This is a genomic window from Aquimarina algiphila (assembly GCF_947494415.1).
Classification (GTDB): domain Bacteria; phylum Bacteroidota; class Bacteroidia; order Flavobacteriales; family Flavobacteriaceae; genus Aquimarina; species Aquimarina algiphila.
The window spans coordinates 57,672-115,342 of sequence record NZ_CANLVC010000001.1; the positions used below are offsets into that span (position 1 = coordinate 57,672).

Sequence of the window (57,671 nt, forward strand, 5' to 3'; positions counted from 1 at the left end):
ACTCTATTGGTTTTGGCTCTTTGTCTAATATGGTTGGTTTATGGATTAATATTTATTAAACTAATCCCTGTATATTCTGCCGGCATAATTGCCTTCTCTATTTTAATGTTTATTGTCTTTTTTTTAGCTTTCGATAGAAAAGAAATATTTGATAACAATTATCAAGAAAAATATCTTAACTCCAATATTACTATTGAAGATGGTAAGAAATACCTAAATCAAATAAGAAAGTTAATTGAAGAAAATGATCTTTATTTAAATCCTAATTTTAAATTAACATCATTATCCACAAGGCTTAATTTATCTTCCAGAGATATTTCAATGATTATAAATAGACATGCTAACAAGAATTTTTCGAGTTTCATTAATGAATATAGAATAAAAAAGGCAAAAGAACTACTAAATACCAGTCATCCAAATACAAAAATTTTAGCTATTGCTTTAGATTCAGGTTTCAATAGCCTTTCTTCTTTTAATGTAGCATTCAAGTTATATACAAAATCTACACCATCGGAATACAGATTAAAAAACGTTACTGAGTAATTTCTTAGTATGAAATCGCTATCGGATTCATGAATTCGATAGAAAGTATACTTAATTTTTAGTTGATTTAGAAAAACTTTAAAATTATGGATACAACAAATAGAAGACAATGGCTAAAAAAATCTTTGGCAACATCTGCAGCTTTAAGTCTATTCCCTTTGAATGCTTTTTCTGAAATTAATAGAGACCATTACGAGACAGATTACAATAGCGAAAAAAATGATGTAAGAAGGCTACTTTATAATGAAAATCACCTTGGTCCGAGTAAAAATGTAGAACATGTAATCAAGCAAGTTATATTCCGTAGCAATCGATACGCAACTTTCTATGAATATGATGCAAAAACTTTAAAACAATTAATAGCAAAGCAAGAGGGGTTAAAGCCTGAGAATGTACTATTAGGCCATGGATCTTTCGAACCTTTACTATGGGCAGCAACTCATTTTGGTAGTAAAGGAGAGCAAATAATTGTTCCCAGCCCAACTTTTGATGTGGTTGGTCTTTTTGCCAAAAAGATTGGAGCAAAAGTCACGCCAGTTGAAGTAGATTCAAATTTCAGAATGAATTTAACCGAAATGGAAGCTAGAATTACTTCTGAAACAAGTCTATTAACGCTCTGTAACCCCAATAATCCTACTGGAACTGTTGTGAAAACTGAAAAATTAAAATCATTCTGTAGGCTTGTATCTGATAAGACTACTGTACTTATTGATGAAGCCTACATTCATTATATGAATTCCTGGAGAAGTAAATCAATGGCACCTCTTATTGCTGAAGGAAAAAATGTCCTCGTTACTCGTACTTTTTCTAAAATATATGGTTTAGCAGGTTTACGAATTGGTTTTATGTTAGGACCAGATTCACTTATAGCAGAAATGGAGAAAAAGTTCACTTTAGGCTTTCCAGGGAATATGCCTAATTCACTTAGCGTTGCATCCGCAATTACTTCATTAAAAGATGATGTCTTCGTGGAAACATCAAGAAATAACAATATAGAAATACGGAATACATTTTATAAAGAACTAGATAAGTTTGGACTCAAATATATTCAAAGTGAAGCCAACTTTATATACTTTGATGTTAAAAACTTTAAAGCATACAAAGAACTTATGTGGAAGAACAAGGTTTTACTTGCAGGCGGTTGGCCAACCAAACCAAATTGGGCACGAGTAACGATGGGATCTGAAAATGACATTAGTTTCTTGTTTGATAAAATGAAGGGAAAGAAATGGTTATAACCATTTCTTTCCCTTCATTTTATTTCTTTTAATATACCTGTTTCTGTATTTAAGAGTCCTTTTAAATATAAACGTTCTCCGTTCTACTTTTCAATATACTAAGTGAAATAAAACCCTACAAAAAAAAACACAAGCTAAGATTTTCTCTATTGGTATTCCTAATTAATTTCTTTAATTATAATATCACTACCTCCGTAATCATCATTCTTTAAATCGAGCCAGTGTCTTATCCTGGGTAATTTCATTTCATTAATTTCAATCAAATTTTCAAAATACATCCTTTCCCCTTTTTCTTTATCATCTTCATGAAAAATTTCAACACCTACTACGTAGTTACTCTTTTTGGAGATATAAACATTCCAAAATTTTGTTATAATTGGTTCTTTTAATTCAATCACAATTTTATAACAAGCTTCTTTGTTAAAAATGACTTCACCACCATCATTTATGGTCTTTAGATACTCTGGTATGGACATAGGCAAGCCATACATCATTGAATAGAACCTTCTATAATTACTATTGCGACTAGTATCTAATCTGTATTTTTTGATTACTAATGAATCTATTACCTCGTTATCATCTAGCAAAACTGAATTCTCCCCTTTTTCATTAATACTATATTTAACAATATGCCCTTCCCTGTTTCTCGAAAGCTCAAACGTACCACTCCTATTATTCAGTTTTAAGATTGAATATCTTTTAGGATTGGAAATTCTAGGTTCTTGTATTTGAATTTCAATACTAGTCGTATTCCAGTTCTTATTTTTATCATGAGCAGCAATACTTTTATTCAATATAGCTGAAGCATCGATAGCCTCTTCTAGATCATTACAAGATATCAGGACTATCATAAATATCAAATGATACATTTTATTTCTCTTCATTCTTATTTTTGTTTTTTAAATAATTGAGTAACGTAATAGCTTCAAATGCTATTAAAGTTTTCACTAATAGTAAATATTACCATTCTAATAAATTTACCATCGTCATTTAGTTCTTTTACGTTAAGGCAATTGAGATATCACTGAATGAATCGCTATAATCTTATCATCTTTAATTTCCAAAGCTTCTGAAACTCGCATTTTAATATTGTTTTGAGTATTAATACCCTCATATATAATACAGGCAAAATCCTCTGTATATTTCGAAAAGATTAGGTTCACATCTTTCCAAGGAACAGGATTATTTGACATCATTTCAATAAATTCAATTTTATTATCGGTTTTAAAAAAGCCTAGATCTATTTTTACATGATCATGAAGGCAAGTAGCTGTTTCATCAAAATTGACAACATCTTGCCATGAGTTAAAGTATTGTAATGTTAATGATTCTGTTGTCATGGTTTACCAATTAGGTGATTAAAATTCACTTTTGTATAATAAATGTTCTATTGGGGATATCAATTGTAATTGTGTTATTTTTAAACAATCCGCTACCAATAAGTGCATTGTAAATCATACCTTTTCTAAAAATTACAGTAACCTCATTTTTCTTGACTTCTTTATTACCTTTTCCTACCGAAATTGAATTTAATGTATAGATTGAATCTATTCGTTCTTCACCAGATAATTGTGTTTTATATTTCTGAGTGCTCAGTTCTGTTTTGTTTAACTTTAAATCATCTATATAACCTGGATTTAACATGTAGGCATCATAACCGCTACCAGTATCAAATTCTGCTAAAACAGTAGTATTGTCGTTTAAAGTAATAGGTATAAAAATATCTAACATCACATTGGTATGTTTATACAACTCTATTGGAACTGTTGTATGCTTCTTTGCTAATGATTTAGCCATTTCTACTTCTACAAAAGCAATTTTATGATTCTTAAAGTCAATAGAAAATGCCTTATTCTCGAAGAATTTCAAAGATAAGAGGCCGTCAATCCCCATAGCATCCAATGGTGGATAAACACCTACTATAGAATGTGTTTGTTTAACTTTTCCAATAGCCAAGTATGGAATTTCGTAAATCTCACCATCTAATCGATCACCATCATGTCTGAATCCTGTAAAATATCCTTTTTTGACAGCTTGAGAAGCTATTTTTTTAAACATTTTACCAGATAATACGTTAACACCTGCTCCTGTATCTAGAATAAAATTACCCATAATACTATCCGATAGTTGTACTTGTACAACTATATGCCCTTCTTCCATAATATGTATAGGGTGTTCTTGAGCCAAAGAGATACAAGGAATAAAAAATAATAGGAATGTAAGTGGTGTAATTTTATACATAAATTGTTTTTTAAGTTTGAATTTAGAATTCATTAAACCGTATCTTAACAGTAAATGTCACTATAAAATTTTATTAATACGACAGCAAATAAGTATCAGAATAAATTTTGGGACTATATTGATACTGTTTCTCGCAACAAAAATTATTAGGTTAGATATGAAAGCTTAGATATTAATATTTTTGTATTATCAATCAGAAAAATTATAGTTATCGAAAATTTACTTGTTGGGATTAAGTTTATATTAGGTTTACAACTTATAGTTGTAGCTGTGTTGCATTTGATTGATACATCAAATCTTACCAAGAAGATTTTAGCACTATTATGTTTAACCCTTGGTTTGTGGTTTTTCAAAAAAGTATTTTATGGTTATTGGCAAGATAACCTGATATTGTTCTTATTAATTGGACCTGGAAAACCAATTTTTGTAGGTTCACTGCTTTTATTATATTACAAATCTTATAGCGAAAAATTAACCTATAGATATATCATAAAATGTATAGCAATTCCTGCGGTATACTATATCACATTGATACTATTTCGCTTTTTTTTAATTGATAAATTCTCCGGAACAAATCATACAATAACACATCTTTTCTCAGCAGGTATTTTCATCATTTTTTTGTCATATTTCTTTTTGACAAAAAAAGAATTAAAAACTAAAACACGAAAAAAACTCATTCCAAAAGCATATAAAAAAGTAATGATTCTATTTTATTCATTGTACTTTTTTTTATTACAAATTCCTATTTGGGATGCGCTTAGAAGTGTTTTTAAACAATTAGAAGTACCAAATGACTCTATTGCTTTTCTTTTAGTGAATAAAATTTCGATTGGAATATATCTCTATTTATACCCTCTTACATATATTCTATTTATTTACGCCTTAAGTGAATTAACAATTTTTAGACGATTATTTCTCCCAAAAAATGTTTCCATTAATGAAAACACACTTAGGAATAAAAAAGAGTTAGACAAACTAATGGAATACTATTTTAAAGAAGAAAAACTATATAAAGATCCAAGTTTAAACATTAGCTCTTGTGCTTCTATTTTTAAAGTCAGTACCAAAGAACTTATAGACTATTTCAAAATCACCAATAAAGGTGTTTTTAAGGATTATATAAATGGTCTTAGAGTAAGTGAATTTAAGCAACTACTGCAAAATGAAAAATTTTCTCACTATGATTTAGTTGGACTCGCTAAAGAATGTGGTTTTAAATCAAAGTCTACTTTTTTTAGAGTTTTTAAAGGTTTAGAAGGCTTTACACCAAATGAGTATAAGAAAAAAGTTAATCACTAAATCCGTTTAGATTTAATTAGTTTTATGAAGAAAAGTAGATCCAAAAGCAAGCAAAAGCTCCGTCCATTAGTACACCTACAACTCCCCTACCCTTTTATTTATAAGGGTTTGTTACATATCATATCAAGAAGTAATCATATTATTAAAAACCAAATTGCTAACTTGGTTACCCATCTTAAACTCTCATATAGTTCTACAAAGGCATTATCTCCCAGTTTAAAGAAGAGGAACCATTGTTCTCTGTAGAATATACCGTAATCTATGTATCCAAATTACGTTTATCGATCACCAGAACAGGTTTTCTACTCAGTTTAGGGAATCTTAATTTGTCAATATCATCTTTATCACAAAATTCAATACGTGGTGTTACTCTAAGCTTTGCTTTAAAATGATTTTTTATTTGCTGCAGTAAATCTGGGATTAAACCTTTACTAGCAAGCTTGATTAAAATTTCATCAGTACCAACTTGATTGTGGGAAATTTCTATAATGAAACTCTCCACATCTTCAAAATAATTCATTATGTTTTGTATTGCTGGTGGGTATAACGTTGTCCCTTTGTATTTTATCATCTGTTTTTTCCGCCCGTTTACTGGCCCCAAACGTAATGTAGTTCTGCCACATTTACAGGGTTCATAATGTGCTCTTAGCATATCTCCTGTTTTAAATCGAACTAAAGGCATGGCTTCAATACCGAGGGTGGTAATAGTCAGTTCACCAATATCACCATTGTTTACTGGTTGGTTTTCTTCGTCCAAAATTTCAACAATAATTAGTTCTGGATGGTGATGCCCGCCATTTTGATATTCACATTCTGTAAACGCTGTATGCATTTCGGATGAAGCATAAGTTGAGTACATATCAATATCCCAAGACTCACTTATTTTCTGTCCTAAAACATTTAAAGAAAAATCATCATTTCTAATAGGCTCTCCAATGCATATTGCTCCTTTGATTCCAGAAGTATTAATATCAATTCCGTTTAAATTAGCATACTCGATTAATTTTAATAAAAACGAAGGCACAACAATAAGATAAGTTGGTTTAAATTTTAATATAGAATCCCATTGAAGTTCAGGAGTCCCAGCACCAACACGAATAATACCAGCTCCTAATTGTCTGGCTCCTAAAAAATATGCCATACCTGCCATAAACCGTTTATCAACAGTAGTCATTAGTTGTAAAATATCCTCTTTTGTCACTCCTGAACATCTAAACGAAATAGCTTCGTTATATGCTAACCTGTCTAAATCTTTATTGGTTAAGGCAATAGTAACTGGATCTCCTAAAGTCCCTGACGTAGTGACATAATCAATAATTTCAGTTTTAGGAACACAAAAAAAATCATCATTATATGATTGTAAATCATCCTTTGTGGTTGGTGGTATTTGTGTTAAATCTTTAATCGAATTAATGTTAGCAATAGAAATATGGTGAGATTTGAATAGTCGTTTATAAAATGGGGATTTCTGATTCACATAATGCAAAACTTCTTTAAGTTTTTCTTCTTGAAAAGCTTTAATTTTTAAAATAGATTGTTTCTCAATATCTGGAATCATCATTTTAATTTTCGTTGAGATTTTTTTATATATTTTGAAATATATTGAGCATCAGGAAGTGTTGTAATTTCTTTGGTAGATGCCACACTGAAGGCCTTTAATGCTTTAGGATAATTCCGATTTTGATAGTAATAATCGCCTGCAAGTTTGTGTGCTTTCCAATATTCTGGATTCAAAATTACAAGCCTCTCTAAATCTTCTGCATCAAGTTTTATTTGATCTTCGATAGCTTGTTCTACTTTACGTTCCAGTACTCGATATTTTTCATAATTATGATAATCTTCTGATAGTAAAAAAGGATCTTTATCGATATTATCTTTTTCCTTGGAAATTGAAATTTTAGATGGATTTCCCATTCTATTACTAAAAACATCATTCAGATCATAAGCTACAAACTCACCCAATTGATACGGATTAGAAGAGATCCAAACTTTTAAATCTTCTGGTTGAAACACAATACCATGATGTGCCAATAATTGGTTAAGTGCTTTTTCATTACCATAACCGATGGTTTTGTTGCCTTTACCATTTTTATCTCTTAAAATTGCAAAAGCTTCAGTAGGACTTATTTTATCTGCTTCCGTTAACAGTTCTTGCATTCTCTCGAATCTATATTGCGTATGGCTTTCTTCGATCGTTTTTTTGTTTCTTCGATCATCTTCATAAGCATCACTTTGAAAATGATTAGAACAAATTAATTGATTTGTATTTTCAACTTCATAAACACCAAAATTCTTAGGTGATACTTCAATTAGCATAGCTTTTTTATCTTTTGCACTTCCAACAAGAATAGATTCAGAAACAAATACTTCACGTTTTTTTGCAATGGCAATGGCTTCCTCTATATTGGATGCATATTGCAAAATTTCCCGCGTTAGAATAGAAATCGGTGTTTTTGCTACTAACGGAATTTTAGATTTACCCGCATTGATGGTAACTGTTAAACCTTGATCATTCATACCAGAAACAACACCAATCATTCCTCCCCAAGTTACAGAAACAAATTTGTACCCTGTTGTTGGATTAACAAAGGCTATGATTTTATTTTTGGCAAAGGCATCACCGGCATAAAAGTCAAAATTACGACCAATAAGTAGTTTACCATCTTCTGTTTTGTTTCCCCAGGCAGCAAAAGACGTACACCCTACTAAAGCTAAATCTTGTAATGCATGGCCAATATCATGCGCTCCATGTAAATATAACGAACGTAAATAAGGCGGAGCAATACTATTAAAATCTGTGGATGCATACTGTGAGACTCCGTATATTTCACTTTTATACTCGTTCGTAATATGTTTATACATTTTACGATTGTACCAGGAAAGAAACTTTCGTAAAAATTTTTGTTTACCTTCTGAAGGCACAAGTTCACTGATTTTATCAAAAAATACAGCTTCTTGTTTATACATAAGTTCTTTAGTAAGACTTCCTATGAGTAATCCTCGTTCTAACGGGTCACCTTCTACATACAATTCCCAAAGTCCTTGTTTATTTTTGGTAAGAAAGCTATTGCCAGTATAAGATGTTGAATCATTGACATTAACTTTTTCTGGAATAGTGGAAGTATAATTCGAAATGTCTGGAAGATCATTTAAAGACTTTTTTATACCACAAGAAGTAAATATTACAATACCAAATAACCAAATCACCATCCCCTTCATCAAGAGTCTTTTAAGGACTTGAAACTGCTTTACACACCATGTATTAAGACGATTTACCATACGTATATTATTGTAAAGCACCACATCACAATTCGATCTTCAACCAAATTTTGAATATAATTTACATTACTTTTTTTTAATAACACCCCGTTTCTTGATATTGATACGATTTTAATTTTCCTCATTAGTCATCTCTTTTGTAGAATTTGTAATAAAGAATTTATATAAAAATGGCTGGATTGTAAATGATATAAGCATTGCTGATATAATACCTATTACGGAAACTAAAGCCAAAGAGCTTAACGCAGGATGTTTTGCAAATATCAAGACGCCAACACCTAATAATGTTGTAATAACAGATAAAATAACTGAAGCTTTAAACGTAGCTAGAGTCTTAATATCATATTGTGATTGTCTTAATAAACCGTTGGTCATAAAAATACTATAATCAACACCTAATCCAAAAATGAATGTTGAAATTATAATACTAAATATATTAAATTCAAGTCCAAATAACCCCATTAAACCAAGCGTTAATAGCCAAGTAGCTAGAATCGGAAGTATTGTAATCAATGTAAGTTTTATATTTTTGTAAAAGGTTAATAAAAGTAATACAATAAGGGTAAAACTATATCCAATAAGATTGTTAAATTCGTTCTTTAACCCACCTAATAGCTCCTCATTAACATTTTGCCTATCAAAGACTATTATATTTTCATCTGAATTAAAAGCATCTTTAACTAAGGAAATTTGATCTTTATTAATTTTGACAACAGAAGTTACTGTAATAAAATCATCATTAACAGAAATAAAATCATCTATAGGAATAGAGGTTATTTTTGAGTAATCTACAATTTTAAGAGAACTAAATTTCTTATCTAAAAGCTCATAAAACTCATTAAAACTGGTACTTTTAAAACCAAAAGCATTTCCACTTTCAATTAGGTATTCTTTAAGTTTTATTTTTTTATTGTTGCCCCAGAAATCTTCCCAATCTTGAATTTGCTTGTTTTGCCTTTTTGATGAACTTACTAAAGCTCCAATAGAATTAAAATCTAAGACAGCATCTTCAGATTTAAATTTTGACAACCTACGATGAATGTCGTCATTGGTTTGTAATACCGCTTCCATAGTATTACCAAAAGCTACAATATAAAGAGATTTAGATGAAATATTTATTAAATTATCTAATTGTAATTCTGCATTATCTAACTCTGGTGATGTATAATTAAGTTGCGATAAATCTTTATTAAATACCACTTTGTTAAAAGTAAAGAGACTTAAAACCAAAAGAATGCAAAGCACAACAATTAAAGTTTTATTCTTATTAAAATTATAATTTGCAATAGTATCAATAAATGTGGATTTAATATTATTTCCACTTGCTTTAGGTTTATACGTTTGTGGTATAAAAATTAGCGCAAAAACTGAAGATCCAATAACACTGATAGCCGCAAAAACCCCTAAATCTTGCAATGCCTGAGACTCTATAAACAATAAGCACAAAAATGCTAAAGCCGTTGTTAGGCTACTCATTATAATTGGTTTACTAATACTCGTATATAATGATTTTGTTGTTCCGTGACTTCGAATATGTGTAAGTATATGAAGCGAATAATCTATTGTAACGCCCAAAAGCACAGCACCTATACCTAATGAGATTGCTGAAATTTCGGTTCTTATAAGACTAAGAATAGCGATTGCCAATAAAGCTCCAAATATTGTTGGAACAAATAATATTAGAGGAATACTTAGTTTTTTATAAAAGAATATAAATAGCAGCAGTAAAATTGACAATGCAATACTCACAGTGAATTGAATGTCTGTTTTTATTTGTTCAGCATTTGCTACTGCAATTAACGGACCTCCAAAATAAGTACTCCTCACTTTGTTTTTATAATCGCTATTTAAGTCTTTTTGTAACCGGTATATAGTATCAGAAAAAGGTTGATTTTCAGCAGTGTTTCCTGTGTCAAATTTTGGAGAAATAAAAAGTAAAATATGTTTTTCATCTTTATGAACCAAAAAACCGTCTTTAAGCTTAAAATCATCCGCCAAGCCTAACTCGTTAAGTTGTTTTAGTCCCATAAAGGATACTCCTAATGGATCTTTAACAATAAAACTTTTGGCAATAAAACCAGAAGGTGAAACAAGAGTTTCATAATTAGCTTTTGTAATGGTTTCAATCGAATCCTTATCAATTTTAGACGCTATCGTTTCATAATCACTTTCAGATAAAAAGAACGGTAAATTGTTATAGACAAAATCAATAGTTTCTAGAGCATCTTCCTCTTCAATTTTACCTTTAATACTAGTAATATATTTATTATAATTATTAGAAATACTATCTGTAAATGCTATGGCATAATCAACCAGGTCTTCAAATTCTCCATTGTCCTCTAAACCAATATTTACAATGATTTTATCCGAGAAGTTGACATTTTTCAAGACCTTTTGTAGCTTCTCATTTTCTTTGTTTGCAGGAATTAATTTTGATATATCTTCATCGAATTTTATCCCAGAAGCAATCCATGACAAAATACCCATTAACACTATGCTAATAATCCCGTAATAAATCCTTTTATGAGTTATGGATCTATATATCTTCCAGAATAGGTTACCCATTTGCTGTTTTTTTGTTTGCAATTGAAAGCAATAAATAACTTAATAAACCCAATACTATGGCACTTACAGAAGAAAATGTGAAGCTACCAACAAGATATGTTTTTAAGTGCTGTGCAACATCAAAATTTTCTCTAATAGCTTCTATAGAATAATTGGTATTAGTTCCCAGTACCAAATCACCAACCTGTAAACTTAAAAATACAACAAAAGGAACCAAAGGTGCTAAACTTACATTAGAAAAAGTAAAAGCTATAACTTTATTAAGTCGAAATAAAACAGCCAAAAAAAGTACAATTATAGTATGAAAACCCCAAAGTGGAGACAAGCCAATAAAAATTCCTAAAGCAATGGATAAGGCTTTCTTTTTTGGTGAATCTTGATGTTTAAATACATCTTCAACTAAAAATCGTTTTATGCCTTTTTTTTTAAATCTACGAAATAAATTTCGAGGTGTAATATAGAATAAACGAACTAAAAGAAACCAAGTGTACAGTATAACCATACGAGAAATATCCATAAAAGGTCTAAAGTGTGACACACGCTCCACAGGATCGTATAAAACATTAATTGGTACATGTCTTATCTCTGTTCCGCTCCAATAAGATTTGACAATGGCTTCAATTTCAAATTCAAATTTTTTGGTTGATTTCATAAACTTTATCACATCCATTTCCTTAATGGGATATAACCTAAAACCAGATTGCGAGTCATTTAATCTTAAACCAGTGGCTGCATACATCCAAAACGTAGATACCCGATTACCTTTTGCACTTTTTGCAAAAACATCGGCTTCATTCATATTACGATCGCCAATAATCAGTATGTTTTTATTATCTGAAGCTATAAGAGCATCAACAAAATATGGAATATCCTTTGGGAAATGTTGCCCATCTGTATCTAAGGTAATAGCATAATCAAACCCCAAAAATACAGCGCGTTTAAAACCAGCTTTTAAGGCTGTTCCTTTTCCTGTATTTTCAGGTTTATGTATTTGCTCAATATTAGGATATTCATTAAGAATGGCTAAAGTACGGTCTGTAGAACCATCATTTACGACAATAATATCCTTTGTGTAGTTTAAGATACCATCAATAATACGTTTTAAAGTTTTATCATTGTTATAAGTCGGAATGATCACACAGCATTTTAGCTGTTCCATTTTAGATTGAATAGTTCCTTCTGGCATCTTATATATTTACTCTTGCTCTATGGTCTTGGATATTTCACAAAAGTAGCATTACATTTTAAAACAGAACGACCGTCTCTAAAAGAAGTGTAGTTTTTTATCTTGAATCCTTCTGCTTGAGGGGTAATCTCTATTGTGAAATCTAAAATATCTTCAATATTTGGATTTACTAAAGTTAAAAATTTCACATGAGATAAGTGCTGCATAAAAAGTGATTCTTCCATATGAGTTTCAAGACAATTTTTTAATATCTGAAGCATTGCAACACCAGGTGTTACAGGATTTTCAGGAAAATGTCCTTCAAAAATGTGATGCGCCTTATTAATTTTCACCGAAGCTATAAGAGTTTGGTTGTCTTTCCTTTGTAAATCTAAAACTTCATAAAAATCATCTAACAGCATAATATTTAATGTTTAAAAGTCTCATCAGAAATTTTAGTATTTAATTGCTTGTTTCTAAAAGTGATCGTTGTGTAATCATCATTTGGTTCTATTAACTTAATCTCTTCGACTTCTGTGGTTGTTTTAGAAAATTTTAATTGAAACTCAGTAACAAATCGTCTTATTTTTTTTTCCTTCGGAAGAAAATGTATTAAATAATCTGTGTCTGTTTTAAAATAAGAAATATCAAATTGTTCATTATCAAACATATCTCCTTTTATACTGTTAACGACGAGTGAATTTAGACTTTTAAAAAGTTTATTAGATTTTAAATTAAGTGTTTCTTTTTTACCGTCGTTGGTTACGTAGAGCTTGTCATCTTTAAAAATTGCAATATTTTTATAAGGTTTTGTGTACTCCCACTTCACTAACTTTTGTGATTTAAATGCTAATTTCCCTTCAGAAACAATAGCATTATCCATAATACTAAGATGTTTTTTTTGTACAAAATCACTCAACATACTTTGCGTACTATTTGCCTTTGCAATTACTTTTGATTTAAATATTTTTTGCTCATTCGTACTCAGTTCAACTTGAGCATTAATTGATATGAAGTTAGAAAAAAACAAAAATAATATAAAGTAACATTTACATTTCATCCAGTAAATTATTTATGGTTACGGCTTCAAACTGATGTTGTTTTAGATGAATCAATAAACGTTCCAAAACGTATACTGTATTTGGTTGTGTATCATGAAGCAAAATAATACCACCAGGCGAAATATGTTTTACAATTCGTTTTAAAACTAAGGTTTTGTTTTTTAATACTGTATCAAACGATCTATTATCCCACCCTATAACATGATGTTTGGTTTCTTTTATTGCTTTAGCAAGGTTAGGTGTTGTTACGCCAAAAGGCGGTCTGAAAAGATTTGAAGACTCACCTATACTCTTTTTAATAATCGAATCTGTTTTTCGAATTTCTTCTAACCATTTTCGTTGAGACGAAAAATCTATAAAATTACTGTGCGAGTACGAATGATTTCCTATAGCATGTCCTCTTTTTACAATTTCTTTTAAAACTTCAGGGTATTTTTCAATCTGTTTTCCTATACAGAAAAAAGTAGCTTTAGCATTAAAACGATCTAAAACATCTAGAATAGAATACGTAAGCTCCGGATGTGGACCATCATCGAATGTGAGTGCTATTTTCTTTGATATTATAGAATTACTAGATATAAACGAAGTTAAGAAATAATTGTAGCTCATTATAAATGAACCTATTGCTGTAACTAACAACCAAATCGTAATAGGTAACAAAATCCAAAGCCAGGAGCTACCGAAATATAAATTACTAGCCAACAACCCAAGTATTGCCACAATCGAAAGAGTCGTTATAATCCTAAATTTCATCATGTTTTCAGTAAAATAAAACTATGATCTTTACCTTTACATTGGTTATAAAGCAATAGCGTTTTAATGGATTTATTTTCTCCTGAATTTTTCAAAACTTCCGCAGGAATATGTTGTTTTTGGAGTACATTAATTCCTAACCAAAAGGCAAAAGCAGAAGCTGTATGAAATTCTCCAGATAAGTGTTTATACTTTATTTGTGAAGCATTAGAAAATAAAGAAATGGTTATATGTTCATAATAATCATCATACATATCCCCATTATCTCCTAGAATTATGGCATCAATAGCTTTAACATCCATATTATTTAGAGCTAGAAAATCTTCTAATTTTAGAATTAGTTCTTCTTTTGACGCCTCGGATATTGTAATGATATCTTGTAATTTAATTGCGTTTTCTTTCTTTTCAGAAGATAAAACAATAAATGTAGCCCCTTCACTAAAAGGTACACCAATACTTTTGTTTTTGTTAGCTTCTATCATCTGAACATAATCAACAAACTCAGTACCCAATTCATCAATACCACCTACTAAAACATGTCTTGCTTCCTGTTCTTGAAGCAGTAATTGCGCATCTATTAAAGCAGATTCAAATGATAAACTTCCATGAGTATAGGTATTGTTATAGTTGTTACATTTAAGGCCTAATGCAATTTGAGCACCAACAGTATTATGTGTAGATTGTATAAAAGATGTTGGTGTTAAATAAGTTTCATCATTGTCAATAATACTATTTAAGAATTTTTCTGTATCTGTAATACAGCCCATTCCTGTGCCTGTAATAATGGCATCAGGCTCATTTAATTTGGCGATCTGCAGAGCTTTGTTTGCTGCGACAACTCCCATTTTCACTCCTGTCTGCATTCGTCTCGTAACCACTGGTGAAATAAAATCTTTGTAATTTGGATAGACAGCTTGTATTTTTTTTGCATTGTATTTAATGACATCTAATAAAAAATCTTCATTAGGAAATGTATTTTGAGCAGAAATTGAAACTGCGCTATGTATATAACAATCTCTCATTCTTTTGATAAGATTAATGCAGAACAGTTACCACCAAAACCAAAAGAATTTGATAACACATGATGAATTGGTTTTTTCTTAATTTCTGTAACGGGTATCAAACCTGTTTCATTGATTTTGGACTTAAAATTAAGGTTAGGAAATGCGGTTTGCTCTTGCAACGCTAATACAGAATACACAGCTTCAACAGCACCTGCAGCTGCTAAAGTATGACCTGTATATCCTTTTGTAGAACTAAAGTCAGGTATATCGTTTCCAAAAACACGTTTTATCGCAATACTTTCTGAAAGGTCATTATTTGGTGTGGCTGTTCCATGGGCATTTATATAATCAATTTGTTTTGGTTTTAATTGAGCTAAATTCAGGGCTTTTTGCATCGCTAAATAGGCTCCTTGACCATTTTCAGATGAAGCCGTTTGATGAAACGCATCATTAGCATTGGCATAACCCGAAATGTAAGCCATAATGGATTTACCTTCTTTTTTTGCAATCTTTTCAGACTCTAATACAAGATAAGCAGCACCTTCGCCTAAATTAAGTCCTTTTCTGTGTTCATCAAAAGGTTGACAAACATCCTCTGACAAAATCATTAAGGTTTTAAAACCATTGATTGTGAATTTTGCAAGCGCATCAGTTCCACCAACAATAACACGTTCTAATTTGCCCGCTTTTATAAGTCGTGCTCCTAACATTATGGCATTTGTAGCCGAAGAGCAAGCTGTACTCATTGTGGTTGAAAACTCGTTAACCCCAAGGTACTTAGCAATTTTTTTGGTACTATCACCTGCATGATGGCTAGAAATATATTTCTGACTTTCAGAAGATGAACTAAATTGTTTTAAGTGTTGTTCGGTTTTGTCCATTCCACCAACAGTAGTGGAAGAAATCAGCCCTGTTTTATAACTATTAATATCTAAAATTTCAGCATTTTCTACTGCTTTTTTAGCTGCAAACAAACCTAATAAAGCGGTCCTGGTAAAATTATTATCTTCTGGTAATTGTAATTGAGATACTAATTCATCATTAGAAAAAATAACCTCACCAACTTTTATCCGTTCGGCATGAATTGTATTAATTTTTGAAATAGGACCAATACCACTTTTTGAAGCTAATAACGCTTTTTTATTGGCTTCCACAGAATTACCAATTGCAGAAATAATTCCCATTCCTGTAACAACAACACGTGGTACGATATTTTTATTTGTTTGTTCGTTCTGCAATATAATCAGCTAAAACTGTGATGGATTTAAAAACTTCTTTGCCTTCTTTAGGATCCGTTAGTTGAATACCATAATCTTTATCAAGCATTACAATAAGTTCTAACGCATCGATAGAATCTAAACCTAGTCCATCGCCAAAAAGAGCTGCATCATCATCAATATCACTCACAGAGAATTCTTCAAGGTTTAATTGTTCTATAATTTTCTCTTTCAATTCTTCTCTCAATTCTTTTACTGGCATAGATATAGTTGTTTTATGTCTTTAATAGTATGATTTAAATCACCGTGTTCTTCTACTAAATATAGAAAAGCATCATAACTAGAATCATCAAAATCAACCCAACCACAAAGTACTTTATTCGCCTTTTTTGTTTTTAAAAGGTGTTCGGTTTGTATCCATAAATGGTGTGGGTTAAAGTTGTCAAATATAAAAAAACTATTTTCAGAAAATAACTGATGTTTTATACAAATTTCACCTATACAAATATTAGGTAATGTATAGACAAAAACTGAAGGGCTCGGAAAATAATTATTACTGTCTGAAATAGATTCCTGATACTTTCTGTCTGTATCTAAACTAGATGCTTTATTAGATAGTATGATGGCAATATTCTCTTCTGAATTACTTATGCTTTGCAGAATGAGATCTGCTGCAATAAAAGCCAATTTACTTAAATTATCCATTTTAAAGAATTTTGGATAATCCATACCTTGTGATTTATATGCACTTTTTATAAAAGCTGAAAAATCTTTGGTTTCATCTTCAAAAACGATGTCTCCATTTAGAGAAATTTTATCGTTTCTAATATGACTATATGCGTTTATGTTGAATTTAGAATTCAAATTCTATAGTGTTTTTGAGCAAACCATCATGGTATGAAACTCTCCCAATTGATGATCTTCATTAAGTGATAGTCCAGCTTTTTTAATTAACGTTTCAAAAATTGCTGCAGAATACATTTTACTAGTCCCATTGGCTAGTGCTGTGAAATATAAAGAAGTAGCTTCTAATGAAAAACGAGCCGTATCAAATTTTTGTCGATCTGTAAATGTTTCAACAATGATGAGCTCTGTGTTTTCATTCATAGAAGATACACAGGTTTTTAGTATGGTAAGAATTTTATCTTCTGAGAAACAATCTAAAAACTGACTCATCCAAATAAGATCAGCTCCTTTTGGTATTTGGGGATTTGGTTTTAACCAATTAATCTCATGAGCAAAAACCCTATCATTAAAACCGTTATTTTTAATATTCGTCAAAGCTTTTTTGAGTTGTCCTGGTAAATCAAAAATATGGACATTAACATCTCTATCATGATTAAAACATTGCAATGCAAATTTCCCTGTATTGCCTCCTATATCATAAATAGTCTTTGGCTGGTTTTTAAATACACGTATTAAAGCTTCCTCGAAAATACCATCTGAATAATAGTGATCGAATTCAAACCATGATTTTTGGACTTCTGGGCTCAATTGGGATAAACCATCATAAATAGTATCCCATTTCCCAAAAACCTTTAAACCAGAAGGTTTCTTTTCTTTAATGGCATCATTTAGATAAAAAAGACCTTCATAGCAAACATCATTTGTAAAATTGAGATTAACTCCTACCGTTTTATGATAGTTTAAAAAATAACCCGTTTTAGTAAGTTGATATTTTTGTTCATCATCTTTAATAACGATGTCCGAACTTTCTGCAATTTCTAATAACACTCCTAATCCATAAATGCTAACGGATAAGTTTTTAGAAATTTCATTAATTGAAACTCCACCACTATCGCGTTTTTCAAAAATATAATCTAAAACACCTAATTTTTTTAAACTTACTGTAGATTGAAAAACAAATGGGGCGAAAGCAATTTTTTGAGCTTCCTCCAATGCCTCAATGGCTCTTAGTTCTTTTTTTGGCATGAGTGATATTTTATGATACACTTTTTAACAACAGTGCTGTATTAGCGCCTCCAAATCCTGAAGCTGTTTTTAAGAAAATATCTAATTGTTGTTGTTTTGTTTTTTCAATTATTTGTAATGGTTTTGAAACACCTAAGCTCGTAAAACCTTTTGAATAAAATAAAGTATTTTGTTTTAAGCTATGCATACCTATAATGGTTTCAACTAATCCAGATGAACCTAATGTGTGACCAAAATAACCTTTTAAACTATTCAGCGGTATATTTTGAAAATCTAATCTATTGAAAGCTACAGCTTCCATCTCGTCATTAAATATAGTGGCAGTACCATGTGCGGATATATAATCTATATCTTTTGAGGTTACAGCTGCTTCTTTCATCGCAGCACTAACACATCGATATAACCCTTCGCCAGATCGAGACGGACCAGAAATGTGATTGGCATCATTACAAGTTGCTTCTCCTAATACTTCAACACTTTCTTCGGTAAGATAATTTGTATCTGATGTGATTAAAATACTTGCAATAGCTTCACCAATGTTAATACCAGTTCTATCTTTTGAATACGGTTTACAAATAGAATTACTCAATGCTTGAAACGAATTGAAACCTGATAAAACAAACTTAGACACTAAATCACCACTAACCAGAAAAACATGTTTATATACATTTTCATGAATCAATCTTTTTGCCACGGAAATAGACAATATACCAGATACACAAGCATTTGAAACTACTAAAGGTTCTGTTTTGAATAGAAAGTGATTCCTTAAAACTTTTCCCAAACGTGATAGATAAGCATATGATTTTGGAAAATCGCTAGTCTTATCCAGTACATCAATATTCCCTTTTGTTGTTGAAATAATCAAACCAACAGATTCATCAATAGTAATATTTGACGCTTCTATAACCTTGTTTAATGATAATAACATCATTTGTTCTAAAACGGTATAGTTCTCTTCGGTTTTTAAGGCTTCAAATTTATGTTTTAAAATAGTTTTGTTAATTACAGATCCATAGAAAGGATTATGAAATAGAGTTTTATCATTAATTAAAGAAATTCCAGAAACTTCATCTTTTATCTTTTTAACAACAGTGTCACTGTCAAAACCTAATGATGATATAATAGAGTTATGTGATAAATAGACTTTACGCATCAAGTAAATTTTGTTGTATTTTCCAAGCTTTGAAAAACTCTGGAAGAATTAGAGACATTGTGTTGTCTTTTAAATTGGTAAACACCTGAACGGTTTCGCCAGTACACACAATTTCATCAGTCTCATTAGTTATAATATATCTAAATATCAATTTTGCTGATGCCGTATTTACATAATACGTTTTCACAGTTGCAATTTCCCCATATTTAAGAGGCAATTTATGTTCTGTAACGGTTTTCACAATAGGTGTTGCGTAGCCATTTTCTTTAGCATTAAGATATGAAATATTAAATTTCCTTCCGAAAGCTTCACGACCATCTTCAAAATATTTTAAATAGTTACCATGCCACACTATACCTAAAGCATCAGTTTCACTAAACCTGATTCTTACCTTATATTGTGCTATAAGTTCTCCTTTTTCATTCATTCTATCTCATCTTTTAGTAGTGTGCTCATTTCTGATACAGCAATAATTTTTCCATTTACCGAAGATTCTATTTTCACCATAGTCATATTGGCAATTTGATAAACAACCTCTATTTCAGTAGATAAGATATCATTTAGTTTTGGAAGACTTATAATTTGACTCGATTTAATCGCTCCAATAAATCCTTCTTTGGTTTTAATATTATCAAGAGATTGTTTATAGCCCATATACAAAGCAGCGGTTTGCGCCATATGCTCTAAGACGCCTGTTTCAGAAAAAAAACCATTACTAACGAATATATTGTTTTCAGAAATTGAAAATCGAGAAACTCCTTTTTTTATCGAAAAATATTCCAGAGTATCCACCATAATCATTGGTTTGCGATGTGGCAATAACTTTTCTATATGCTTTAAGTCTGATATTGGTGATTTTAATTGATTATGCTCTTCCATTTTTTTTGTCTTGCCAAAAATCGTAAAAATTAAACCATTGTAAAGGATATTTCCTTACCATATATTCTAGGTTTTGAGTAAACTTCCTTAATAAATCTTGCGCATCCCTAGCTTTAACATCAACGTGTCTTGCATATAAATGGTAGTGTTTTTTTGGTTCGCGCATAACATAAACAAACAAAACAGGTACATTAAGACGACTACCCAGATAGAAAGGTCCTACGGGAAATCTTGCTGTTTTACCAAGCAGTTCTTCTTCTATACATTTTGTATCTTTTAAATACCGATCACCTGCGATACAAATTATTTTATTTTGGGCTAGCGCTGCATTAATTTCAAAAATATGAGAAAAATCGTCTTTTACAATAATAAAGTGTATTTCATCTCTTTGCCTATACTGATCCAAGTATTCTTTAATGTCTTGATGATCTTGATCTGTTATGACAATGCTTATAGATGTATCGGTCAATCGTTCCTTAAAAAAATATTGTGCCAATTCAAAATTACCAACATGAGCGCTTATCAAAATGCCTCCTTTTTGTTTAGATAGTGCTTCTTCTAATAAGTTTTCTCCATCAAAATGAAAAGTGTAGCCTTTTCTTAATCCAGAAGGAATTGCAATTTTATCAATAAGTGTTTGACCAAAAACATAATAGGTTTTGTAAATACTAATCGAACTTTTTAACCAAGAATAGCCAAGTCGTTTCCTAAAATAATAACTAAGACCTTTTACATTTTTTCTGGAGAATAAACAAAAATAAGGAATTGGCAAATGCATTAAAGCATAAGCAGCATTGATACCGAAATTCTTGATAAAAAATACAAACACTTTAAATCCAAAAACGGTACCTCTGGATTTTCCATCCCATTCTTCAGCCATTTTTCTTTCTTCAGTCTAGTTTATGAATAAATCCCTCCGTTAATATTAATGATTTCACCTGTGATATAAGATGAATTTTTAGATGCAAGAAATGACACTAATTGTGCGACTTCTTCTGGATGTCCAAAGCGATTAGCCGGAATTAGTCTTTTTAATTCTTTTTCATCCAAATCTATCGTCATATCGGTTTTAATAAATCCAGGTGCAACTGCATTAACCGTAACATTTTTCTTTGCAATTTCTTGAGCTAATGATTTAGTTGCCGCAATAATAGCCCCTTTTGATGCAGCATAGTTCGTCTGACCAACAGTCCCTTTAAGTCCAGAAACAGATACCATATTGATGATTCTACCGTATTTATTTAGCAACATATCTTTTAATACATGATTGGTCACGTTATAAAAGCTATTGAGATTTGTTTGTATTACAGAATTCCAATCGTTGGGTTGCATCCATAAAAACAGGCCATCTTTAGTGATACCAGCATTATTGACAAGTACTTCAATTATAGTATTTTCGTGTGTATTGTTCCAATCGTCTAATTGTTGCTTCACATCATTAAAATCAGAAACATCAAATTTTATAATTTCACCAGATCCACCTAGTTCTTTAATTGAGTTTAGCGTTTCACTAGCAGCATCTTCATTGGTATGGTAATTAATTAAAATAGAATAGTCAGTGTCTTTTGCAAGTTGTATACAAATGGCTCTACCAATACCACGAGAGCCACCAGTTACTAATACATATTTTTTTTGGTCACTCATTGAATTAAAATCTACGATCTAAATAGTTCCTCATTTTTGTATCATGCCTCTTCGAAAAATTCATTTTTCTCTTTTAAAAATCTTATAGATTTAAATTTCGTTATTAATGATATAATTTTTCACTTCATTAATATAAGGATACATAATAATGTCTTCTTTAAATTTAGGAACAATTTTTCGAATATCTTCATACATTTTTCTAGTTTTTGAAGATACTTCGTTCTGTACTTCTAAGTATTCTATTGCTTGTATAATAGTAATAAGCTCTATAGCTACAACTTCAAAAGCATTTTCAATCACTTTTTTAGTAATAAGTGCAGCATTGGTTCCCATGCTTACAATATCCTGATTGTCATTATTATTAGGAATACTATGCACATACATTGAATTTGACAACATTTGATTTTCAGCTGTTGTAGATGTTGCAGTAAATTGCGAACCCTGCATACCAAAATTAAGTCCCAAAGTACCCAAATTTACAAAAGCCGGCAGAATATCATTTAATTTGGGGTTTACTAAATAATTAAGTTGTCGCTCAGCAAGCATACTCATTTTTGTCACTACTAATTTTAGCTTATCCATTTCTAAGGACACATAATCTCCATGAAAATTACCTCCATGATAGACATGTTTGTTTTCTAAATCGATAATAGGATTATCATTGGCAGAATTTATTTCTTCGAACAGGATTCTTTCAACCGTATTCAATGTATCTAAAACAGGCCCTAAAATTTGTGGAACACAACGAAGCGAATAATATTCTTGTACTTTATCCTCAAAGACATCGACTTCATCTGTATCTGTATAAAGATGGTGTTCTCGTTTTCTCACTAGCGAACTATCTTGCAAATGCTGGCGCATCATTTTAGCAATTTCTCGCTGACCAATATGTTTTTTAGATTGATTGAGTTCTAATGATAAATGATCATCATATGCTTTTACAATTTCATTTATTGAAGCCGAAATAGAAACCATCCAATTAAGTAATCTCCTGGTATAAATAGTATTGACCACACCAATTCCAGTCATTACAGATGTACCATTCATTAACGCTATTCCTTCTCTGATTTCTACAGAAATTGGTTTTAAATTTTCTCTTTCAAATACAGTTTTAGTCAGCTCACGTTCTCCTTTATAGATAACTTCACCTTCACCTATAAGTGTTAAAGCTAAGTGTGCTAATTGCACCAAATCACCACTTGCACCAACACCACCATGCTCATATATTACTGGTGTAATATTTTTATTAATTAACGTAGTCATTAAGTTAATTACAGAACTATGAACACCTGATCTTCCCAAAGACAAAGTATTAAGGCGTGCTAACATGGTTGCTCTTACATATTTTTGCGGAATTAGATTTCCAGAACCAGACGCATGACTTCTTATAAGGTTATATTGTAAATTAATGCGTTCTTCATCCTTTATTTTATACTGTGCCATTGGACCAAAACCAGTATTCACACCATATATTACTTTATTTGCAGAAAATTCTTTTAAGAATTCAAAACTAGCGTTAACATTAGCTTTTATTTGATTATCGATTGCGACAGATTCATTTTCAAAGATTATTTTATAAAATGTATTTAGGTCTAATGCTCCCTTAATTGTGATCATATAGGATTAAATCTCAGTAGTTTTTATTATAATAGTGTTATGTTTACTTCCTAAAATTGGATGGTAAATATTCTAATTCACAAAAATATAATAATTAATTGGTTATATCCATTAGTACATGCAAGATATAGAAATTGATGTTTTAATCATAGGTGCGGGACCTTCTGGATGCGTTGCCGCTGCTTATTTACATAATAAAGGAGCCAATATTAAAGTTATAGAAAAAAGCGAATTTCCGCGCTTTGTAATTGGTGAAAGCCTTTTGCCCAGGTGTATGGACCATTTTGAAGAAGTAGGATTATTAGATACGATTAAAGAGTATGGGTTTGAAATAAAAAGTGGTGCTCGATTTATAAGAGAAGATACTTTTTGTGAATTTGATTTCAGTAAAAAACATACAGAAGGTTATAATTGGACCTGGCAAGTCCCAAGAGCCAATTTTGATTTGTTATTAACCGACAAGCTTAAAGAGAAAGGAGTCGATATTGCATTTGGACATGAAGTTGTTGATGTCGAGTTTGAAAAAAATGGGATATCTAAAACCACCGTAAAAACAAAAACAAAAGAGCAATACGTCATTAAAGCTAAATATATAATTGATTCTAGCGGTTTTGGTCGTGTTTTGCCACGACTTTTAGATTTAGATAAGCCTTCAAAGATACCCAAGCATTCCTCTATATTTACCCATGTAGAAGATATTCACAGACCAAAAGGGAGAGAAGGAACTTTAATTACTTTTGACGTTATCGATAAGGATTGTTGGTTATGGGTTATTCCATTTTCAAACGGAAAAACGAGTATTGGTTATGTGTGTAAAAATGAAGTATTAGACAACTTTGAAGGTAATACAACTAAAAAATTACAAAGTATGTTGAAACTTTCTAAATACTATCACGAAAGATTTAAAGATGTCGATTTTCTATTTGAACCCATTATTATTAAAAATTATTCAAAATCTGTAAAGAAATTATTTGGCAAAGGCTTTGCACTTACAGGAAATAGTGCAGAGTTTTTGGATCCTGTGTTTTCATCTGGAGTGACATTTGCTACAGAATCTGGATTGCTTGCAGCAAAACTCATAGTAAAAGAGCTTAATAATGAAACTGTAGATTGGCAGAAAAAATATGCAGATTATATTATAGAAGGTACAACTGTTTTTAGCAGTTATGTTAAAGAATGGTACACAGGAAACTTGCAAACAGTCTTTTTTGAAGGTACTGACAATCCTGAAATTAAAAAGCAAATCTGCGCTGTATTAGCTGGTTATGTCTGGGATAAAACTAACCCTTTTGTAAAAAATCATGACAGACTTATTGGCACTGTTGCACATGTTATTAGACTTGAAAATAGTCAAGAAGTCTAAATATCAAAAAAGTTTCTTTTTAAAATAGGGTTTGCTATCGCAATAGATAAGGTAAAATGTATCTAACTATCATTTTCATCGGATGGCACATACCATTTAGCTGGCCATGCTTCATAACTACCTCCCTGTATTATTCTCATCTGTTTTTTAGAAATTTCCTGAAAGGTTTCTTTTTTGAAAATAGCATCCTTGTTCATAATAATAATTAAATTAATCATATGTAATATAGACAATAACAGAAACAAGGACAAAGTTTTCGTGGGGTAATTAGATATTAATTACAAGATGCGACAATACTTATATTTCTAGTTTTAATTTTTCTTAAATAACTATTATACATATATAATTAAAAATGAAATATAAATTTGTTCTACCTATATACTAATACTGTCTTTTTAACGTTTTTACTAATACTATTCCTTCAGTCAATTCTGATGCCATTTAATTGATCTATTGGCTATTTTATACATGTATTAACAGATTTGTATACCTTTTGTTTCCTTTTTAAGACCTTTTGTTCATCAAGAGTAACCTTTTGTATACCGTATTTATCCTTAAAACATTGCTTATCCTTCTACATTTGTTTCTATAGAGTTAAAGATTTGAGAATTGAGAAATAAATAACAAAATCGCAAAATTAGAAAATCTATCAATAATTAGTTTCTTATTTATTTCTTGATTTGAATTTCAAATGACTTAACAGAATGTCTTTTAAGAAATTAAAAATAGTATTGATTTAAAGTAGAAAATACCATCATGTTTTTCTCTTGAACTTAAAAAAAGTTAATATGCATAAAATTACCCCTATTTTATTTGTAGTTCAATGTTTTATAACATTTTCATTTTCTTCTCTACCCAATCATGAAGTTATTTCAAATGCTTTGTGCTCAGTACAATTAATGTATTCTTTCTTTCTTATGAGTTCTATAGTTATTGTAGCTATACATTTTTTTTTAGAACATCATTCATTAATTACTCGTGCTGAAAATGCATTGTCTTTTTTTAAACACACAAAACCTGAATATTAAAATATTAAATACTCCACGGTAGTTGTAACATGACATTCTTCGATACCAGTAATTTATCCACTTAGGATATATTTTTATTTTAATAAACCCCAATTAAATTATCAATATGTGATGAAAACATTACTCCTAAAAATCATAAAATTTAAGGATTGTTATAAGGGTTCTCACACAATTTATAATGTAAGAATTCTATCTAGTATAGAAATAAAATCCAAAATAGTTGTCTACTTTTTTTTCTTAATTGGTTTATCAATTAATGCTCAAGATTTCATCACTACTTGGGAAACTACTGCTGCAAATGAAACTATAACACTACCGAATAGTGGAGTCGCTTCTGGGTATAACTTTACCATTGACTGGGGAGATGGGGTAATCGAAAACAATGTTACTACCCCAGGTAAACAACATACATATGTAACTCCCGGCACTTATACGGTTCGGATAAATGGACTGTTCGAAGAATTTGACTTTACAGGTACTCCCACAAGTACAAGTGCAAATAATTTATTATCGGTTGATCAGTGGGGAAGTTTGTCCGTATCAAAACTTAGTTTCAGTGGTGCTTCGAGGTTTCAAATAAACGATACTAATGCTCCAGACTTATCTAAGATCACTTCTTTTGATGATTTATTTAATGGTGCATCTACAGTGAATGCAAACCTCTCTAATTGGGATGTATCTGGGATTACCAGTATGAATGAAACTTTTCGTGATGCAACATCTTTTAATGGCGATATCACTACCTGGAACACAGGAGAAGTGACAAGTATGATCGATATGTTTGCTGGTGCTTTAGTATTTAATCAGAATATTGGAGGTTGGAATATCAGTAAAGTAACGAATACGTCCACTATGTTTTTTAATGCTATAGCATTCAATCAGGATATCGGGGGTTGGGTTACAAATGAAGTGGTTAGTATGACTGGTATGTTTAATGGTGCCACTGCATTCAATCAGGAAATCGGAGGTTGGATTACCAGTAAAGTAACCGACATGAACTTTATGTTTAATAGTGCTACAGCATTTAATGGAGATATTAGCGGTTGGGATACCAGCAAAGTTCTAAACATGAATTTTATGTTTGCCAGTGCAGACACATTTAACCAGGATATTGGGAGTTGGATTACAAGTGAAGTAACAACCATGAGTAGTATGTTTGCTGGCACAGATTCATTTAATCAGGATATTGGAGGTTGGATTACTAGTAAAGTAAGGACTATGTCGTTTATGTTCGCCAATGCCAGAGCATTTAATCAAGATATTAATGGATGGGACACTAGTGGTGTTTTGAGTATGTCATTCATGTTTAATAGCGCTACAGCATTCAATCAAAATCTTGGAGATTGGAATATCAGTAATGTAACTTCATTGTTTAATACGTTATCCAACTCTGGTTTATCAACGCTCAATTATGATGCAACATTAATAGGATGGGCAAATCAAACCGTACAGTCTGGACTTACTTTAGGTGCAGATAGACTAACATACTGCTTGAGTAATGCTGCTCACAACATATTAACAAATGCTCCAAATTCATGGACGATAAATGATGCTGGGCTAAATTGTTCTTCATTGTTTATTACCACTTGGTCTACTACTGCGGTAAATGAAACTATCACATTACCAAATGATGACAATGGAGGGTTGCTACAATATGATTTTTCTATTGATTGGGGAGACGGAACACCTATTGAAACTAATGTAACTACTCCCAATAAAACACACACCTATGCCACACCAGGTGTACATACAGTGAGGATTGATGGATTATTCGGAAGTTTTGATTTTGAAGCAGTTCCTATAAATACTACCAATATCTTATCTGTAGAACAATGGGGAGATTTAGCAGTTTCAAAACTTAATTTCAGGGACGCTGTCAATTTTCAAATAAATGACATTAATGCTCCAGATTTATCCAATGTTACTTCATTTAATAATTTATTTCGACAGGCATCTACAGTAAATGCTGATCTCTCTAACTGGAATGTATCTACTATTACAGAGATGCAAAATGCGTTTAATGGCGCAATTGCATTTAATGGAAATATCAGTACCTGGAATACCAGTTTAGTCGAAAATATGACTGCAATGTTTAACAATGCCACTGTATTTAATCAAGATATAAGTAATTGGGATACTAGTAGTGTCATAAAGATGGATTATATGTTTAGTGATGCAATTGCTTTCAATCAAAACATTGAGACTTCAGGTGTTAACTGGAATACGAGTAAAGTAGATGACATGAAATTTATGTTTAATAATGCCACAGCATTCAATCAAAATATTAGTAGTTGGGATACTAGTACGGTGACAGATATGAGTTCTATGTTTAATAATGCTATAACATTCAATCAGGATATTGGAGGATGGAATACTAGTGCTGTTATAAATATCTCTAATATGTTTAATAGCGCTACCGCGTTCAATCAGAATCTTGGAAATTGGGATATCAGTAAAATAGCATTTATGACAGATGCCTTATCTAATTCTGCTTTATCCATACAGAACTATGATGCTACCCTCATAGGCTGGGCAAGTCAAACTACACTATCAAGAGTCCCTTTGGGAGCTGATGGATTAACATATTGTTTAGGAGGAGATGCTCGAAAGAAATTAATAAATGATAATTTATGGGCTATAACTGGCGATATGCTAGGATGTTCATCAATACTTGTCTATTCTATTACTAAAACAACAGATGCAGTCGAAGGGACTTCGAATGCTACATTTACCGTGAGCATTGACGGAGGAATAACCAACACAACTGGGGCAGCCATTACAGGAATACTAACACTAACAGGGACTGCAACCAATGGAACAGATTATACCAATGTAACGACATTTTCTATTCCAGACGGAGATACTAATGTAGTTGTAACTATTCCGGTCATTGATGACACCGAAGTAGAACTTCAAGAAACTATCATTGCTACCATATCGGCACCAAGCACTGGTAGCATAAATACCACCAATAACTCTGATACCGCAACCATAACAGATGATGATAGTACAGCACTTGCTATTTCTATTGGTTCTGCAGTAAATGCTGTTGAAGGGACTTCTAATGCGGCTTTCACAATCAGCTTAGATGGTGGAGTAACAAATAAGACTGGATCAGCTATTACAGGAACACTTACACTTACTGGGACTGCAACTAATGGAACAGATTATACTGATGTAACAACGTTCTCAATTGCTGATGGAGATACCAATACTGTAGTGACTATTCCAGTAACCAATGATACAGAAGTAGAACCACTAGAAACTATTATTGCTACCATATCAGTACCAAGTATTGGGAGTATAAATACGACAAATAATGCTGATACCGCCACTATAACAGATGATGATGGGGCAGCACTTTCCTATTCTATTACCAAAACAACCGATGCGATTGAAGGAACTTCTGATGCCACGTTTACTGTAAGCATTGATGGAGGGATAGTAAACACTACTGGAGCAGCCATTACCGGACTATTAACGCTTACCGGAACTGCAACCAACGGGATAGATTATACCAATGTAACAACATTTTCTATTTCAAAAGGAGATGATAATGTTTTAGTGACTATTCCTGTAACTAATGATACCGAGGTAGAACCACAAGAAACTATTATTGCTACCATATCAACTCCAAGTATTGGGAGCATAAATACGACAAATAATGCTGATACGGCAACTATAACAGATGATGATGGGGCAGCACTCACCTATTCTATTATCAAAACAACTGATGCGATTGAAGGAACTTCTGATGCAACATTTACAGTAAGTATTGACGGAGGAATAACAAACACTACAGGAGCGGTTATTACCGGAACATTAACGCTTACAGGAACTGCAACGAATGGAACAGACTATACCAATGTAGCAACATTTTCTATTCGAGAAGGAGATACTAATGTTATAGTAACTATTCCTGTAACCAATGATACCGACATAGAATCACTAGAAACCATTATTGCTACCATATCAGCGCCAAATATTGGAAGTATAAACACTACAAATAATACAGATACTGCTACTATAACAGATGATGATGCTACAGCGCTCACCTATTCTATTACCAAAACAGCAGATGCTGTTGAAGGAAGCACAGATGCTACATTTACTGTAAGCATTGATGGAGGAATAAACAATACCTCTGGTTCTGCTATTACCGGAACAATGGCATTAACAGGAACAGCTACCAATGGAATCGATTATACCAATGTAACTACATTCTCTATTGCTGCTGGAAATAATAGTGTTATCATAACCATCCCTGTAATCGATGACAGTAATGTAGAATTACAGGAAACCATCATTGCCACAATATCAGCTCCAAGCATTGGAAATATAAATCCCTCTAATACTTCGGATACTGCAACTATAACCGATGATGATAGTGCCGCACTCACTATTTCTATAGGAGCACCTACAAATGCTGTTGAAGGAACGTCAGATGCAACTTTTACGGTAAGTCTAGATGGCGGGGTTACGAATACTACGGGAGCACCTATCACCGGAACGTTACTACTAACGGGAACCGCAACCAAAGGAATAGATTATACCAATATTGCTTCATTTTCTATTGCCGATGGAGATACTAATGTTATTGTAACTATTCCTGTAACCAATGATACAGAAGCAGAACCACAAGAAACCATTATTGCTACGATATCGTCTCCAAGTATTGGAAACATAAATACAGTAAATAACTCTTCCACAGCAACCATAACTGATGATGATAACGCTGCTCTCACTATTTCTATTGGATCGCCTGTAAATGCTATCGAAGGAACTTCAAATGCAGCTTTTACTGTAAGCTTAGATAATGGAGTTACAAATGCTACGGGAACAGCTATTACAGGAACAATAGTATTAACAGGAACTGCAACTAACGGGATTGATTATACCGATGTAATTACATTCTCGATTGTAAACGGAGATACAGATACCATAATAACCATTCCTGTAGTTAATGATGTCGAAATAGAACCACAGGAAACTATCATCGCGACAATATCGCTTCCAAGTATCGGAAATATAAACACAATAAACAATTCTGCTACAGCAATTATAACCGATGATGATGTGCCCCCAAACCCCAATTTAGCGCTATCCAAAACCGGTGTATATGAAGATACTAATAATGACGGTGTACTCAATACAGGAGATCAAATAGTTTATACATTCGTTATTGAAAATAACGGTAGTGAAATAATTACAAACATTATGATCACGGATCCTCTACCTGGTATTGTGCTTAGTGGGGAATCAATTGATCTTGCTCCAGGCGAAATAGATGACTCTACATTTACAGCTATATATGATTTAACCGAAAATGACATTCTAACAAGCAGTGTAACAAATCAAGCTTTTGTTACGGGTATAGACCCTATGAATGTAGAAATTATTGACTTTTCTGATGACCCAAACGATGACACCAATAGTGATGATGATGATGATGGTGATGGTGAAGACCCTACAATTACCGAATTGCAAAATGAGGATGAATTGACAATCTATGAAGTCATTACTCCAAATGGAGATGGACTGAATGATGAATTAAGAATTTCTGGATTAGTAAAATACCCAAATAACAATATTATTATCTATAATCGTTGGGGGGCTAAAGTATTTGAAGCAGAGGGCTACGAACAAAAAGGTACTCCCTTATTTAAAGGAATTGCCAAAGGCAAAAAGAAAGTCTTACCAACAGGAGCCTATTTTTTCACCTTACAATACCAAAACTCAATTGGAACAGCAACCTTTAAATCAGGATATCTACATATCAACTAAAAAATAAAAGGGACTTGTATTTTATTTTCCCTTAACCTCGGCCACACAATGACTTGCCTATGAAAAAATTATTACTCTTTACATTTATAATCACTTGTTTTATTCCTTTTTCAAATTATGGACAACAGGATAGCCAGTATACACAATACATGTATAACACTGTTAGCTTCAATCCTGCTTATGCAGGAAGCAGAGGAGTATTAAGTGTTATGGGATTATACCGTAGTCAATGGCTGGGACTTGATGGCGCTCCTAACACCCAAACACTTACAATTAATAGCCCAATAAACGAAAGAAAAAAATTAGGTATAGGATTATCTATAATAAATGACGCTATTGGAGCGGCTAATGAAACTAATTTTAATGCCAGTGCTTCGTATACTATTTCTGTATCTGATATCGGAAAATTAAGTTTTGGATTAAATGCAGGAGGTACCTTATTAAATGTAGATCTATCCACACTAAGGAGATTTAATACTGACGATTCTTTACTCGAAAATGATATCGATAATAAATTCAGCCCTAATGTAGGATTAGGTTTATATTATCGTACAAATCGATTCTACGCAGGAATTAGCGCACCTAACCTACTAGAAACCAAACATTTTAACAAAAAAACATTATCAAGTATTAATACACAAGCAAGCGTTTTTGCAAGAGAACGTATCAATTACTATCTAATAACTGGTCATGTTTTTGAATTAATACCATTCATAAAGTTTAAACCCGCACTGCTAACAAAATATACTGTAGGAAGCCCTATACAACTTGACCTATCTGTTAATGTTATGTTTAATGAAAAGTTTACTGTAGGAACCTCTTATCGATGGAGTAAAGCATTTAGTGCTGTTGCAGGTTTTCAAATTTCAGAACGAGTAATGATTGGGTTTGCATATGATCGCGAAGTTACTGACCTAGGGCAAACACGTTTCAACAATGGAACGTATGAAGCAATACTGCGATTTGAGTTAAAAAATATTCATCATGAATTTTTAACTCCGAGATTCTTTTAACTAATTCAATGAATAGATGAAAAAAATAGTATACACATCTCTTATTATTTTTATTACATCTCTTTCGGGATGGTCTGGTCTAGCGCAACAAAGAATATTAAATATTGCTAACAAAATGTTTGATCAACATAAATACGTTAGCGCTCAGGAAGCATACCTAAAAGTAATAGAACGAAAATATCGAAACGCTGAAACTTTAAAAAACCTGGGAGATAGTTATTATCTTAATGGACAACCAGAAAACGCAGAACAATGGTATAAAGAATTTATAGAATCTTATCCTGATCAAATAGAACCAGAATACCTATTCAGGTATGCACAATGTCTAAAATCCTTAAAAAACTATAGTGCATCTGACATTTATATGGATCGCCTCCTCATGGTAAAAAATGATGATCAACGTGCTAATCTATTTAATAAAAAAAGAGATTATCTTAAACGAATAACATATCAATCCGGAAGGTATGATATAGAAAATGCAACTATCAATTCTAACTTTACTGATTTTGGAGCAGCATTCTATAAGGATTATATTGTATTTAGTTCATCAAGAGATACCTTACTTTTTAATAAGAGAATACATAAATGGACAGAAGAATCATTCCTGGAATTATACCAGGCAAAATACGATTCTGAGACAAATACCTTATCTGATCCACAAAAATTCTCAAAAGAATTAAGTACCAAATTTCATGAATCTACACCAGTATTTACGAATGATGGGAATACTATATACTTCACTCGAAACTATGATAGCGATGATAAAAGAGAGGTCATTGGATTAAAAATATATCGATCTACCAAAGATCCTGAAGGAAATTGGACCCTCCCCGAAGATTTACCTTTTAATGACAATACCTATTCTACCTCCCACCCATCAATAAGTCCAGACGGAAAAACTTTATATTTTTCTTCTGATATGCCCGGAGGGTTTGGTATGTCTGATCTCTATTCTGTTACCATTTATGATGACGGAAGTTTTGGTACACCTATCAATTTAGGTAACGAAATTAATACTGAAGGAAAAGAAACTTTTCCTTTTACAACGTATGACGAATTATATTTTGCTTCTGATGGTCATCCAGGATTAGGAGGTTTAGACATTTTTGTAACAAAAACAACTACTTCAACATTAGAAATAATAAATGTAGGTAGTCCAATAAATACTCCTAAAGACGATTTTGCTTTCATCATTAATACTGAAACAGAAAAAGGATACTTCTCATCCAATAGAGATGAAGGAAAAGGAGGTGATGATATTTATAGTTTTCATCAAATAATACCCTTAAAAAGTTTTTTCCTGACGACTACATTAGGTGCTATTACAGACAATAGTACTTATGAAGCCATTAATGATGCAACAATAACGATTTATGATAAGGAAAATAATATCATTCAAGAAGAAACTTCAGTTGAGAATGGGAATTACTATTTTTCTTCTAATGAAGAATTAAAAAATGCATATTCAATTAAGGTAACCAAAAATGGGTATAAGCCTTATGAACATATCATAGAAAAAGAAGAGTTTGCCGAAGTGTATGAAAAACCAATTACGCTAGAAAAAATATATGATAACTCTTTAGAACTTGAAAGAATAAATGATAACTCTATTGGATATGAAAATGCATTCAATTTTGAATTGATCGCAGACCCCATACATTTTGATAATACTTCTATAAATATTGTACCTAAATCAAAAAATAAATTAGATGAATTAATAGCTCTTATGAAACGCTACCCTAGAGTTCATACCGATATTAAATCATATTTAGATGATGATATTGACAGTATGGAGATCCCACAAAATCGCGCAGATGTGATCAAACAATATTTTATTGACAATAGAATTCCTGAGTATCGATTAAGTGCTAAAGGAGTACCAAAAAACGATGTGAAAAAGGAAGAAAAACTAAGACTGATGATGGTCGTTCCAACTCCAATCCATTTTAATCTCAACTCAGAAGAAATAAGACCAGAAGGAGAAACAGGCTTATTAAAAGTAATAGAGTTAATGAATATCTATCCTACTATGAAAATGGAAATTCATGGACATGCTGATAGTAGATCCAGTTATTGGTACAACAAACTCTTAAGTGTACGAAGAATGAGAGCTACTCTAAAATACATTACAGAAAAGGGACGCATTAATTGGCGTCGTATTCGAGGAAGAGCTTATGGAGAAAGAAGGCTTTTTAATGATTGTGGAGATGGGGTTCCTTGTACAGAAGATCAACATCAAAAAAATAGGCGAAGTGAATTCATTATCGTCAAATAATATATAATGAAACTAACTATATATGAGTCAGAATCAATTAAATATTTAATTGATTTCATTTTAATCTAAAAATATCAAATGTCTTTCAATTTTTTAGATGATATCAACATCTAATTATACTATTCGTTAAATCCCCAATCAAAAAAATATGAAAACAATTTACACAACTCTTTTTTTATTAAAATCCTATATTTTATCAATAGGTTTACTACTATTAACAATTCAAATGAGGGCAAGTCCCGATTGTCCAATACTTAATGGAGATTTTCATGGACTTAGTAGTGGAACAACATCTGATTCAAATGCTACAGGATGGTATCTTGATGCCAGTGATCTTAATAATCCATTGTTTTTTGCAGTAAAGTCCAATCGAATACATGCCGAACACCTAGGTGGAGAAGGGATTTGGTATTCAGAGGTTTTTTCAGCTGAAGGCTACTCTGATTTTCAGGTATCTGTTAAAATTCATTCTGAAGGAGATATGAATAGTAGTGAATATGCAAGGATGTACTATAAAATAGATGGTGGTCCCGAGGTATTATTTGCTCAACGCACTGGTAATTTTGGGACAATCGATTTTATTTCCCCTTTTTTAAATGGCTCCACCGTTCAAATTATTGTCAAATTATACAATTATAATAATGGAGGTTCTCAGACTTCAAAGTATCATATTGAAAAATATGCAGTTTTTAAAGAAGATGGACCTTGTAATTCATCAATTTCAGTATCGGCTACGGCTACTAATGGAGGTATTCTGACTTGTACAAATCCTTCACTTACTTTATCTGCTAATTCTAATGTTAGTAATCCTACATATTCTTGGACCGGTCCTAATAACTTTAGTTCATCATTACAAAATCCGGTAATCTCTATTCCTGGCACTTATACTGTTAAAGTAACAGACTCTTCAGGATCAACTTCAGCTTCTATTTTAATAACAGAGAATAAAGGTATTTCAGAAATAATTTGGCTAGAAGAATTTAACCTAAGTACTGGCACAACATCAGATTCTGGATCCACTGCCTGGACTACTCAAAATACAAGCTCAGGAGGTTTTCATGTAAAGGATAATCGATTTAAAGTTAATAATACAGGAAAAGACAATAAAGGAATATGGACCTCTGAATCAATCGATATTTCTGATAAAACCAATGTAAAAATATCCCTTAATTTATATAGTACAGGTGATATGGAAACCAATGGAGATGGTCTTGATTTTATAGATATATATTATAAGTTAGATGATGGTCAAAAGATTCGATTTAGTAAAAATTCAGGATCTATAAATGGTAATAGTACTTCTGGCAAGGAGGTTTCTATAGGTTCTCTTAATGGAAGTAGTTTACAAATTATAGTCAAATCGAGAACCACTCATTCTAGTGAGTTCTATTATTTTGACAATGTAAAAGTAGTTGGTTTAAGCACTGTTGATGCAACCGCTTTTGTAGACGGAGAACTTTCTTGTATCAATAATTCGGTAATCATAACTGGTGGATCTTCTGATAATCATGTTAATTATACCTGGACAGGACCAAATGGTTTTACGGCAAATACAAAAAATATAAATGTAAGCGAACCTGGAGATTATACACTAGAAGTAACTCCAAATAATGGTTGTGGTAATACAGCTAACGCAATGGTTACTGTAACACAGGATATTACGGTACCTAATGTATCCGCTTCTGTTGATGGTACACTAAGTTGTTCATCTGGGTCTGCAACATTAAGAGGTAATTCTACAACTCCAAATGTTACTTATCTCTGGACTGGTCCTAATAACTTCAGCTCATCATTACAAAACCCTACTGTAAGCCAAACAGGAAATTACTCCTTAACAGTGACAAACCCTAATAATGGATGTACTTCATCTTTATCGGTAAATGTAGCTTCTACTGGTGGTACCGAAACTAATATTTGGTTTGAAAAATTTAACCTAAGTACAGGAACAACATCAGATTCTGGATCAACAGCCTGGACTACTCAAAATACAAGCTCAGGAGGTTTTCATGTAAAAGATAATCGATTTAAAGTTAATAATACAGGGAAAGATAAAAAAGGAATATGGACCTCTGAATCAATCGATATTAAAGGAAAAAATGATGTGAACATCTCTGTTCTCTTATATAGTACAGGGGATATGGAAGACACTGGAGAAAATCTTGACTTTATTGATCTTTATTATAAAATAAATGAAGGGCAAGAGGTTCGTTTTAGTAAAAATTCAGGAGCCATAAATAACAATAGCAGTTCAGGAACTACTGTATCAATAGGCTCACTCAGTGGAAATAGTCTACAAATTATAGTCAAATCAAGAACTACTGCTTCAGATGAATTTTACTATTTTGACAATGTAAAGGTTACAGAAAAAAATCCAGGAACTATTGATGCTACTGCTTCTGTAGAAGGTATACTTACATGCATTAATGATGCTGTAACCATAACCGGTGGATCTTCTGATAATGATGTTAATTATAATTGGACAGGACCTAATAACTTTACAGCAAATACAAAAAATATAAATGTAAGCGAACCTGGAGATTATACACTAGAAGTAACTAATGACAATGGATGTACAGGATCTAAAACGGTAACTGTAACCCAGGATATTATAGTACCTAATGTATCCGCTTCTGTTGATGGTACACTAAGTTGTTCATCTGGGTCTGCAACATTAAGAGGTAATTCTACAACTCCAAATGTTACTTATCTCTGGACTGGACCTAATAACTTCAGCTCATCATTACAAAACCCTACTGTAAGCCAAACAGGAAATTACTCCTTAACAGTAACAAACCCTAATAATGGATGTACTTCATCTTTATCGGTAAATGTAGCTTCTACTGGTGGTACCGAAACTAATATTTGGTTTGAAAAATTTAACCTAAGTACAGGAACAACATCAGATTCTGGATCAACAGCCTGGACTACTAAAAATCCAAGCTCAGGAGGTTTTCATGTAAAAGATAATCGATTTAAAGTTAATAATACAGGGAAAGATAAAAAAGGAATATGGACCTCTGAATCAATCGATATTAAAGGAAAAAATGATGTAAACATCTCTGTTCTCTTATATAGTACAGGGGATATGGAAGACACTGGAGAAGGTCTTGACTTTATTGATCTTTATTATAAAATAAATGAAGAGCAAGAGGTTCGTTTTAGTAAAAATTCAGGAACCATAAATAACAATAGCAGTTCAGGAACTACTGTATCAATAGGTTCTCTAAGTGGAAATAGTCTACAAATTATAGTCAAATCAAGAACTACTGCTTCAGATGAATTTTACTATTTTGACAATGTAAAGGTTACAGAAAAAAATCCAGGAACTATTGATGCTACTGCTTCTGTAGAAGGTATACTTACATGCATTAATGATGTTGTAACCATAACAGGAGGATCTTCTGATAATAGTGTTCATTATAATTGGACAGGACCTAATAACTTTACAGCAAATACAAAAAATATAAATGTAAGCGAACCTGGAGATTATACACTAGAAGTAACCAATAACAATGGATGTACAGGATCTAAAACGGTAACTGTAACACAGGATATTATAGTTCCTAATGTATCCGCTTCTGTTGATGGTACACTAAGTTGTTCGTCTAATGCTGTTATATTAAAAGGTAATTCTACAACTCCAAATGTTACTTATCTCTGGACTGGACCTAATAACTTCAGCTCATCATTACAAAACCCTACTGTAAGCCAAACAGGAAATTACTCCTTAACAGTAACAAACCCTAATAATGGATGTACTTCATCTTTATCGGTAAATGTAGCTTCTACTGGTGGTACCGAAACTAATATTTGGTTTGAAAAATTTAACCTAAGTACAGGAACAACATCAGATTCTGGATCAACAGCCTGGACTACTCAAAATCCAAGCTCTGGAGGCTTTCATGTAAAAGATAATCGATTTAAAGTTAATAATACAGGGAAAGATAAAAAAGGAATATGGACCTCTGAATCAATCGATATTAAAGGAAAAAACGATGTAAACATCTCTGTTCTATTGTATAGTACAGGGGATATGGAAGACACCGGAGAAAATCTTGACTTTATTGATCTTTATTATAAAATAAATGAAGAGCAAGAGGTTCGTTTTAGTAAAAATTCAGGAGCCATAAATAACAATAGCAGTTCAGGAACTACTGTATCAATAGGCTCACTCAGTGGAAATAGTCTACAAATTATAGTCAAATCAAGAACTACTGCTTCAGATGAATTTTACTATTTTGACAATGTAAAGGTTACAGAAAAAAATCCAGGAACTATTGATGCTACTGCTTCTGTAGAAGGTATACTTACATGCATTAATGATGTTGTAACCATAACCGGTGGATCTGCTGATAATGATGTTAATTATAATTGGACAGGACCAAATGGTTTTACGGCAAATACAAAAAATATAAATGTAAGCGAACCTGGAGATTATACACTAGAAGTAACTAATGACAATGGATGTGCAGGATCTACATCGGTTACTGTAACACAGGATATTACCAAACCTGAACTCTCTGCTACTGCTGACGGAATTATTACGTGTAGTAATACTTCGGTAGCATTAACCGCTACATCAACTACTCCTAATGTAACCTTCAACTGGGAAGGGTTTACCGATGGTGAGAATCCGGTCAATGTAACCTCTGAAGGGGATTATGTGGTAACTGCTACTAATACCATCAATGGATGTAGTATTCAACAAACTGTAACTGTAAGTGCTGATCTTGATCAACCTGAACTCTCCGCATCAGCTGATGGAATCATTACGTGTAGTAATACCGCGGTAGCATTAACCGCTACATCAACTACTCCTAATGTAACCTTCAACTGGGAAGGATTTACCGATGGTGAGAATCCAGTCAATGTAACTTCAGAAGGTGATTATGTAGTAACCGCTACCAATACCATCAACGGATGTAGTATTCAACAAACTGTAACTGTAAGTGCAGATCTTGATCAACCTGAGCTCTCTGCTACTGCTGACGGAATCATTACGTGTAGTAATACTTCGGTAGCATTAACCGCCACATCAACTACTCCTAATGTAACCTTCAACTGGGAAGGGTTTACTGATGGTGAGAATCCGGTCAATGTAACCTCTGAGGGTGATTATATAGTAACCGCTACCAATACCATCAATGGATGTAGTGTTCAACAAACTGTAACTGTAAGTGCTAATTTAACCAAGCCTGAGCTTACCGCTACTGCTGACGGAATCATTACGTGTAGTAATACTTCGGTAGCATTAACCGCCACATCAACTACTCCTAATGTAACCTTCAACTGGGAAGGATTTACCGATGGTGAGAATCCAGTCAATGTAACCTCTGAGGGTGATTATATAGTAACCGCTACCAATACCATCAATGGATGTAGTATTCAACAAATTGTAACTGTAAGTGCTGATTTAACTAAGCCTGAGCTTACCGCTACTGCTGACGGAATCATTACCTGTAGTAATACCTCGGTAGCATTAACCGCTACATCAACTACTCCTAATGTAACCTTCAACTGGGAAGGGTTTACTGATGGTGAGAATCCAGTCAATGTAACCTCTGAAGGGGATTATGTAGTAACCGCTACCAATACCATCAATGGATGTAGTGTTCAACAAACTGTAACTGTAAGTGCTAATTTAACCAAGCCTGAGCTTACCGCTACTGCTGACGGAATCATTACGTGTAGTAATACCTCGGTAGCATTAACCGCTACATCTACAACACCTAATGTAACCTTCAACTGGGAAGGGTTTACTGATGGTGAGAATCCGGTAAATGTAACCTCTGAAGGGGATTATGTAGTAACCGCTACCAATACCATCAATGGATGTAGTATTCAACAAACTGTAACTGTAAGTGCTGATCTTGATCAACCTGAACTCTCCGCATCAACTGACGGAATCATTACCTGTAGTAATACATCAGTAGCATTAACGGCTACATCAACTACTCCTAATGTAACCTTCAACTGGGAAGGATTTACCGATGGTGAGAATCCGGTCAATGTAACCTCTGAAGGGGATTATGTAGTAACCGCTACCAATACCATTAACGGATGTAGTATTCAACAAATTGTAACTGTGAGTGCAGATTTAACCAAGCCTGAGCTTACCGCTACGGCTGACGGAATCATTACCTGTAGTAATACATCAGTAGCATTAACCGCCACATCAACTACTCCTAATGTAACCTTCAACTGGGAAGGGTTTACCGATGGTGAGAATCCGGTCAATGTAACCTCTGAGGGTGATTATATAGTAACCGCTACCAATACCATCAATGGATGTAGTATTCAACAAACTGTAACTGTAAGTGCTGATCTTGATCAACCTGAACTCTCCGCATCAACTGACGGAATCATTACCTGTAGTAATACCTCGGTAGCATTAACCGCTACATCAACTACTCCTAATGTAACCTTCAACTGGGAAGGATTTACTGATGGTGAGAATCCGGTCAATGTAACTTCAGAAGGGGACTATATAGTAACCGCTACTAACACAATTACAGGATGTACTAAACAAGAAACCATAATAGTAAGTGCAGACTTAACTAAACCTGAGCTTACCGTTACAGCAGATGGAATGATCACTTGCAGTAATACTTCAGTAACCCTAACGGCTACATCCACAAACCCCAATGTGATCTTTAGCTGGACTGGGTTTACTGCTGGTGAGAATCCGGTAAATGTAACTTCAGAAGGTGAATATATGGTAACCGCTACTAACACAATTACAGGATGTACTAGACAAGAAACCATAATAGTAAGTGCAGACTTAACTAAGCCTGAGCTTACCGCTACGGCTGATGGAATCATTACGTGTACTAATACCTCGGTAGCGTTAACGGCAACATCTACAACACCTAATGTCACTTTTAACTGGGAAGGATTTACTGCTGGTGAGAATCCGGTCAATGTAACCTCTGAAGGTGAATATAGAGTAACGGCTACTAACACAATTACTGGATGTACTAAACAAGAAACCATAATTGTAACTGCACTTTGTGATGAGAAAAATGATGGATTACAAAGTGTATCAAATATCGAAACAAGAACTTTCACTAAATTCATAGCAAAAGCATACCCTAATCCATCTAGAGATAAGGCTACAATTGCTTTTAGTAGTGCAAAAGAAGGAAATGCTAAGATCGAGATTTATACGATTACCGGTATTTTAGTGAACACTTTATTTGATGAAAAAATTGAGGCCGATAGACAATACTACACTACCTTTAATCAAGATGGAGATTTACCATCCGGGGTCTACTTCTATGTAGTGCGTGTAGGTAATAATTTTACAACAGATCGTATTATTCTAGCTAAATAAAGTGCACTGATACTTTTATAAAAGTAAAACAATACAACCTGGATAGTGATTCAAATCATCTATTCAGGTTGTATTCATTTTTAAACAAGATAAAGGTATATTAATAAAAGATTATTTTACCTTTTAGAACAATAGATCAGTAGCTAAATACACTTTCAACTCTCCTCCTACTATTTTCTTTTTTGTAATTAAGTTTTTGAAATACAATAAACATGAAGTAAGAAAGAAAACGTTAGCCTTTGCCGTTTTGTATCAGTAAAAAACTTCTACAAAATAACGTAAAGTAAAAACCCCCTGATCAAAATAACCCAAAATGACCAGGAGGTAAAATATCAATCTTATATAGAAATATTTATAAGGTTTTTATCACAATCGTCTAAAATAAAAACAAAAATCTTTCTTATACATGTAAAACAATAAATAGTCTTTTAATTTTAAAAACATGGTAATACGTGACTGACATTATTTCTAATATTTTATATCTTACTTTTAATAAAATTCACAATAGTTATTGTGCTTTATTTAGAAATAAACCATAATCATATTCAATCCTCTACGATGATGATTCTGTAAACTAATAGTTTACATTTTTCTTCTTTTTTACTTTACTCCAATTTGATTACAATGTATTAAGTTTAGTAAGCTATCTACTTTATTCACTAATTCCAACAATTTATATTGTGTAATCATATTAGATTCAAGAATAATTTTGTTTTCAATTTTAAGTCTATTTATTTCATTCTTTCCTACAGAATTGAAGATTTCATCTTCTTCTGGTATTACATTAAGAAGAATCGATATAACAAATATTATAGTACCTACAGGTAATACCCACTCCATTTTTTTCATAAAAACACTTTCAAAATAATAGATTTATACAATAGTTTATCCACGTTTAAAGTAGTAAACATCCATACAGATTACTAGAACAATATTACGGTAAAACCATAATATTTCTTAAAAAAAAGAGCATACAAAAAGAAACACTAATGTATCAATAGGTTACTTTTTAAAAGAGAGGAGCATACAAATCACTAAAAAACTATCAATTACAAAAATGTTGAACTTAGTATTTCAAGGAACAGTTTTGACAAAGTAACATTAATACATTGAATATCAAACCTATAAACTGTATGAAGTTTTAGAAGAAAACAGTATAATAAAATAATAATATTAAAAGAATCCAGTCAAAAAAACAAAACTATAAGAGCATCGAAAAAATTAAACAACTAAAAATCAAAATATTGAAAATCAATACATTATGAATTTATTAGCTTAATAGAGCCCAGTGTCCCCCTTTTGTACCCGTACTTTTTTTTTAAACAACAAGGCTACATATTAAATTTGAGTTAAACCCAATTAAGAATTATACTATAGGTTCCAAATTGTAGGTAGTTTTGTTTTTAAAATTTTAAGTAACGTAAAAAAGAAATAAAAAAATCTGTTTAAACAGAAAATTCAAAAAATACAAATCATCAAAATTTACCCCTAACTTTTTAACAAACCCAAACATGACCATTCACAACACTTCATTTTTAAAATTACTTTTTTATCTAAAACGTATTACAAAATCAGAGAGAAGAATTTTACTAAAAGCTAAAATTCCTCTTACTTTTTATTTAAAACATTAAATCTTATTCTTTAAATTCTATCTTAATCATAACAGAATTTATCTTCATTGAATAATGAAATAAATGTGTCTAAATTGTATAAATTAAAACTCAAAGCATTAGTTACAGAATCATAGATTCTAAGCAATTGTGCTGGAATTACCATTTACATTGCTTATCTTAAAATGTTATGTTATTGAAAATTAGAACCTTTTTTAATGATTTATATAAATATGAATTAAAATAAATACCAAAAAAAACCCTTAATAACCCAACCCCATATGATACTACTTCTACACTATTCTTTTTATAGATTAAACTTTATATCTGTATCATTACCTAGTTTACGGAAGATACATTTGACGATCTACACAATTTTATTTATGTGTTTTTTACAAAGTATACATGCGCAAAATCAGAAATTAACCAATTTAGAAAATGAACCTACTGAATATTACAAAAACAATACTACAAGCGTCGATATTCTAAGCAGTATTGGTCATCAATATTGGGTTCAAGGAAATTATAAAGAAGCACTTCGATATCTTCTAATTTCGAAGAAAAAACACAAAAAAAACAATAATTATAAAGGTGTCGCTAGTACTACACTGCACATTGGATTAATATATGCAGATTTAAAAGAGTACAATGAAGCTCTTAGAGAATATAACAAAGCAATTCATCTATTTACAGATTTAAAACTCACAAATGATGTCGCTACTACTTTTACCAAAATAGCAACTATTTTGATTGAGCAAAACAAACATATTGAAGCGTTAGAATATCTAAATAATGCATTAGAAATACATACCAATAGTAATTTTACTTATGGTATTGCAGAGATCCATAATCGTTTGACTTTACTTCATTTAAATAAAAATAATCTTGACCAAGCATCATATCATATTCATGAATCGATAAGATTAAGTAAAGAAATTGGAGATACCTATGGTTTGACAAGTAGTATGATTTTATTAGGTAAAACTTTAAGGCTTAAAGGTAATCTGGATGAAGCTGAGCATACTCTAAAAATGGGATTACAAAGTTCAAAAGAAAACAATCTAAAAAAGCAAGAGTTAGCTTCATATCAAGAATTAAAGAAATTAAAAACCATAATGCATCAACCCGAACAAGCTTTATTGTTTTATAATAACTATGTTAAACTTAAAGATACTTTGTTCAATTATAAAAAATCAAAAGAAATAGCTTTTTTAGAATTCAAAAATAAATTAGAACAAACCAATACTAAAATTTCTATTCTTGAACAGGAACATGGAAAGAAAAAAATCATCAACTACACTCTCTTTACCAGTATTTTACTCATCTCCATTAGTGCATATATTATCTTATCTGTGTATAGAAAACGTTCAGAAAAAGAAATTGAATTTGCAATTAAAGAACAAGATATTTTAAAATCTCAAAATTCTTTAGCTCAAAAATTTATTCAAAATGAAAAACTGAAGCAAAAGGAGTTAGAAGAACAACTAGAATTCAAAAATAAGCAACTTACCTCTTATACTTTTAATTTTCAGCAAAAGAATGAGATCATCAATAAAATACAGAATATCGTTAAGCATTTAGATCAAGTGTCATCTTTAGAAGAGAAAAAACTTATTCAAGAATTAAAGAAGCTGGCAGAAGAAAACCTGAGCATTGATAAAAATTGGGAGAATTTTAGAAATTATTTTGAAGAAGCTAAAATAGGGTTCCATGCCAAATTAAAATTAAAACATGAAAATTTAAAGGCTAACGATCTTAAAATATGTTCTTTGATTAGACTCAACCTTAATATTAAAGAAACGGCAAGTATTCTTGGTATTTCGCCAGGAAGTTTAAAAACTGCCAGATATCGTCTTCGTAAAAAGCTGGAACTGAATCCTAAACAAGAAATCATTGATTATTTAATTAGTCTTGAAAAAGAAATGATTCCTGACGATAAATTGTATAAATAGAAGTTTTGTATTATGTGTTCTTTTGTGAATACCTTATGCCTTATAATTAAATATCTCTAGAGGTTCATGACTAGGTTTTGAAGGGATTCTTCTGGTTTTATATTTAATTTTTTACGAAGACGATATCTGGCCTTCTTTACTCCTTCTTGAGTAATGTTAAGGATTCCTCCAATTTCTTTGTAAGACAAATTCATTTTTAGTAATGCAATTAGTCTTAATTCTCCTGGAGTGATTTTAGGGTATTTCTTCTTAACAGTTGTATAAAAATCTTGATGGATATGTTCAAAATAATTTCTAAAATTCTCCCAGCTTTCATCATCTCTTAATTCTTGTTGAATAATTACTGTTAATTGACGATAGTCAAATGTTATATTTTCTTTTTCAGCCAATACAAATTTTTCTATCGTTTGTTTTAGTTTTTCTAATACGGTATTCTTTTTGGCTAAGTGTAAAGCATGTGTAATTAACTCTCTTTTCTTAAATGACAATTCATCATCTAGCTTTTCTTTTTCCAATCTAGAATGTTTTGCCAGCAATTTAGAACGTTCTATTTTTTGTTTGGTTTCATAAAATCCAAACCCCAAAATAATAAGAATTAATACTAAAACAATAATCAATAAGGAATACTTTAGCTTATTAATTTTTACTCTTTGTTTCAGTAATTGAATTTCGTTTTCCTGTTGATCAATTTGCAGTTCTTTTTGTTCTGTTTCATACATCATTTGTAATTGACGTGCTTGTTTTTCGTTCTCTATTTTAAGCATTGAATCTTTTAACTCCAGAGCTTTTTTATAATATCCAGAAGCTTCCATACCTCTTCCCTCCTGCTCTTCGATAGATGCCAAAATAGTATACGTATTCTTTTCGCCTTTTAAATTTTTGATCTTTTTAGAAATTTCCAATGCTTTGGTTGCATAAAACTTTGCCTGACCAAGTTTATGGATAGCTAAATAAGTCTTGCTTAACCTATGACAAGTAATCATTTTACTAGTGTAATCACCATTATACACATGGTTTTCTAACGATTTCTTTAAATAATCAATCGCTTTATTGTAATCCTTAAGATGATAATAGATCTCACCGATAGAACTTTGTGTAGAGGCTATATTCTTTTTATTTCCTGATAGCTTTTTATATTCCAGGGCTTCCATGCTATACTTCAGCGCTTTATCATAATTATTAAGTCCAACATAACATCTCACTATATTTTGTAAAGCAACTGCAACCTGTATATTATTACCTGATTTTCTTATAACTATTAAAGCTTCATTAAGATAATCCAATGCTTTTTGGTATTCTTTCTGATCTATTAAAGAACGACTTAAATAATTATATTCACGACTGATGCCATTTATATTATGTTTCTTTTCGTATATACTCATTGCCTGCAAGTGAAATTCCATTGCTTTATGATGATTCCCAATATAATAATAGCAACTTCCTATATTTTCTATTGCCTTTGCAAAAGAAATAGAATCATTAATTGAATGAAATAACTCTCCGGATTTTTGAAAACTTTCTATTGCTCTAAGATAATTAGCCTGATATTTATGAATTACCCCTATTTGGTGTAAGGCTGATCCTTGCCCCCAATAGTATTTTTCTCTTTTATTAATCGCTAAAGCCTTATTAAAATATACTAATGCAGAGTCATATTGTTTCTGGTAATAATAAACAATTCCTAAACAATTTTGAGCACCAGCGATACCTCGTTGATTTTTACTGGATTTAGCAATTTTTAGTGCTTTATTGATATAGGTTTTTGCCAATTTTGAATCTGATGTAGCATATTGAATTCCTAAATCATTATAACCAATTACTAATGTAGAATCAGGTGTATCATGATCATTTACTAAAAAACGTAAACTATCTACAATTTTAAGGTTTTGGGCTGACAATTCTTGAGATAAAAAAACTCCATAGCATAAGACAAATACTAAATAGAAAATTCTCATTTAGGGATAATATTAAGAAATCAAAAATAAAATTTTAAACAAATACTTTTTATAGAAACAATACTGGAGAAAAATATAATTAGCATTTTTCTACACACAATCTATTGACCTCATAATATTGTTTCTTACAAAACAGACAAAGGTATAATCGTAACTAGTGATTTAGGAATATATAGGGTAGACAAAAGGTTACAAATACAAATCAATAGGTGTACAATTCTTTTATAACCAGAACATAAACCTCACAAAATCAATTAACTGTCATTTAACTGTATAAAAGAGAGAATTTGCTAAGGAAAAAAATAAAAAACGCCCAAAATTGGGCATTTTTTATTTTTTTATATCAGATAATATTCAATCGGCAAACATAACTTTATTTAGATATCAAGAAAACAGATTTCAAATTAAATTAGTTTCTTTATACATTACCTAAGATAAAGAGGCTATTTTATTTATGAAGTTCTTCGTATATATTGATAGGTAAGAAATTATGTCTTTGCGCATTGTCCTCACCATTGGATGCGGCAAATATTTCATTGAAATATCCTACTGCTCCATATGAGTAATTTACTTTTTCTATCCATTGATTGAAATAATCTTCTTTTTTATCAGAAGTAGCATATTCAAAAACTTTACCTTTTAATTTTTCCAAACCTGCTTCTGTAAAAATTGGACGTGATGGGAATATTTTAAATTCACCTTCTGTGATTTGAAGTTTGGATTCAATCCATTTTACATCAGCTTGATATTGTGCGACAAGTTTATCTTCTAAAGATAAAAATATCTTTTCTTGTAATACAATTCTAAGGGTACTTCTCTTTCCTATCAAATCTTCAACCTTAAAAGTAAGACGACCATTACTTCCTAATTGATATTGTCCATCATTATTACTATTTTCTAAAACTATTGTAAAAGGAATTCCATTAATACTGCTTACAGTAAATTCTCTATCATTAATAGACTGAATAGAAATTTGATCATTCTGTGCCTTCATTTGTATAAAAAAGCATAAGATTACCAGAGTAAGTAATAACTTTTTTGTGTTCCAAGTATTCACGTTGCGCATAATATTCATTTTTTGGGGGAGTAAAATTATGATTTCATAAATTGTTTTCAAAGTTCTAATTGCATAGATTTCTTTTTATTTGAAAGTTAATCAAATACGACCATCTATAAAAAGTATTTTTAATAATTAATAATAGATAAACAAAAAACATACCAAAATAAATAAAAGCCTCCAACAATAACGTATTAAACATTTTACTAACCTGTTATAAACTAAATACATAACATTCTTAGTTCGTTATCTTCTTCTTTATTTTACAATAACCTTTTACAATAAATATAATACGCTAATGAATGATGTATGGGATAAAACAATTTCTAAACTGATACTGATATTCTTCAATTAGGTATTACACAAATGATCTATTTCTGAATTTATTTGGTTTAAAATACTATGCCATTTGACTAAACCTCTCATAATCTCACATTTAGTACTTTCTGATACCGTTTTTATATCGCTATTAAAAGTATTTTTATAATATGAAATACCTTCATTTAAGTTTTTGGCAAATGTTGTCAAGTACTTTTTTTGTTTAGCATCCAAGGGGATTTTCATCTCTTCGAGCTTAGTTTTTAAGTAATTGATATAAATCCCTAACTCTTTTATGAACATATTTGGACGATCTGTTCTTGTTATTACATCAGATTCTCCATAGATATGATTGGTCATTTCTTTTAAACTCATAATCTTTGAAAAGTAAGCCATATTGGGGCCTGGGCAAATAGAAACACCTTGTCCTTCGGTTTTGGTATTTAAGTTATACTTTAATAATGCTGAAGTTCCTAATCCAACACAAGTACATGACTTTTCTATAATTTTATTATATTCTTCCTCATATTTATCTTTAGAAAACTCTTTTTCATCCAATTCTTTAATTTTTAAATACTGATATTGACGAGAAGCAGTACACATCCCTTGTTCAGAAAAATCTTTATTTAAAGCTACGTATTTTTTAGGGCAGGAACTCCCTGGTCGATTTTTTGATATCAAAGCAAGTTTTTCCTGATCTTTAGTATTTCCCTTAAGATTATTAAAAGGTATACCCAAAGGAGAGATATTACTTAGATACAAATCTTTTTCTTTTGCTTTTACTAATTTATCTAATGAACCATCATCTACAGTTGTTGCTTCGGGAACCAAAAGAAATGGTGTCCCCCAACCTACAGAATCTACTCTATAGTGTTCGAGTAAAAACCGATGTTCTTCTGCTGTACCAACTCCTCCTTGAGCGGTTATTTTTATAGATAAAGGTTCTTGTAGAATATGACCTCTTTTATGAAAAAGTGCTTCAATCATTATCTTGTGTATTTCTTGTATCAACTCCTCCTTTTGATCTCTAAATTGAGCTAAAATAGGTCCCAGAAGATATCCATCGGTTGCAAATGCATGCCCCCCACAATTAAGCCCAGATTCAATCCTATATTCTGAAACCCAAAGTCCTTTTTTAGCAAGAAACTTTCCTTGTATAAGGGCGGATCTGTAATCACTTACTTTTAAAACTATTTTCTTTTTAATCTTCCCGTTCTTATCGGGATAAAAATCATCAAATTCTTCCATATAGCTATATAACCTAGGATTCATACCTGCCGAAAGTATTATAGATGAAGATAAATCGCTTTTAGCATATCCTCTAAGTGCAGAGTGAGCGTCATTATATATATTAGGTAATTTTTCTTTTTTCTTATAATTTTCTTTATCTACTTTAGTCATGATATTAACATCAATACTTCCTATACATAAATGATCTTCTATAAAACTTAGGAGTTCTTTTACATTATAATTTGTATAACTCAAATTTTTAAATCGTTGTTTTAGGACAGAAGTACCAGGTAGAATGTTTAAATATTGTTTTAATTCTTTATTCAATCCATTTGAAATATTTTTGAGTTCTTCAAACTTCTTTTCTGCTACATTATTCATCAAATTAAGATAGGAAGTAATCCGTTTGGCTCTAAAATCTTCTATACTTTCAGTTATTTCACTATAGGGTTCTTCAAATAGATTGCAGTACATTTTTCTTAGTTTTTCTAATAGAATATCATCTACTAAGGAAACAACAGAGTCTATGCCTAAATGAGAAACTTTTAACGGAGTATCGATGGTAAAGCCTATTCCCATTACAGGAATATGAAATGAATGTAGTTTCATAAAAGAATAAATTAATTTTGCTGCAATTGCGCAACTATAGATTGTTAATCCAAAATATTATGTATTTACATATATTTATACAGATTCTTAATCGTCAAAATTGACAAATGGAGTCAGAACTAAATATGATAATTATCATATTCTATGAACTTCTAATTTTTTAACAATAATTAGTTTGAATTTCTGATAGCTCTCTTTTCATACCTTCTATCGTATAATTTCTAAAACTATGTTCTAAGAGTCGTATTTGACAAAGAGTTTTTATTGAAGATTTTAGATTATATAAATCTAAAAAAAGGTAATTTAAAATGTTATTGTACTCGAATCAAATACAGGGTCTCTCAAAATATTCCCTACCTCAGCCTCAAAAATTCATCAAATATATATCCAAATAAAACGGATATTAATTGAGGGATAACCTCCTTAAAGAAAGTATATACATTTGGAATATAATATTAATTAATTGTTAGAAATCAGAACAAATACATCACTAACAACTCTGAAGAAATAGAAAATCTTTTAACAAAAATTGAAAACGTATCGTCATGGAAGAATATAAAGAATTTGAATACAAAAGTACATTTTCATATTGGACATTCATGCCTGCTATTATTTTTGGGGCACTAACACTTTATTGCTTTTATTACAATGCAGGGATTGCAATTAAAGGTAAAAGTATTATATCAAGTCCATACAGTTATTATATTTTAGGAGTTTTATTCATTTCATTTTTGATATACTCCATCTACAAATTAAAAGCGCATAAAACTGCCATTCAAAATAAAAATACTATAAAAATATCTCAGACTACAATTAGTTTTCCTCATAAAACCACTCAAGTCATTTTAAGTTTTAAAGATATCAGCAAGTTATATATTAAGGATGATTCTGATGATGGAGAATCTATTATCATTTATACGAATGATAATAAAGATAGATTTGAGTTTTTTCATGACAACTTTATTTCATCTACAGCATATATCGAGTTTAAAATTTCGTTAGAAAAATTATGTATTAATGTAAGTAGTACATAATCCAATAATTCCTAATCATAATAACATGGAAAATAAAGAAAAAATAGAACAAGAAGTTCAACTAGAGATTATAGAAAAACTACCTAAACAAATATTACAGGAAATGCTAGACATTTATAAAAAATCAGCTGAAATGGAAAGTTATGTAAAAATTCCTTTTTTGATTATTGGTGTCTTTTTCTTAATTCATAATATTTTTATAGCTGGTAGAAGTTATAGCTATGATACCTATAATACTATCAAAACAACAGAATTTTCTATAGTTGGAATCATAGTTATTGTTGTATTCATTATGGCAGGAATAGCGATTGATAAAAATTTAAAATTAAAGAAAAAATTAACTAATGCCTCGAAGACTTACAATATTTCATTAGAAACAATGCAAAATGAATTTAGTGGTATAGCTGCCAATTTATATGGTGGTAGAGGAGTTAAACTAACAAAGTAAGTTTTCAATATTTTCTATTAAAATAACATAAATATTTTCAATCTAGAAAAGAATATGAAATCAAAGATTAATATTTCTGTCATCGCACTCTTAATGATATTTATCTCATGTGGAAAAAAAATATCGGGAGATTCTCCAGAAGCATTTAAAACATCGAGATTAGTTGTAGAAAAAGATTTAGACCAGACTCAAAAAGATAATTTAGAAAAAGCCTTTAGAGTTGTTTTACTAGAGGCAATGAAGTTAAAATGGGATAACCCTAAAAAATATAAAGGAAAATCTTTTGAACAGATTTCATTACAAATCATTGATAATAAAACCTATAATCAAATAATTTCTCTTGCTGAAAGTCTTCTCAAAGAAGAAAATGAAAATAATCTAAAAGAATTAGAGGAAGAACTCACAAGGTTACAAAAAGAACGTAAAGCTGCTAGCGAAATAATATCCAAACTAGAAACTGTTACGCCTACAAAAATACAAATTACAGAAGGTCCTTGGGGCGATCCCCAGATAAAAGTAACATTCACAAATACTGGGGATTTACAATTAACAGGAGCGTTCTCTTTTGTTATCGACATATACTCTATTGCAAAAAATATACGTATAGATGGCACAAAACAGGGAGGTAATTTTAAAGACGATGTGTCTAAGCAGAAAGGAGATTATTTCACAACAATTACCCGAACATTAAGTGGATTGATAGAACGAAGTAAACGATTAAACACACAATTAAAAAAAGCCAAATCTCCTATTGAAAATCTTACTTCATATGATTTAGATATTCGTGCTAAAGCGATAAAACTTACAACAACAGAAGGAATAACATATGAATATCCCGAACAAGATATCACACATTACGATACAGAAATAAGTCTTTTAAATCAAAAAAAAGAAAGAATAAAATTATTAACAGGAACATTAGAAGAATTAGAATTAACAGATCTTACATCAGAAGATAAAGAAAAGAACACACATGCTATCGATCTAGAATCGATAAGGACTAAAAATACGGGAATAAGCCAGAAAGAACAATCTATTAAGATTGATGAACAACTACATTTAATACTCCCAAAAACGTATGCAATCAGAAAACTACCAAAAAAAGGGTTTGGTACATATATACTTGCACTAAGTGATAGTCTAATTTTTGATAGTAAAGACAAAAAACTTATACAATATCAAATTCAGGATACCATCTACAAAGAATATGTGAGTGATAGTGACAAAGCGAATGGTAAACTAAATATTCTTAAAAAAGAAAATGTTAGTTATGATATAAAAGCAATCATTAACGAAATGAAAGAAAGCTCATATGTTGACATAATTGATGCTGATGAATCTGGATACATAATTCGTAAATTTTCTAATGCTTTTGAACTTCATAGGTATTTTAAAATAGAAAACACACATTACTACTACACCTTAAAATTCTCAAATTTAGAAGATTGTGTTATCGAATTTGATCGATCTAAGCATATTAGCGGCAAAGAATGATTGTATAAACATATATTGATGTAAGTGGTAGTGATTGTCAAAATTGAATTTGAAGAAAACTAAAAAAACAAGTATACATTATGTCAGAAGAAGTACAAGAAAAAAAAGAAACTATTACCATGCACATTATCATTTTAGTGATAATGATGATAATATCTTTTCTAATATTAACTAAATCATATGAAGGAATTAGAAAAAGAGATCTTGATTTTGGTTTATTATTAATGTTTTCAAGTATCTTTTTCAATATTGCTTTTTCCTTTGGTCTTAAAAATAAAGTTTTTGTAAAGTACTTTTTTTGGGGAACTTTTTGTTTCTATACTTTATATTTATTTTGGTCTACTAGAAAAGATATTTCGTTTGAAGATGATTCTATATTATTAATTATGATTATTGAATTTTTTGTGATAATAGTTTATACAATTTACTATTTAATTCGTAGAAAAAAATTGGGAAATATATTCAAAAAGGAGTAAAAATCTCAAAGTAAATGACAAAGTCTCCAAATACAAGATTGACATTTACAAAATTGTTAAGCTAAAACGTATCGCATGTAACAACCTTACATTTTTATATAGGACAATATGAATAAGAAAATTATTAGAGCAATTATAATAAGAACAGGAATTCTAATCTTGCCCATAATTGTATTAATACTATTCATGGAATATGGGCCAAGACCTGAATATAATGAAAGACATGGTCATACTGATAGAGGTTTGGGGTTTGCCATTATGGGAGTTCTTTGGTTGCTATTATTTTCTATATTAATAGGTTTTGAGATGTTATTCAAACTATATAAAAGGCAAAAAACCTGGATTGCCAATTTGATATTTATTATTATCATTGCATTCTTCCTTACTGCATGTGCCATATATAACAGCTATTAATTACATAAAAGTAATATCAACTCCTTTAGAAAACTCAGTCCTATTTGAAGTATGCATTCTACTTTAATTACTGTACTTCGAATATATACAAAGGCTTAACGAATATATATTGAGGCTTTTATCCCCAATAATAACCTAATATTTTTACTATAAAATTAATATAAAGAGAATTTTTCTTAAAGTATAATGCTTCTTATATGAATATAGTAAAAAACAGATATTACATAGTAACTTTTATTTTGGGTTTTACATACACATTGTTTAGCCAACAAAACTCTAATCATATTCAATGGCAAAAAATAGATGAAGGGTTATTCTTATCAGAATACCTTGCTCCAAAGAAATCGATCTTGGGAGATCATAAAATTACCATCCTAAAAATCAACCCTTCTAGATATGATTTTAATCTTTTTAGTGCCAAGAAAAAAGAAGAACATACAAGAACTGCCAAAGAATGGGGGAATCAAAAAAAACAAATAGCGATTATCAATGCCGGAATGTATCGTATGGATCACGCTACTAACCTCGGATATATGAAAGATTACAATTTTATAAATAACCCTAACGAGAATAAGGATAATACTATTGTAGCATTTAATAGAAAGGACAAAAGCGTTCCAGAATTTCAGATTATAGATCGCACCTGTCAGAACTGGGAAGTACTCAAAAACAAATACAATTCTTTTACACAATCCATACGCATGGTAGATTGTAATCAGAAAAACAGATGGAGTAGACAAAGTAAAAAATGGAGTATGGTCGCCATTGGTAAGGATGAAGAAGGAAATGCTTTATTTATCATATCAAGATCTCCATATACAGTACACGATTTTATCAATATCCTGTTACAAGCACCATTAAAATTATATAACCTCATGTACCTGGAAGGAGGTCCGGAAGCATCCTTTTATTTAAATCATAACAATACCGTAGTTGAAAAAATGGGAAGTTATGAAACAGGATTCAATGAAAATGATAAAAACACTGTCTTTTGGCAAATCCCCAATGTAATTGGAATTACAAAAAAAGAAAATTAAAACGTAAATAAACCAAAAAATAACATCATGAATATTGGAAGAAACATCATAAAAGTAATAGCTATCAGTTTATCTCTTATGGTATCGTCATGCATGAGTACAGAAGAGAAAAAGAAAAAAGCTGAAGAAGAAGGTAATGCTCTGGTCTCCATAAAATCAAAACTATTAAAAGGAGCAGGAGATGCTCTTAAAACAGATGGTAAAGAAGCATTAGAATCTGCTAGTGAAGGGATTTCTGAGGCCATAAAAGGAGTGACAAAAGGATATGATAAAAGTATTAATCAAGCTAAAATAATAGCCGATTCAACGTTTTTAAAGAATTTTGAAATCGGACGTACAGAAAAAATATATAGTGACTCTACAAAAGTAAAAAAAGTGTCTGTTTACTTGATTTCCTCAGAAAATTTTGATGGAAAAATCAAATTAAAAGCTTATAATCAGGAAAATAAAGAAATTGGAAGAAGTACTACCAAAGTCAAACTTGAAGCTGATGATGCTGCATTCTTCGATTTCGAATTTGATAATAGAACTCCCCTACTTCAAGCTGATTATTTTAAAATAGAATAAAATCATGTATACAACGACATCAAAAATCATTTTGCTTCTTTTACCAGCTATACTATTTAGCTGTTCAAAAACAGTTGAAAAGAAAGATTCAAATACCCAAGCACAGGTAATTGATTCGAACGTCATAGAATTAACGATAGAACGTGGAGCTTTTCATTATGACAGGTTCGTTCTTAAAGATACCATAATCACTTTTTATCCATCAGCAGAAATGGTAGAAAATAATAAATACAATGTAACCTCAAGTCAAAATATCACCATACAACAAAGGGATGAATTAATCAATTACCTTCAAGAAAAATCTTTTTTTAAACTAAAAAACAGATATAGTAATCAGACTTCGGATAATAGTATATTAAAAATCACTTTGAAGATGAATGGTAAAAACAAAACTATTGAATGTGATGATTTTGAAAGAGGATGCCCAGAAATACTTCAGTATATAGAGCAGCAAATTATCACATTACACAATAAAGGGTTAAAGAGAATTTATTTGCCCGGATAAAGGCATAATAATAGTATGTATGGAAGGGAAAAAAGGAAATTTCAAACAATATATATTAGTGTTCATTGCAATAGTGATAACACTAAGTGTGATTTTTTACTTCATGTTTAAAATTCCAGAACTAAAAAAACAAGTCGCCGAAGTAAATAAAGAACGAGAATTTCAAGAGTATTATAGAGATCATATGATTAAAACACAACAACAGCTGGATTCTATCTATAAAGACGGAGTAAATGTTGAATATATGCGTATGCTTTTCAATACAAATCTCGTTGATATGCAAAAAAGATTACCCAAAAAAGATTCTTCTTATGTTCATGAGATGTACGACATTATGATATCTAATTTTCTGGAAATACATGATCTAAGAGAAGAGCGAATAGAGCTTTTATCTCAAATACAACAACAAAAAGAGGAATTAATCGATTCCTATCGAACTGTTCGAAGTTTACTTCCACAAGATGTAAAAAGAAAAAATCACTATCACAAACCAAAATGAAAACAATCAAAATAATACTCATACAAATTATATTTTTATGTACTTCTTTTTATAGTCAAGCTCAGAACTATCTT

At 31.2% G+C, this 57,671-nt stretch carries 45 protein-coding genes (2 of these 45 cut by a window edge); 19 read left to right on the plus strand and 26 right to left on the minus strand.

The genetic code is table 11. The features are described 5' to 3' along the window. Together PQF96_RS00220 and PQF96_RS00225 are read left to right on the plus strand one after the other, a co-directional pair. Positions 1 to 543: the 3' portion of a helix-turn-helix domain-containing protein gene (locus PQF96_RS00220; protein ID WP_271764674.1), read on the plus strand. The gene continues 474 nt to the left of window position 1, outside the view; only the last 543 of its 1,017 coding nucleotides appear in the window; its start codon lies beyond the left edge, outside the window; its stop codon occupies positions 541 to 543. Between the two features lie 86 nt (positions 544 to 629). Then, the gene (locus tag PQF96_RS00225; RefSeq protein ID WP_271764676.1) at positions 630 to 1,781 is read left to right on the plus strand and encodes a pyridoxal phosphate-dependent aminotransferase; all 1,152 of its coding nucleotides are present in this window, start codon (positions 630 to 632) and stop codon (positions 1,779 to 1,781) included. Positions 1,782 to 1,939: 158 nt separating this feature from the next. On the opposite strand, the gene PQF96_RS00230 is transcribed toward PQF96_RS00225, so the two are convergent. From PQF96_RS00230 to PQF96_RS00240, 3 genes are all read right to left on the minus strand, one after another. Further along, positions 1,940 to 2,665, minus strand: coding sequence for a DUF6503 family protein (locus tag PQF96_RS00230; protein ID WP_271764678.1), 726 nt, complete (start codon positions 2,663 to 2,665; stop codon positions 1,940 to 1,942). Positions 2,666 to 2,785: 120 nt separating this feature from the next. Beyond that, positions 2,786 to 3,121, minus strand: a complete 336-nt coding sequence (locus PQF96_RS00235) for a hypothetical protein (RefSeq protein WP_109438532.1) — start codon at positions 3,119 to 3,121, stop codon at positions 2,786 to 2,788. 25 nt (positions 3,122 to 3,146) lie between these two features. Next, on the minus strand, positions 3,147 to 4,022 hold the full coding sequence (locus tag PQF96_RS00240; protein WP_271764681.1) for a pepsin/retropepsin-like aspartic protease family protein: 876 nt from the start codon (positions 4,020 to 4,022) through the stop codon (positions 3,147 to 3,149). Positions 4,023 to 4,361: 339 nt separating this feature from the next. On the opposite strand from PQF96_RS00240, the gene PQF96_RS00245 reads away from it, so the two are divergent. Next, positions 4,362 to 5,324 (plus strand): helix-turn-helix domain-containing protein, encoded by a 963-nt coding sequence (locus PQF96_RS00245; protein WP_271764683.1) that lies wholly within the window; start codon positions 4,362 to 4,364, stop codon positions 5,322 to 5,324. Positions 5,325 to 5,583: 259 nt separating this feature from the next. Here PQF96_RS00245 and PQF96_RS00250 read toward each other — a convergent pair whose 3' ends face one another. The 18 genes from PQF96_RS00250 to PQF96_RS00335 form a co-directional block, all read right to left on the minus strand. Next, positions 5,584 to 6,882: a phenylacetate--CoA ligase family protein gene (locus tag PQF96_RS00250; RefSeq protein WP_271764984.1), complete on the minus strand. Its 1,299-nt coding sequence runs from the start codon at positions 6,880 to 6,882 to the stop codon at positions 5,584 to 5,586. Beyond that, complete coding sequence (locus PQF96_RS00255) at positions 6,882 to 8,543, minus strand: C45 family peptidase (RefSeq protein ID WP_271764685.1); 1,662 nt, start codon at positions 8,541 to 8,543, stop codon at positions 6,882 to 6,884. The genes PQF96_RS00250 and PQF96_RS00255 overlap by 1 nt, the downstream gene beginning before the upstream one ends. A 171-nt stretch (positions 8,544 to 8,714) precedes the next feature. Further along, entirely contained in the window at positions 8,715 to 11,168 is a 2,454-nt protein-coding gene (locus PQF96_RS00260) for an MMPL family transporter (protein WP_271764686.1), read from the minus strand. After that, positions 11,161 to 12,354 (minus strand): DUF2062 domain-containing protein, encoded by a 1,194-nt coding sequence (locus PQF96_RS00265; protein WP_271764688.1) that lies wholly within the window; start codon positions 12,352 to 12,354, stop codon positions 11,161 to 11,163. The genes PQF96_RS00260 and PQF96_RS00265 overlap by 8 nt, the downstream gene beginning before the upstream one ends. A gap of 20 nt (positions 12,355 to 12,374) precedes the next feature. After that, a complete protein-coding gene (locus tag PQF96_RS00270) occupies positions 12,375 to 12,755 on the minus strand; it encodes a hotdog family protein (RefSeq protein WP_271764690.1) in 381 nt (126 codons plus the stop codon). 5 nt (positions 12,756 to 12,760) lie between these two features. After that, positions 12,761 to 13,393, minus strand: coding sequence for a LolA family protein (locus PQF96_RS00275; protein ID WP_271764692.1), 633 nt, complete (start codon positions 13,391 to 13,393; stop codon positions 12,761 to 12,763). Further along, the gene (locus PQF96_RS00280) at positions 13,383 to 14,150 is read right to left on the minus strand and encodes a polysaccharide deacetylase family protein (RefSeq protein WP_271764694.1); all 768 of its coding nucleotides are present in this window, start codon (positions 14,148 to 14,150) and stop codon (positions 13,383 to 13,385) included. The genes PQF96_RS00275 and PQF96_RS00280 overlap by 11 nt, the downstream gene beginning before the upstream one ends. Further along, positions 14,147 to 15,169: a beta-ketoacyl synthase chain length factor gene (locus PQF96_RS00285; protein ID WP_271764695.1), complete on the minus strand. Its 1,023-nt coding sequence runs from the start codon at positions 15,167 to 15,169 to the stop codon at positions 14,147 to 14,149. The genes PQF96_RS00280 and PQF96_RS00285 overlap by 4 nt, the downstream gene beginning before the upstream one ends. Then, complete coding sequence (locus PQF96_RS00290; RefSeq protein ID WP_408629602.1) at positions 15,166 to 16,389, minus strand: beta-ketoacyl-[acyl-carrier-protein] synthase family protein; 1,224 nt, start codon at positions 16,387 to 16,389, stop codon at positions 15,166 to 15,168. The genes PQF96_RS00285 and PQF96_RS00290 overlap by 4 nt, the downstream gene beginning before the upstream one ends. Continuing rightward, positions 16,367 to 16,630 carry a phosphopantetheine-binding protein gene (locus tag PQF96_RS00295; protein ID WP_109438522.1) on the minus strand — a complete coding sequence of 88 codons (264 nt, stop codon included), beginning with the start codon at positions 16,628 to 16,630 and terminating at the stop codon, positions 16,367 to 16,369. The genes PQF96_RS00290 and PQF96_RS00295 overlap by 23 nt, the downstream gene beginning before the upstream one ends. Further along, positions 16,621 to 17,232: a 3-oxoacyl-ACP synthase gene (locus PQF96_RS00300; RefSeq protein ID WP_109438521.1), complete on the minus strand. Its 612-nt coding sequence runs from the start codon at positions 17,230 to 17,232 to the stop codon at positions 16,621 to 16,623. Before PQF96_RS00300 ends, PQF96_RS00295 begins: the two co-directional genes overlap by 10 nt. 3 nt (positions 17,233 to 17,235) lie before the next feature. After that, positions 17,236 to 18,300, minus strand: coding sequence for a methyltransferase (locus PQF96_RS00305; RefSeq protein WP_271764696.1), 1,065 nt, complete (start codon positions 18,298 to 18,300; stop codon positions 17,236 to 17,238). A gap of 10 nt (positions 18,301 to 18,310) precedes the next feature. Then, a complete protein-coding gene (locus PQF96_RS00310; protein ID WP_271764697.1) occupies positions 18,311 to 19,456 on the minus strand; it encodes a beta-ketoacyl-[acyl-carrier-protein] synthase family protein in 1,146 nt (381 codons plus the stop codon). Further along, positions 19,449 to 19,883, minus strand: a complete 435-nt coding sequence (locus PQF96_RS00315; protein ID WP_109438518.1) for an acyl-CoA thioesterase — start codon at positions 19,881 to 19,883, stop codon at positions 19,449 to 19,451. Before PQF96_RS00315 ends, PQF96_RS00310 begins: the two co-directional genes overlap by 8 nt. Continuing rightward, complete coding sequence (locus tag PQF96_RS00320) at positions 19,880 to 20,335, minus strand: hypothetical protein (protein WP_271764698.1); 456 nt, start codon at positions 20,333 to 20,335, stop codon at positions 19,880 to 19,882. The genes PQF96_RS00315 and PQF96_RS00320 overlap by 4 nt, the downstream gene beginning before the upstream one ends. Continuing rightward, positions 20,322 to 21,215, minus strand: coding sequence for an LpxL/LpxP family acyltransferase (locus PQF96_RS00325; RefSeq protein ID WP_109438516.1), 894 nt, complete (start codon positions 21,213 to 21,215; stop codon positions 20,322 to 20,324). The genes PQF96_RS00320 and PQF96_RS00325 overlap by 14 nt, the downstream gene beginning before the upstream one ends. A gap of 20 nt (positions 21,216 to 21,235) precedes the next feature. Continuing rightward, complete coding sequence (fabG, locus tag PQF96_RS00330) at positions 21,236 to 21,979, minus strand: 3-oxoacyl-ACP reductase FabG (protein WP_271764699.1); 744 nt, start codon at positions 21,977 to 21,979, stop codon at positions 21,236 to 21,238. Between the two features lie 90 nt (positions 21,980 to 22,069). Next, a complete protein-coding gene (locus PQF96_RS00335) occupies positions 22,070 to 23,596 on the minus strand; it encodes an HAL/PAL/TAL family ammonia-lyase (RefSeq protein WP_143918083.1) in 1,527 nt (508 codons plus the stop codon). A gap of 118 nt (positions 23,597 to 23,714) precedes the next feature. Here PQF96_RS00335 and PQF96_RS00340 point away from each other — a divergent pair, with 118 nt between their 5' ends. After that, positions 23,715 to 24,959, plus strand: coding sequence for an NAD(P)/FAD-dependent oxidoreductase (locus tag PQF96_RS00340; RefSeq protein WP_271764700.1), 1,245 nt, complete (start codon positions 23,715 to 23,717; stop codon positions 24,957 to 24,959). Positions 24,960 to 25,021: 62 nt separating this feature from the next. Here PQF96_RS00340 and PQF96_RS00345 read toward each other — a convergent pair whose 3' ends face one another. Next, on the minus strand, positions 25,022 to 25,177 hold the full coding sequence (locus PQF96_RS00345) for a hypothetical protein (protein WP_167571921.1): 156 nt from the start codon (positions 25,175 to 25,177) through the stop codon (positions 25,022 to 25,024). A gap of 921 nt (positions 25,178 to 26,098) precedes the next feature. Here PQF96_RS00345 and PQF96_RS00350 point away from each other — a divergent pair. The 4 genes from PQF96_RS00350 (at position 26,099) to PQF96_RS00365 (ending at position 42,392) form a co-directional block, all read left to right on the plus strand. After that, positions 26,099 to 31,771 (plus strand): BspA family leucine-rich repeat surface protein, encoded by a 5,673-nt coding sequence (locus PQF96_RS00350; RefSeq protein ID WP_271764701.1) that lies wholly within the window; start codon positions 26,099 to 26,101, stop codon positions 31,769 to 31,771. Between the two features lie 59 nt (positions 31,772 to 31,830). Beyond that, entirely contained in the window at positions 31,831 to 32,784 is a 954-nt protein-coding gene (locus tag PQF96_RS00355) for a PorP/SprF family type IX secretion system membrane protein (protein ID WP_271764702.1), read from the plus strand. 16 nt (positions 32,785 to 32,800) lie between these two features. Next, positions 32,801 to 35,059 carry an OmpA family protein gene (locus PQF96_RS00360; protein ID WP_271764703.1) on the plus strand — a complete coding sequence of 753 codons (2,259 nt, stop codon included), beginning with the start codon at positions 32,801 to 32,803 and terminating at the stop codon, positions 35,057 to 35,059. Between the two features lie 148 nt (positions 35,060 to 35,207). Beyond that, positions 35,208 to 42,392, plus strand: a complete 7,185-nt coding sequence (locus PQF96_RS00365; protein WP_271764704.1) for a T9SS type A sorting domain-containing protein — start codon at positions 35,208 to 35,210, stop codon at positions 42,390 to 42,392. A gap of 600 nt (positions 42,393 to 42,992) precedes the next feature. On the opposite strand, the gene PQF96_RS00370 is transcribed toward PQF96_RS00365, so the two are convergent. After that, positions 42,993 to 43,241: a hypothetical protein gene (locus tag PQF96_RS00370; protein WP_271764705.1), complete on the minus strand. Its 249-nt coding sequence runs from the start codon at positions 43,239 to 43,241 to the stop codon at positions 42,993 to 42,995. A 1,144-nt stretch (positions 43,242 to 44,385) separates the two neighbouring features. Here PQF96_RS00370 and PQF96_RS00375 point away from each other — a divergent pair. Continuing rightward, positions 44,386 to 45,954 carry a tetratricopeptide repeat protein gene (locus PQF96_RS00375; protein WP_271764706.1) on the plus strand — a complete coding sequence of 523 codons (1,569 nt, stop codon included), beginning with the start codon at positions 44,386 to 44,388 and terminating at the stop codon, positions 45,952 to 45,954. 56 nt (positions 45,955 to 46,010) lie between these two features. On the opposite strand, the gene PQF96_RS00380 is transcribed toward PQF96_RS00375, so the two are convergent. The 3 genes from PQF96_RS00380 to PQF96_RS00390 all read right to left on the minus strand — a co-directional run bounded on the left by PQF96_RS00380 (position 46,011) and on the right by PQF96_RS00390 (position 51,123). Further along, entirely contained in the window at positions 46,011 to 47,909 is a 1,899-nt protein-coding gene (locus PQF96_RS00380) for a tetratricopeptide repeat protein (RefSeq protein WP_271764707.1), read from the minus strand. Between the two features lie 448 nt (positions 47,910 to 48,357). Next, positions 48,358 to 48,975, minus strand: coding sequence for a hypothetical protein (locus tag PQF96_RS00385; RefSeq protein WP_271764708.1), 618 nt, complete (start codon positions 48,973 to 48,975; stop codon positions 48,358 to 48,360). A 342-nt stretch (positions 48,976 to 49,317) separates the two neighbouring features. Then, positions 49,318 to 51,123 carry a hypothetical protein gene (locus PQF96_RS00390; RefSeq protein WP_271764709.1) on the minus strand — a complete coding sequence of 602 codons (1,806 nt, stop codon included), beginning with the start codon at positions 51,121 to 51,123 and terminating at the stop codon, positions 49,318 to 49,320. Positions 51,124 to 51,668: 545 nt separating this feature from the next. Here PQF96_RS00390 and PQF96_RS00395 point away from each other — a divergent pair. The 10 genes from PQF96_RS00395 to PQF96_RS00440 all read left to right on the plus strand — a co-directional run. After that, on the plus strand, positions 51,669 to 52,157 hold the full coding sequence (locus PQF96_RS00395) for a hypothetical protein (protein ID WP_109436690.1): 489 nt from the start codon (positions 51,669 to 51,671) through the stop codon (positions 52,155 to 52,157). Positions 52,158 to 52,182: 25 nt separating this feature from the next. Beyond that, positions 52,183 to 52,605: a hypothetical protein gene (locus PQF96_RS00400; protein WP_143918983.1), complete on the plus strand. Its 423-nt coding sequence runs from the start codon at positions 52,183 to 52,185 to the stop codon at positions 52,603 to 52,605. Positions 52,606 to 52,659: 54 nt separating this feature from the next. Then, positions 52,660 to 54,099, plus strand: a complete 1,440-nt coding sequence (locus tag PQF96_RS00405) for a hypothetical protein (protein WP_271764710.1) — start codon at positions 52,660 to 52,662, stop codon at positions 54,097 to 54,099. A gap of 80 nt (positions 54,100 to 54,179) precedes the next feature. Then, positions 54,180 to 54,575: a hypothetical protein gene (locus PQF96_RS00410; RefSeq protein WP_271764711.1), complete on the plus strand. Its 396-nt coding sequence runs from the start codon at positions 54,180 to 54,182 to the stop codon at positions 54,573 to 54,575. A 108-nt stretch (positions 54,576 to 54,683) separates the two neighbouring features. Beyond that, entirely contained in the window at positions 54,684 to 54,989 is a 306-nt protein-coding gene (locus tag PQF96_RS00415; protein WP_109436686.1) for a hypothetical protein, read from the plus strand. A 197-nt stretch (positions 54,990 to 55,186) separates the two neighbouring features. Next, positions 55,187 to 56,026 (plus strand): phosphodiester glycosidase family protein, encoded by an 840-nt coding sequence (locus tag PQF96_RS00420; protein WP_271764712.1) that lies wholly within the window; start codon positions 55,187 to 55,189, stop codon positions 56,024 to 56,026. A 27-nt stretch (positions 56,027 to 56,053) separates the two neighbouring features. After that, positions 56,054 to 56,593 (plus strand): hypothetical protein, encoded by a 540-nt coding sequence (locus PQF96_RS00425; protein ID WP_160114200.1) that lies wholly within the window; start codon positions 56,054 to 56,056, stop codon positions 56,591 to 56,593. Positions 56,594 to 56,597: 4 nt separating this feature from the next. Beyond that, positions 56,598 to 57,098, plus strand: coding sequence for a DUF6438 domain-containing protein (locus PQF96_RS00430; protein ID WP_271764713.1), 501 nt, complete (start codon positions 56,598 to 56,600; stop codon positions 57,096 to 57,098). Positions 57,099 to 57,117: 19 nt separating this feature from the next. Further along, complete coding sequence (gene tssO / locus PQF96_RS00435; protein ID WP_109436682.1) at positions 57,118 to 57,597, plus strand: type VI secretion system TssO; 480 nt, start codon at positions 57,118 to 57,120, stop codon at positions 57,595 to 57,597. Beyond that, positions 57,594 to 57,671 carry the start of a toxin-antitoxin system YwqK family antitoxin gene (locus PQF96_RS00440; protein ID WP_271764714.1) on the plus strand. The gene runs 1,041 nt beyond the window's last position, so the window shows 78 of its 1,119 coding nt (coding positions 1–78); it begins with the start codon at positions 57,594 to 57,596; the stop codon falls past the right edge of the window. The genes tssO and PQF96_RS00440 overlap by 4 nt, the downstream gene beginning before the upstream one ends.

Coding starts and splice junctions, on each gene's coding strand:
- tssO (WP_109436682.1), top strand. CDS start 57,118: ATGGAAGGGAAAAAAGGAAATTTCAAACAATATATATTAGTGTTCATT.
- PQF96_RS00270 (WP_271764690.1), bottom strand. CDS start 12,755: ATGCTGTTAGATGATTTTTATGAAGTTTTAGATTTACAAAGGAAAGAC.
- PQF96_RS00325 (WP_109438516.1), bottom strand. CDS start 21,215: ATGGCTGAAGAATGGGATGGAAAATCCAGAGGTACCGTTTTTGGATTT.
- PQF96_RS00240 (WP_271764681.1), bottom strand. CDS start 4,022: ATGTATAAAATTACACCACTTACATTCCTATTATTTTTTATTCCTTGT.
- PQF96_RS00365 (WP_271764704.1), top strand. CDS start 35,208: ATGAAAACAATTTACACAACTCTTTTTTTATTAAAATCCTATATTTTA.
- PQF96_RS00360 (WP_271764703.1), top strand. CDS start 32,801: ATGAAAAAAATAGTATACACATCTCTTATTATTTTTATTACATCTCTT.
- PQF96_RS00355 (WP_271764702.1), top strand. CDS start 31,831: ATGAAAAAATTATTACTCTTTACATTTATAATCACTTGTTTTATTCCT.
- PQF96_RS00340 (WP_271764700.1), top strand. CDS start 23,715: ATGCAAGATATAGAAATTGATGTTTTAATCATAGGTGCGGGACCTTCT.
- PQF96_RS00410 (WP_271764711.1), top strand. CDS start 54,180: ATGTCAGAAGAAGTACAAGAAAAAAAAGAAACTATTACCATGCACATT.
- PQF96_RS00380 (WP_271764707.1), bottom strand. CDS start 47,909: ATGAGAATTTTCTATTTAGTATTTGTCTTATGCTATGGAGTTTTTTTA.
- PQF96_RS00225 (WP_271764676.1), top strand. CDS start 630: ATGGATACAACAAATAGAAGACAATGGCTAAAAAAATCTTTGGCAACA.
- PQF96_RS00260 (WP_271764686.1), bottom strand. CDS start 11,168: ATGGGTAACCTATTCTGGAAGATATATAGATCCATAACTCATAAAAGG.
- PQF96_RS00390 (WP_271764709.1), bottom strand. CDS start 51,123: ATGAAACTACATTCATTTCATATTCCTGTAATGGGAATAGGCTTTACC.
- PQF96_RS00385 (WP_271764708.1), bottom strand. CDS start 48,975: ATGCGCAACGTGAATACTTGGAACACAAAAAAGTTATTACTTACTCTG.
- PQF96_RS00335 (WP_143918083.1), bottom strand. CDS start 23,596: ATGATCACAATTAAGGGAGCATTAGACCTAAATACATTTTATAAAATA.
- PQF96_RS00305 (WP_271764696.1), bottom strand. CDS start 18,300: ATGCCAAAAAAAGAACTAAGAGCCATTGAGGCATTGGAGGAAGCTCAA.
- PQF96_RS00415 (WP_109436686.1), top strand. CDS start 54,684: ATGAATAAGAAAATTATTAGAGCAATTATAATAAGAACAGGAATTCTA.
- PQF96_RS00350 (WP_271764701.1), top strand. CDS start 26,099: ATGAAAACATTACTCCTAAAAATCATAAAATTTAAGGATTGTTATAAG.
- PQF96_RS00400 (WP_143918983.1), top strand. CDS start 52,183: ATGGAAAATAAAGAAAAAATAGAACAAGAAGTTCAACTAGAGATTATA.
- PQF96_RS00265 (WP_271764688.1), bottom strand. CDS start 12,354: ATGCCAGAAGGAACTATTCAATCTAAAATGGAACAGCTAAAATGCTGT.
- PQF96_RS00405 (WP_271764710.1), top strand. CDS start 52,660: ATGAAATCAAAGATTAATATTTCTGTCATCGCACTCTTAATGATATTT.
- PQF96_RS00250 (WP_271764984.1), bottom strand. CDS start 6,882: ATGATTCCAGATATTGAGAAACAATCTATTTTAAAAATTAAAGCTTTT.
- PQF96_RS00315 (WP_109438518.1), bottom strand. CDS start 19,883: ATGAATGAAAAAGGAGAACTTATAGCACAATATAAGGTAAGAATCAGG.
- PQF96_RS00255 (WP_271764685.1), bottom strand. CDS start 8,543: ATGAAGGGGATGGTGATTTGGTTATTTGGTATTGTAATATTTACTTCT.
- PQF96_RS00425 (WP_160114200.1), top strand. CDS start 56,054: ATGAATATTGGAAGAAACATCATAAAAGTAATAGCTATCAGTTTATCT.
- PQF96_RS00280 (WP_271764694.1), bottom strand. CDS start 14,150: ATGATGAAATTTAGGATTATAACGACTCTTTCGATTGTGGCAATACTT.
- PQF96_RS00295 (WP_109438522.1), bottom strand. CDS start 16,630: ATGCCAGTAAAAGAATTGAGAGAAGAATTGAAAGAGAAAATTATAGAA.
- PQF96_RS00345 (WP_167571921.1), bottom strand. CDS start 25,177: ATGATTAATTTAATTATTATTATGAACAAGGATGCTATTTTCAAAAAA.
- fabG (WP_271764699.1), bottom strand. CDS start 21,979: ATGAGTGACCAAAAAAAATATGTATTAGTAACTGGTGGCTCTCGTGGT.
- PQF96_RS00320 (WP_271764698.1), bottom strand. CDS start 20,335: ATGGAAGAGCATAATCAATTAAAATCACCAATATCAGACTTAAAGCAT.
- PQF96_RS00235 (WP_109438532.1), bottom strand. CDS start 3,121: ATGACAACAGAATCATTAACATTACAATACTTTAACTCATGGCAAGAT.
- PQF96_RS00310 (WP_271764697.1), bottom strand. CDS start 19,456: ATGCGTAAAGTCTATTTATCACATAACTCTATTATATCATCATTAGGT.
- PQF96_RS00420 (WP_271764712.1), top strand. CDS start 55,187: ATGAATATAGTAAAAAACAGATATTACATAGTAACTTTTATTTTGGGT.
- PQF96_RS00375 (WP_271764706.1), top strand. CDS start 44,386: ATGTGTTTTTTACAAAGTATACATGCGCAAAATCAGAAATTAACCAAT.
- PQF96_RS00430 (WP_271764713.1), top strand. CDS start 56,598: ATGTATACAACGACATCAAAAATCATTTTGCTTCTTTTACCAGCTATA.
- PQF96_RS00370 (WP_271764705.1), bottom strand. CDS start 43,241: ATGAAAAAAATGGAGTGGGTATTACCTGTAGGTACTATAATATTTGTT.
- PQF96_RS00230 (WP_271764678.1), bottom strand. CDS start 2,665: ATGAAGAGAAATAAAATGTATCATTTGATATTTATGATAGTCCTGATA.
- PQF96_RS00285 (WP_271764695.1), bottom strand. CDS start 15,169: ATGAGAGATTGTTATATACATAGCGCAGTTTCAATTTCTGCTCAAAAT.
- PQF96_RS00275 (WP_271764692.1), bottom strand. CDS start 13,393: ATGAAATGTAAATGTTACTTTATATTATTTTTGTTTTTTTCTAACTTC.
- PQF96_RS00395 (WP_109436690.1), top strand. CDS start 51,669: ATGGAAGAATATAAAGAATTTGAATACAAAAGTACATTTTCATATTGG.